Annotated in this window: 53 protein-coding genes and 1 pseudogene (2 of these 54 cut by a window edge); 24 read left to right on the forward strand and 30 right to left on the reverse strand. The window is 65.9% G+C overall.

Translation table 11 applies throughout. The annotated features are described in order from the left end of the window. From CEJ42_RS00925 to CEJ42_RS00980, 13 genes are all read right to left on the reverse strand, one after another. Positions 1-137 carry the beginning of a sugar ABC transporter ATP-binding protein gene (locus CEJ42_RS00925; protein WP_088749783.1) on the reverse strand. The gene continues 1,432 nt to the left of window position 1, outside the view, so the window shows 137 of its 1,569 coding nt (coding positions 1-137); the start codon lies at positions 135-137; the stop codon falls past the left edge of the window. A 91-nt stretch (positions 138-228) separates the two neighbouring features. Beyond that, complete coding sequence (locus CEJ42_RS00930) at positions 229-1,176, reverse strand: sugar ABC transporter substrate-binding protein (RefSeq protein ID WP_079214997.1); 948 nt, start codon at positions 1,174-1,176, stop codon at positions 229-231. A 246-nt stretch (positions 1,177-1,422) separates the two neighbouring features. After that, entirely contained in the window at positions 1,423-1,602 is a 180-nt protein-coding gene (locus CEJ42_RS00935; RefSeq protein ID WP_079214998.1) for a hypothetical protein, read from the reverse strand. A 67-nt stretch (positions 1,603-1,669) separates the two neighbouring features. After that, positions 1,670-1,795 carry a hypothetical protein gene (locus CEJ42_RS25350; RefSeq protein WP_269087224.1) on the reverse strand — a complete coding sequence of 42 codons (126 nt, stop codon included), beginning with the start codon at positions 1,793-1,795 and terminating at the stop codon, positions 1,670-1,672. 479 nt (positions 1,796-2,274) lie between these two features. Next, positions 2,275-3,459 (reverse strand): Na+/H+ antiporter NhaA, encoded by a 1,185-nt coding sequence (gene nhaA, locus CEJ42_RS00940; protein ID WP_088749784.1) that lies wholly within the window; start codon positions 3,457-3,459, stop codon positions 2,275-2,277. Between the two features lie 156 nt (positions 3,460-3,615). Beyond that, positions 3,616-4,053, reverse strand: coding sequence for a universal stress protein (locus tag CEJ42_RS00945; RefSeq protein ID WP_088749785.1), 438 nt, complete (start codon positions 4,051-4,053; stop codon positions 3,616-3,618). Positions 4,054-4,258: 205 nt separating this feature from the next. Beyond that, positions 4,259-5,059, reverse strand: a complete 801-nt coding sequence (gene hutG, locus CEJ42_RS00950; RefSeq protein ID WP_088749786.1) for an N-formylglutamate deformylase — start codon at positions 5,057-5,059, stop codon at positions 4,259-4,261. 9 nt (positions 5,060-5,068) lie between these two features. Then, a complete protein-coding gene (locus CEJ42_RS00955) occupies positions 5,069-6,535 on the reverse strand; it encodes a formimidoylglutamate deiminase (protein ID WP_088749787.1) in 1,467 nt (488 codons plus the stop codon). A 92-nt stretch (positions 6,536-6,627) separates the two neighbouring features. After that, positions 6,628-7,266 carry a HutD/Ves family protein gene (locus tag CEJ42_RS00960; RefSeq protein ID WP_088749788.1) on the reverse strand — a complete coding sequence of 213 codons (639 nt, stop codon included), beginning with the start codon at positions 7,264-7,266 and terminating at the stop codon, positions 6,628-6,630. Beyond that, complete coding sequence (locus CEJ42_RS00965) at positions 7,256-8,029, reverse strand: amino acid ABC transporter ATP-binding protein (protein ID WP_079215004.1); 774 nt, start codon at positions 8,027-8,029, stop codon at positions 7,256-7,258. Before CEJ42_RS00965 ends, CEJ42_RS00960 begins: the two co-directional genes overlap by 11 nt. Then, positions 8,029-8,694 (reverse strand): amino acid ABC transporter permease, encoded by a 666-nt coding sequence (locus CEJ42_RS00970; RefSeq protein ID WP_079215005.1) that lies wholly within the window; start codon positions 8,692-8,694, stop codon positions 8,029-8,031. Before CEJ42_RS00970 ends, CEJ42_RS00965 begins: the two co-directional genes overlap by 1 nt. Before the next feature lie 131 nt (positions 8,695-8,825). After that, complete coding sequence (locus CEJ42_RS00975) at positions 8,826-9,578, reverse strand: glutamine ABC transporter substrate-binding protein (RefSeq protein ID WP_079215006.1); 753 nt, start codon at positions 9,576-9,578, stop codon at positions 8,826-8,828. Between the two features lie 123 nt (positions 9,579-9,701). Then, a complete protein-coding gene (locus CEJ42_RS00980; RefSeq protein WP_079215007.1) occupies positions 9,702-10,439 on the reverse strand; it encodes an IclR family transcriptional regulator in 738 nt (245 codons plus the stop codon). Between the two features lie 252 nt (positions 10,440-10,691). On the opposite strand from CEJ42_RS00980, the gene CEJ42_RS00985 reads away from it, so the two are divergent. From CEJ42_RS00985 to prpF, 3 genes are all read left to right on the forward strand, one after another. Further along, positions 10,692-11,408, forward strand: coding sequence for a GntR family transcriptional regulator (locus tag CEJ42_RS00985; RefSeq protein ID WP_088749789.1), 717 nt, complete (start codon positions 10,692-10,694; stop codon positions 11,406-11,408). 42 nt (positions 11,409-11,450) lie between these two features. Next, positions 11,451-14,066 carry a Fe/S-dependent 2-methylisocitrate dehydratase AcnD gene (acnD, locus tag CEJ42_RS00990; protein ID WP_088749790.1) on the forward strand — a complete coding sequence of 872 codons (2,616 nt, stop codon included), beginning with the start codon at positions 11,451-11,453 and terminating at the stop codon, positions 14,064-14,066. Positions 14,067-14,174: 108 nt separating this feature from the next. Continuing rightward, positions 14,175-15,365, forward strand: coding sequence for a 2-methylaconitate cis-trans isomerase PrpF (gene prpF, locus CEJ42_RS00995; RefSeq protein WP_088749791.1), 1,191 nt, complete (start codon positions 14,175-14,177; stop codon positions 15,363-15,365). 114 nt (positions 15,366-15,479) lie between these two features. On the opposite strand, the gene CEJ42_RS01000 is transcribed toward prpF, so the two are convergent. The 3 genes from CEJ42_RS01000 to CEJ42_RS01010 form a co-directional block, all read right to left on the reverse strand. Then, positions 15,480-15,686 (reverse strand): hypothetical protein, encoded by a 207-nt coding sequence (locus tag CEJ42_RS01000; protein WP_079215011.1) that lies wholly within the window; start codon positions 15,684-15,686, stop codon positions 15,480-15,482. A 133-nt stretch (positions 15,687-15,819) separates the two neighbouring features. Next, a complete protein-coding gene (locus CEJ42_RS01005; protein ID WP_243397749.1) occupies positions 15,820-16,515 on the reverse strand; it encodes a transporter in 696 nt (231 codons plus the stop codon). A 529-nt stretch (positions 16,516-17,044) separates the two neighbouring features. Then, complete coding sequence (locus tag CEJ42_RS01010) at positions 17,045-17,977, reverse strand: HDOD domain-containing protein (RefSeq protein WP_079215013.1); 933 nt, start codon at positions 17,975-17,977, stop codon at positions 17,045-17,047. Between the two features lie 218 nt (positions 17,978-18,195). Between CEJ42_RS01010 and CEJ42_RS01015 the strand changes: the two genes are divergently transcribed. From CEJ42_RS01015 to CEJ42_RS01035, 5 genes are all read left to right on the forward strand, one after another. Beyond that, positions 18,196-19,242 (forward strand): ligase-associated DNA damage response exonuclease, encoded by a 1,047-nt coding sequence (locus tag CEJ42_RS01015; protein ID WP_088749793.1) that lies wholly within the window; start codon positions 18,196-18,198, stop codon positions 19,240-19,242. Next, positions 19,235-20,914, forward strand: coding sequence for an ATP-dependent DNA ligase (locus CEJ42_RS01020; protein WP_088749794.1), 1,680 nt, complete (start codon positions 19,235-19,237; stop codon positions 20,912-20,914). The genes CEJ42_RS01015 and CEJ42_RS01020 overlap by 8 nt, the downstream gene beginning before the upstream one ends. Next, positions 20,898-23,408: a ligase-associated DNA damage response DEXH box helicase gene (locus CEJ42_RS01025; protein WP_088749795.1), complete on the forward strand. Its 2,511-nt coding sequence runs from the start codon at positions 20,898-20,900 to the stop codon at positions 23,406-23,408. The genes CEJ42_RS01020 and CEJ42_RS01025 overlap by 17 nt, the downstream gene beginning before the upstream one ends. After that, entirely contained in the window at positions 23,405-24,061 is a 657-nt protein-coding gene (pdeM, locus tag CEJ42_RS01030; protein ID WP_079215017.1) for a ligase-associated DNA damage response endonuclease PdeM, read from the forward strand. The genes CEJ42_RS01025 and pdeM overlap by 4 nt, the downstream gene beginning before the upstream one ends. A gap of 121 nt (positions 24,062-24,182) precedes the next feature. Next, positions 24,183-24,980, forward strand: coding sequence for a transporter substrate-binding domain-containing protein (locus tag CEJ42_RS01035; RefSeq protein WP_088749796.1), 798 nt, complete (start codon positions 24,183-24,185; stop codon positions 24,978-24,980). A gap of 155 nt (positions 24,981-25,135) precedes the next feature. Here the strand turns inward: CEJ42_RS01035 and CEJ42_RS01040 are convergent, their stop codons facing one another. Beyond that, positions 25,136-26,467 carry a hypothetical protein gene (locus CEJ42_RS01040; RefSeq protein ID WP_243397750.1) on the reverse strand — a complete coding sequence of 444 codons (1,332 nt, stop codon included), beginning with the start codon at positions 26,465-26,467 and terminating at the stop codon, positions 25,136-25,138. Positions 26,468-26,777: 310 nt separating this feature from the next. Next, positions 26,778-27,878, reverse strand: a complete 1,101-nt coding sequence (locus CEJ42_RS01045; protein WP_243397751.1) for a nucleotide excision repair endonuclease — start codon at positions 27,876-27,878, stop codon at positions 26,778-26,780. A gap of 416 nt (positions 27,879-28,294) precedes the next feature. On the opposite strand from CEJ42_RS01045, the gene CEJ42_RS01050 reads away from it, so the two are divergent. The 4 genes and pseudogenes from CEJ42_RS01050 to CEJ42_RS01065 form a co-directional block, all read left to right on the forward strand. Beyond that, a complete protein-coding gene (locus CEJ42_RS01050; RefSeq protein ID WP_088749799.1) occupies positions 28,295-29,989 on the forward strand; it encodes a thiamine pyrophosphate-binding protein in 1,695 nt (564 codons plus the stop codon). 1 nt (position 29,990) lies between these two features. Next, positions 29,991-30,248, forward strand: a complete 258-nt coding sequence (locus tag CEJ42_RS01055) for a hypothetical protein (protein ID WP_079215022.1) — start codon at positions 29,991-29,993, stop codon at positions 30,246-30,248. A 149-nt stretch (positions 30,249-30,397) separates the two neighbouring features. After that, positions 30,398-30,610, forward strand: coding sequence for a hypothetical protein (locus CEJ42_RS01060; protein ID WP_088749800.1), 213 nt, complete (start codon positions 30,398-30,400; stop codon positions 30,608-30,610). 95 nt (positions 30,611-30,705) lie between these two features. After that, positions 30,706-31,248, forward strand: a pseudogene (locus CEJ42_RS01065) (type 1 glutamine amidotransferase domain-containing protein); the annotation flags it as partial. A 343-nt stretch (positions 31,249-31,591) separates the two neighbouring features. Here CEJ42_RS01065 and CEJ42_RS01070 read toward each other — a convergent pair. Together CEJ42_RS01070 and CEJ42_RS01075 are read right to left on the reverse strand one after the other, a co-directional pair. Then, complete coding sequence (locus tag CEJ42_RS01070; RefSeq protein WP_079215025.1) at positions 31,592-31,819, reverse strand: hypothetical protein; 228 nt, start codon at positions 31,817-31,819, stop codon at positions 31,592-31,594. A gap of 278 nt (positions 31,820-32,097) precedes the next feature. Then, on the reverse strand, positions 32,098-32,679 hold the full coding sequence (locus tag CEJ42_RS01075; protein WP_079215026.1) for a DUF4142 domain-containing protein: 582 nt from the start codon (positions 32,677-32,679) through the stop codon (positions 32,098-32,100). A 379-nt stretch (positions 32,680-33,058) separates the two neighbouring features. Here CEJ42_RS01075 and CEJ42_RS01080 point away from each other — a divergent pair, with 379 nt between their 5' ends. Continuing rightward, the gene (locus tag CEJ42_RS01080; RefSeq protein WP_079215027.1) at positions 33,059-33,586 is read left to right on the forward strand and encodes a CBS domain-containing protein; all 528 of its coding nucleotides are present in this window, start codon (positions 33,059-33,061) and stop codon (positions 33,584-33,586) included. 389 nt (positions 33,587-33,975) lie between these two features. Here CEJ42_RS01080 and CEJ42_RS01085 read toward each other — a convergent pair whose 3' ends face one another. Beyond that, positions 33,976-34,242, reverse strand: coding sequence for a hypothetical protein (locus tag CEJ42_RS01085; RefSeq protein WP_079215028.1), 267 nt, complete (start codon positions 34,240-34,242; stop codon positions 33,976-33,978). 289 nt (positions 34,243-34,531) lie between these two features. On the opposite strand from CEJ42_RS01085, the gene CEJ42_RS01090 reads away from it, so the two are divergent. Further along, the gene (locus CEJ42_RS01090; protein ID WP_079215029.1) at positions 34,532-35,284 is read left to right on the forward strand and encodes a YoaK family protein; all 753 of its coding nucleotides are present in this window, start codon (positions 34,532-34,534) and stop codon (positions 35,282-35,284) included. Between the two features lie 138 nt (positions 35,285-35,422). Here CEJ42_RS01090 and CEJ42_RS01095 read toward each other — a convergent pair whose 3' ends face one another. Beyond that, positions 35,423-35,743 (reverse strand): KGG domain-containing protein, encoded by a 321-nt coding sequence (locus CEJ42_RS01095; RefSeq protein WP_079215030.1) that lies wholly within the window; start codon positions 35,741-35,743, stop codon positions 35,423-35,425. 706 nt (positions 35,744-36,449) lie between these two features. Between CEJ42_RS01095 and imuA the strand changes: the two genes are divergently transcribed. Genes imuA through CEJ42_RS01110 form a run of 3 tightly spaced genes read left to right on the forward strand, consistent with a single transcriptional unit; the run spans position 36,450 to position 41,841 of the window. Continuing rightward, a complete protein-coding gene (gene imuA / locus CEJ42_RS01100; RefSeq protein WP_079215031.1) occupies positions 36,450-37,190 on the forward strand; it encodes a translesion DNA synthesis-associated protein ImuA in 741 nt (246 codons plus the stop codon). Beyond that, positions 37,120-38,601: a Y-family DNA polymerase gene (locus CEJ42_RS01105; RefSeq protein ID WP_088749801.1), complete on the forward strand. Its 1,482-nt coding sequence runs from the start codon at positions 37,120-37,122 to the stop codon at positions 38,599-38,601. Before imuA ends, CEJ42_RS01105 begins: the two co-directional genes overlap by 71 nt. A gap of 12 nt (positions 38,602-38,613) precedes the next feature. Then, on the forward strand, positions 38,614-41,841 hold the full coding sequence (locus tag CEJ42_RS01110) for an error-prone DNA polymerase (RefSeq protein WP_088749802.1): 3,228 nt from the start codon (positions 38,614-38,616) through the stop codon (positions 41,839-41,841). 9 nt (positions 41,842-41,850) lie between these two features. On the opposite strand, the gene CEJ42_RS01115 is transcribed toward CEJ42_RS01110, so the two are convergent. Further along, positions 41,851-42,957 (reverse strand): GGDEF domain-containing protein, encoded by a 1,107-nt coding sequence (locus tag CEJ42_RS01115; RefSeq protein ID WP_237772491.1) that lies wholly within the window; start codon positions 42,955-42,957, stop codon positions 41,851-41,853. Between CEJ42_RS01115 and CEJ42_RS24925 the strand changes: the two genes are divergently transcribed. Further along, positions 42,956-43,396 (forward strand): hypothetical protein, encoded by a 441-nt coding sequence (locus tag CEJ42_RS24925; protein ID WP_165774357.1) that lies wholly within the window; start codon positions 42,956-42,958, stop codon positions 43,394-43,396. The genes CEJ42_RS01115 and CEJ42_RS24925 overlap by 2 nt on opposite strands. 138 nt (positions 43,397-43,534) lie before the next feature. Here the strand turns inward: CEJ42_RS24925 and CEJ42_RS24365 are convergent, their stop codons facing one another. After that, positions 43,535-43,789, reverse strand: a complete 255-nt coding sequence (locus tag CEJ42_RS24365; protein WP_129587656.1) for a hypothetical protein — start codon at positions 43,787-43,789, stop codon at positions 43,535-43,537. 223 nt (positions 43,790-44,012) lie between these two features. Between CEJ42_RS24365 and CEJ42_RS01125 the strand changes: the two genes are divergently transcribed. After that, a complete protein-coding gene (locus CEJ42_RS01125; RefSeq protein WP_079215036.1) occupies positions 44,013-44,450 on the forward strand; it encodes a hypothetical protein in 438 nt (145 codons plus the stop codon). 65 nt (positions 44,451-44,515) lie between these two features. Here the strand turns inward: CEJ42_RS01125 and CEJ42_RS01130 are convergent, their stop codons facing one another. The 3 genes from CEJ42_RS01130 to CEJ42_RS01140 form a co-directional block, all read right to left on the reverse strand. Beyond that, entirely contained in the window at positions 44,516-46,231 is a 1,716-nt protein-coding gene (locus CEJ42_RS01130) for an ABC transporter substrate-binding protein (RefSeq protein ID WP_088749804.1), read from the reverse strand. A gap of 199 nt (positions 46,232-46,430) precedes the next feature. Then, on the reverse strand, positions 46,431-47,372 hold the full coding sequence (locus tag CEJ42_RS01135) for a LysR substrate-binding domain-containing protein (RefSeq protein ID WP_079215037.1): 942 nt from the start codon (positions 47,370-47,372) through the stop codon (positions 46,431-46,433). 49 nt (positions 47,373-47,421) lie between these two features. Continuing rightward, on the reverse strand, positions 47,422-48,249 hold the full coding sequence (locus CEJ42_RS01140) for a FadR/GntR family transcriptional regulator (protein WP_237772492.1): 828 nt from the start codon (positions 48,247-48,249) through the stop codon (positions 47,422-47,424). A gap of 403 nt (positions 48,250-48,652) precedes the next feature. Between CEJ42_RS01140 and CEJ42_RS01145 the strand changes: the two genes are divergently transcribed. The 5 genes from CEJ42_RS01145 (at position 48,653) to CEJ42_RS01165 (ending at position 53,873) form a co-directional block, all read left to right on the forward strand. Further along, positions 48,653-50,086: an aldehyde dehydrogenase family protein gene (locus CEJ42_RS01145; protein ID WP_079215038.1), complete on the forward strand. Its 1,434-nt coding sequence runs from the start codon at positions 48,653-48,655 to the stop codon at positions 50,084-50,086. 47 nt (positions 50,087-50,133) lie between these two features. Next, a complete protein-coding gene (locus tag CEJ42_RS01150) occupies positions 50,134-50,892 on the forward strand; it encodes an SDR family oxidoreductase (RefSeq protein ID WP_079215039.1) in 759 nt (252 codons plus the stop codon). Between the two features lie 62 nt (positions 50,893-50,954). Beyond that, positions 50,955-51,227: a helix-turn-helix domain-containing protein gene (locus CEJ42_RS01155; protein WP_088749805.1), complete on the forward strand. Its 273-nt coding sequence runs from the start codon at positions 50,955-50,957 to the stop codon at positions 51,225-51,227. After that, entirely contained in the window at positions 51,217-52,413 is a 1,197-nt protein-coding gene (locus CEJ42_RS01160; RefSeq protein ID WP_165774369.1) for a type II toxin-antitoxin system HipA family toxin, read from the forward strand. Before CEJ42_RS01155 ends, CEJ42_RS01160 begins: the two co-directional genes overlap by 11 nt. A 143-nt stretch (positions 52,414-52,556) precedes the next feature. Then, positions 52,557-53,873: an MFS transporter gene (locus CEJ42_RS01165; RefSeq protein WP_088749807.1), complete on the forward strand. Its 1,317-nt coding sequence runs from the start codon at positions 52,557-52,559 to the stop codon at positions 53,871-53,873. A gap of 100 nt (positions 53,874-53,973) precedes the next feature. Here CEJ42_RS01165 and CEJ42_RS01170 read toward each other — a convergent pair whose 3' ends face one another. From CEJ42_RS01170 to CEJ42_RS01180, 3 genes are all read right to left on the reverse strand, one after another. Next, positions 53,974-54,258 carry a hypothetical protein gene (locus CEJ42_RS01170; RefSeq protein ID WP_088750192.1) on the reverse strand — a complete coding sequence of 95 codons (285 nt, stop codon included), beginning with the start codon at positions 54,256-54,258 and terminating at the stop codon, positions 53,974-53,976. A 128-nt stretch (positions 54,259-54,386) separates the two neighbouring features. Beyond that, positions 54,387-55,103 (reverse strand): ABC transporter ATP-binding protein, encoded by a 717-nt coding sequence (locus CEJ42_RS01175; protein ID WP_088749808.1) that lies wholly within the window; start codon positions 55,101-55,103, stop codon positions 54,387-54,389. Continuing rightward, positions 55,096-55,420, reverse strand: partial view of an ABC transporter ATP-binding protein gene (locus tag CEJ42_RS01180; RefSeq protein WP_088749809.1) — the 3' end only. It continues 434 nt past the right edge of the window; 325 of the gene's 759 nt are visible here — the last part of the coding sequence; its start codon lies off the right edge, out of view — the gene reads right to left on this strand; the stop codon is at positions 55,096-55,098. Before CEJ42_RS01180 ends, CEJ42_RS01175 begins: the two co-directional genes overlap by 8 nt.

The raw sequence follows: 55,420 nt of genomic DNA on the forward strand, positions 1-55,420 counted from the left end.
TCGCCGGTCAAGGCCAGCACCTGGCCCGGATGCAGGTCCAGGTCGATGCCGTCCAGCACCGGCGCGGCGTAGCTCTTGCCGATGCCGGACAAGGCCAGCAAGGGAGCGGAGGGAGAATGCGATTGTGTAGGCGGCATGAAGGCGGTCGCGCAGGTTGAAACATCGCGGACGGCCGGCGCCCGCTGCCGGGCGCAAGCCATCCGCAAGCCGGGGCGGCTTACTTGGTGCTTACTTGGTGATCAGCGAAACCTTGGTTTCGACGACACCGCCGAGGCTGCTCTGCGGCTTCTTCTCGGTCACGGCCTTGAGCGCCGTCTCGATGCCGTTGACCGCCTGTTGCGACGCATATTGATCGACGGTGGCCAGCACGCGGCCGTCCTTGAGCATGGGCTTGATGGCGTTGATGTTGTCATAGCCCACCAGCAGCACCTTGCCGGTCTTGCCGGCGGCGCGGATCGCGGCCACAGCGCCCAGCGCCATGTTGTCGTTGCCGGCCAGGATGGCCTTGACGTCAGGATGCGCGTTCAGGATAGAGGCGGCGACCTTGTTGCCCTGGTCGATTTCCCATTGGCCGGACTGCACGGTGACCACGTTGGCGCCCGCATCCTTCATCGCATCCTGGAAGCCCAGGGTGCGCTGCTGTGCATTGACGGTGGTCGAGACGCCTTCGATGATGGCGACCTTGTCGCCCTGCTTCAGTTGCTTGCCGAGGTAGTCGCCGGCCAGCTTGGCGCCCTTGCGGTTGTCCGGTCCGACGAAGGGCACGCTGATGCCCTTCTCCTTGAGCGCGGCGTCGTCCAGCTTGTTGTCGATGTTGACCACGATGATGCCGGCGTCGATGGCCTTCTTCACCACCGGCACCAGCGCCTTGGAGTCAGCCGGCGCGATCACCAGCGCGCTGACCTTGGAGACGATCATCTGCTCGACGATCTTGATCTGGTTGGCGGTGTCCTGCTCGTCCTTGATGCCGTTGGCGATCAGGTCGTACTGGCTGGCATGGGCCTTCTGGTGCTCGCGCGCGCCGTTTTCCATGTTCAGGAAGAATTCGTTGGCCAGGGATTTCATGACCAGGGCGACCTTGGGCTTGGCGGGAGTCTGCGCCATGACGGCGCCGGGGAAGACTGCGCAGGCCAGCAGCGCGGCTGCCGCGAACTGGCGGCGGGTCAGGTTTTTCATGTGCGTCTCCATTATTGATGTTGTCGGCGTTTCAACGAAGATGAACGCCTTTAGCTTTGCGCAAACGTTTGCGCGAAAACAGGATAGCACTCGGAAAATAGAAAAAAAAGCCGTCAGGCGGCTTTTTTTACAATTTTGATTGGCGGGGAGAAGTCGCGCGGAAGGCGCAAAGCAAGACGGCGGATGGCGCACCACGCGCCATCCGCCGCAAAAACGAGTTCAGTTCAAACAGATGCTGCGCGCAGCTCAGTCCACGCGCCGATGCCGGGGCTGCGGGGGCCTGCCGTGGCGCCCCTTGATCAGGTCCTGCCCCCACAGGCGATAAACCAGCCAGGCGGCGAACGCGCCGCCGGCCACCATCACATAGACGGCGTACCAGCCAAGAAAGGTCACGCCCCACGACATGACCTGATCCAGAATATGCATAAATCTTCCCCTGCGGGACTCCGTTCCAAGCCGCAACGGCATCCCCTGCCGCGCGACCCCGCAAAAATTACTGACCGAAACCGGTCCGGCGCCAGACGTAGGCGCCGAAAGCACAGCTGCCGACCAGCACGTACAGCGCATACCATAACAGCGCCTGTACGCCGTACCCCATCAGAACCTCGATGATTTTCATTGCTGTCTCCTCCGCATATTGTCGCTGCGCAATATTCACGCTGCTTATTGCCTGATGCGCAAAAACACGCTCAAGCGGCCCAGCTAGGGATGCTGCACACCGGCTGTTGCCACCCATTCCGCTTGTTTTCAGGCAACTCCCGCGCGGATTCTAGGCTTGCAGTTCATCTTGCTCCTGCCAAATCGGCCTGTAAAGAACGGCTTATTTCGCGCAGCAGCAATTTCCGCGTGTCATAAATCAAAAGCAGCATGACAACATTTTCCCGCCTGCAGCTTTTCCAGCGGGAAGGCGGAGAATGGAAAAAGCATCAACTCTCGAATGTTATCAAATCATCATCCTGCGTCGCAATACGGAAAGTGCCGCAACAGTCGCCGTTTGGCGACGCCCCGCCCCTCAGCGGGAAAACGATATAAAAGATTAAGCCCGGCGCCTGCCCGCCTGCCGGCGGAAAAGCCGCAAGCCCGCGTCATTCAGCAGGCTTATGTCTTGCGCCACAAGACCAGCGTTCCCAGCAGTCCGGCGAGGATGGATCCGCCCAGCACGCCCAGCTTCAGCTTGGCCTCGAAATCGGCGCTCAAGCCCTGAAACGCCAGGCCGCCGATGAACAGGCTCATCGTGAAGCCGATCCCGCACAGCATGCACACGCCGACGAACTGGCGCGTGCTGGCGCCCGCCGGCGCGCTGGCCAGGCCGCTCCTGACCATCAGCCACGCAGCGCCGAACACCCCCACCGTCTTGCCCAGCACCAGCCCGGCGGCAATGCCCAGCGGAATCGGTTCGAACAGGCTGCCCAGCGACATGCCCTGCAGCGCCACGCCGGCGTTGGCGAAAGCGAACATCGGCAACACCAGGAACGCCACCCAAGGATGCAGGCCATGCTCCAGCGCCCCGGCCAGCGGCTTGCCTTCACTGTCCTTCATCGGGATCGCCAGCGCCGTGACCACGCCGGCCAGCGTGGCATGGATGCCGGACTTGAGCACGCAGACCCAGATCATCAGCCCGACCACGATATAGATATCGGCCCGCTTGACGCCCGAGCGGTTCAGCAGCACCAGCACCAGCGTGCCCACGCCAGCGCCCGCCAGCATGCCCAGCGAGAGATTGTCGGTATAAAACAGCGCGATGACGACAATGGCGCCAAGATCGTCGATGATCGCCACCGCCGTCAGGAAAACCTTCAGCGAGGTCGGCACGCGCGAACCCAGCAGCATCACGATGCCGATGGCAAAGGCGATGTCGGTGGCCGCCGGGATCGCCCAGCCGCGCAGCGCGACCGGGTCGCCCAAATTGACCAGCGCGTAGATCCCCGCCGGCACCACCATGCCGCCCAGGGCGGCGGCGGCAGGCAGGATGGCCTGGCTGCGCGAGGCGAGTTCGCCCTCGACGAATTCGCGCTTGATCTCGAGCCCCACCAGGAAGAAGAACACCGCCATCCACAGGTCGTTGACCCACAGCAGCAGCGGCTTGGACAGCACCACCAGGCCGCCGACGTCGACCGTGCCGTGAATGCGCGTGAAAGCGCCGTAAGCCTCGCGCCAGTCCGAATTGCTGATGACCAGCGCCAGTACGGCGGCCACCGCCAGCACGATGCCGCCGGCGGCCTCATGGGCAAAGAATTTGGTGAATGCGTTGCCGCCGTGGCGGGTGTCGTGTGCGTTGGCCAATACCTGCTCCTTACTGTAAACGTCCTTGCCCGTCTTTGGACAAGGGCAGACTGTACCAACTGCAGAGCATTTCTCCAAATCCGCGCCCGAAACAAAAAAGGGCCGCCCCTCTCCACAGGGACGGCCCTACCCTCCACACCACAAACCTGTCTGCGCCTAGCGGAACACCAGCACCGGCAGCTTGCTGCGCGCCAGCACCTTCTGCGTCTGGCTGCCCAGCAGCATGCGCCCCAGCGAGGAGCGCGCCTTGGACGCCATGAAGATCGCGTCGCAATGCTCGCGCTCGGCCACGCGCATGATTTCTTCGTACGGGCGGCCGCCCTGCGTCACCTGCACCGTGCACGGCACTCCCTGCTCGCGCGCCATCTCGGAAATCATCGCCACGCTCGCCATCGCCTTGGCGCGGCCGGCCTCGCCACTCTGCTGCACGTCGGTGCCGACGCTGACCTCGGGAATCGACAAGGCGCGCAGGTTGCCCGCCACCGACAGCCCGACCAGTTTGCTGCCGCAGCTTTTGGCCAGCGCGATGGCGGCCTTGACCGATTCGTTGCACAGACGGGAACCGTCGGTTGCCAGCAGGATGTTCTTGAACATGATGACCTCGCAGGTGAGAGAAATCCTATGACTGCATCGTAGGCCTGCGCGGGCCGAAGCGGCTTGATATGCATCAAGCCCCGGGGCGGCGCCGTCGTGATGGCGATGGCGGCTTGCGCTGGATCAACTCCGCAAGCGCCAATGCAAAACGGCCTGCATCGCTGCAGGCCGTCTTCTCAAGAGCTCGGTTCGAGAGGTCGGTTGATCAAGCCGGCTTGAACGCCAGGTAGCTCTTGATGAACGCCGCCAGGACCGGTTTGAGCTTGCCGGCCAGGCCGGCGTCCAGCGCGTAAGGCGCCTGCTCTTGCATGTAGCTGCGTTGCGCCAGCTCCAGCTGCACGGCGTGAACCTGCTGCGCCGGCTTGCCGTAGTTGCGGGTGATGTAGCCGCCCTTGAAGCGGCCGTTGAGCACCGCCGGATAATGCGGCGCCAGTTCCTCCGCCTGCTTGAGCAGGCCTTCGGCCACGCCCGGCGCGCAGGATTCGCCGCTGGCCGTGCCGAAGTTGAACACCGGCAGCTCGCCCTCAAAGAGGTGCGGAATCACCGAGCGGATCGAGTGCGCGTCCCACAGCAAGGCGTAGCCGTGGATGGACTTGATGCGCGCCAGCTCGGCTTGCAATGCGTCGTGATACGGCTTCCAGTACAGCGGCAGGCGGCGCGCGATCTCGGCCTCATCGGGCGCCATGCCGGGCTTGTACAGCGGCACGTTGTCGAAGGTGGTCAGGGGGCACAGGCCGGTGGTGTTCTGGCCCGGATACAGGCTCTGGCCGTCGGCCGGGCGATTCAGGTCGATGGTGTAGCGCGAATACAGCGGACGGATGACGGACACCCCCATCCCGACCGCAAAGTCGTACAGGTCTTCGATATGCCAGTCGGTGTCGTCCACCTGCAGGCCGACTTCGCTGAAGGCGGGCTTCAGGTCCTCCGGCAATTGCGTGCCCACGTGGGGCATGGAGATCAGCAGGGGCGACGTGCCCTGGCGCAGCTTGAATACTTCATTGCTCATGTCAGTTCCTCAATCTTTCAACAGCTCGGATACCGTGGCGCGGTAAGCGGCGCGCGCGCCCTCTTCCAGCGCATGGCGGCCTTCGGACACGACCTGGCGGCCGCCGACGTAGACGTCGCGCACCGGGTTGCCTTCATGCTCGCAGAATACCAGCGCCGACAGCAGCTGCTCGGGTGCGCGGTCGGCCAGGTTGATGTCCTGCGCGTCCAGCACCACGAAGTCGGCGCGCTGGCCGGCGGCGATGCCCGCCACGCGACGCCCCGAGGCCAGCGCGCCGCCGGAGACGGCCTGCGCGAACAAACGGTCGGCCACCGCCGGCTGCGCCTGGGAAGCGAGCATGTTACGGCGGCGATGGTGCAGGCGCTGCCCGTATTCGAGCAGGCGCAGCTCGGAGCGCAGGTTGATGGCGATGTTGCTGTCCGAACCGATGCCCCAGTTGGCGCCATCGTCCAGCAGGCGCGGCGCGTCGATGATGCCGTCGCCGAGATTGGCTTCGGTGGTCGGGCACAGGCCCACCACGGCGCCGCTCTGCGCCACGGCGCGATACTCGTCGTCCGACATGTGCGTGGCGTGCACCAGGCACCAGCGGGCGTCGAGTTCCTGCTGGGAAAGCAACAACTGTACCGGGCGCTTGCCGCACCAGGCCAGGCAATCGTCCACTTCGCGCGTCTGCTCGGCGATGTGGATGTGGATGGGCGCATCGGCGCCGCCCGGTTGCGAACGCAGTCCGTCCACGAGCGCGGCCAGCCCCGCGGCGTCGACCGCGCGCAGCGAGTGCGGCGCCACGCCGTAGCGGCGCATGCCGTTTTCCGGCAGCGCCTTCTGCAGCCGCTCGCGCAGCGCCAGCATCCATTGCGGCGACGAGATGAAGCGCGCCTGGTGCTCCAGCGGCGCGGCGGCGCCGAAACCTCCGTACTGGTACAGCACCGGCAGCAGCGTCATGCCCAGGCCCGCATCCTGCGCCGCCTGCATCACGCGCAGCGACAGCTCGGCCGGGTCATCGTAGCCGGCGCCGCCGGGCGCATGGTGCAGGTAGTGGAATTCGCAGACCGAGGTATAGCCGGCCTTGAGCATCTCGATGTAGAGATGGCGCGCGATCGCCTCCAGGTGCTGCGGCTGCAGGCGCTGGGCGAAGCGGTACATCAGCGTGCGCCAGCTCCAGAAGGAATCCGTGGGACTGCCCATGGTCTCGGTCAGGCCGGCCATGGCGCGCTGGAACGCGTGGGAATGCAGGTTGGGCATGCCCGGGATCACCGGGCCGGCCGCCAGCGGCGCGTCGCCGCGCGCGCTGCCGGGCGTGGCCTCGATCAGGTCGCCGTCGGCGTTCCAGCGCAGCAGCACGTCGCTGCGCCAGCCCTCGGGCAGCAAGGCGGAGCGGCAGAACAGCCGGCCGACCGCGATATCGGGATGATGCGTATGCTGCAAATCTTGCGAATGTTGCGGTTCTTGCCGGTCTTGCCCGGTGTGAGTTGCCATGTGCTCACCCTTTATTGGTTTTATTGAGGTTCTACTGCAATGCACGCGCGCCGCCTGGGCCGCCCGCGTGGTGGATTCCTGTTCGATTCATCTTATCCCGGCTTCTTGCGCCGGATATGCACCGCCAGCACGACCGCGCCGGCCGCGCACAGCAGATCGGGCATCAGGCCGGCGTCGCGCAGCTGCACGAACTCGCCGGTGCGCAACTGCCGCTGCAGGCCGGCCGCGTCCGACAGGCAGGCCACGCCCTGGGCGACATACAGCAGCACGGTGTCGGCGGTCAGCCGGCGCGAATTCTGCTCGGTCATCGCCACCAGCTCGCCCTCGGCCAGCTCGCGCCGGATCATCAGGTTGAAGTCCAGCGTCGGCGCGCCATGCAGTTGCACCGATACCTGCGCCTCGCCGGGGAAGGAATACGGCGCGAAGCATTCGCGCAGGTCGTGGATCTGCTCCTCACCGCTGTGCATGGTGAAGCCGCCGCCTTCGAGCAGCACGATGGTGCGCGCGATGCCGTCGAAGGTGGAAAACACGCCGTCGCGGCCGACGTCGGCCACGCTGGCGCGCCAGACGAAGGATGCGAAATCGGCATCCGGCGGCTCCACGCACAGCTCGCGCGTCTGGCCGCCCTCGTTCTTCCAGGGCACCGCCGTGATGCGGCCGAGGTTGCCGATGGCGACGATGGCGCCGCCGGACGAACCGGACTGCGCCTCGACGGTGCTGTTAGCCACCATGAGCCGCCTCGCGCGCCAGCATGGTCTGCAGGAAGCTGCGGGTACGCGCCTCCTTCGGGGCGGTGAAGATATCCGCAGGGGCGCCGGCCTCGACGATGCTGCCGTGGTCCATCACCACCACCACATCGGCCACCTCGCGGGCAAAGCCCATCTCATGGGTGACGATGAGCATGGTCATGCCTTCGGCGGCCAGGTCCTTCATGACCTGCAGCACTTCGCCCACCAGCTCGGGGTCGAGCGCGGAGGTCGGCTCGTCGAACAGCATCACCTTGGGCTCCATCGCCAGCGCGCGCGCAATCGCCACGCGCTGCTTCTGGCCGCCCGACAGCGTGCCGGGATAGACCTTGGCCTTGTGATCCAGGCCGACCTTCTTGAGCAGGCGCATGCCCTGCTCCTCGGCGGCCTTGCGGGGCACGCCGCGCAGGCAGGTCGGCGCCAGCGTGATGTTGTCCAGCACCGTCAGGTGCGGGAACAGGTTGAAGGACTGGAACACCATGCCCACCTCGGCGCGCATCTCGTCCAGCTTGGCCTCAGGCATCATGCGCCCGTTCTCCACCACCGGATGTCCGGACACCACCACGGTGCCGCCCTCGGCGGTTTCCAGGCCGTTCATGCAGCGCAGGAAGGTGCTCTTGCCCGATCCGCTGGGGCCGATGATGACCACCACCTGGCTGGGCTGCACCGAGAAGTCGATGTTCTTGAGCACCACGTTTTCGCCGAAGGATTTCTTCAGGCCCTTGATGTCGACAATTGCCTGGGCCATCACACTCTCCCTTCGGAGCGCAGCACCTTTTCGATGCGGCGCAGCACCAGCGTGGTGACGCTGGTCAGAATCAGATAGATCGCGGCGATCACCAGATAGACCTCCAGCGAACGGTAGGACACGCTGATGATCTTCTCGCCCTCGTGCATCAGGTCGGCGATGGTCAGCAGCGACACCAGCGCCGAGTTCTTGATCAGCGCGATGAATTCATTGCCCAGAGGCGGGATCATGCGCACGAACGCCTGCGGCAGCACCACGCGGCGCATCGCCATCTTGTACGGCAGGCCCAGCGAGCGCGCGGCCTCCATCTGGCCGCGCTCGATCGACTGGATCGAGCCGCGCACGATTTCCGACACATAGGCCCCGCTGTAGATGCCCAGGCCGAGGATGCCGCAGACATAGGCCGGCAGCAGGATGCCGAAATGCGGCAGGCCGAAGAACCAGATGAACAGCTGCACCAGCAGCGGCGTGCCGCGCACCAGGGTCAGGTAGAAGGTGCAGATGCCATAGATGATGCGGCGCTGCGGCGACAGGCGGCCCAGGCCGACCAGGAGGCCCAGCACGCAACCCAGCACCAGCGCGGCGGCGGTGATTTCCACCGTGACGGCCGTGCCGGTGGCGAGCGAACGCCAGCTTTCCCAGACCGGCGAAAAGTCGAAATCCATTGGGGGCTCCGGAAAACGGATCGTGCGGCCCGCCCCGGCATGCCCGGCGGCGGCGATCCTGCATGAAGAAATTGCCGCGGCCGCCGGTGAAACGACGGCCGCTTACAGCTTATGGCAAGGCGACGGGCGGCTTATTCGCTCTTGCCGAACCACTTGTCGGTCAGCGCGGTGTAGGTGCCGTTCACGCGCAGGGTCTGCAGCGCCTTGTTGAGTTGCTCGGCCAGCTCGGTATCGCCCTTGCGCATGGCGTAGCCGTACAGTTCGGTGGTCAGGCCCTTGTCGAGCACGCGCACACTGGACTGGGTGCGTGCGAATTCCACCGCGGCCGGACGGCCGGTGACGGCGGCGTTGACGCGGCCGGTGACCAGCAGGTCAAACATGGCCTGGTTCTTTTCGACCTCGACGCGTTCCACGCCGGGGAAATTGTCCTTCAGATAGCCCACCGACTTGGTGCCGACCTGCACCGACACCTTCTTGCCCTTGTTCAGGTCGTCCGGCACCTTGATGCTGCTGTCGTCGCGACGCACCAGCACGGCCAGGCCGCCGCGGTAGTACGGATCGCTGAAGTTGACCACCTTGCGGCGTTCGTCGGTCATGTAGATGGCCGAGGCGGCGATGTCGAAGCGGTTGGAGATCAGGCCGGGGATCAGGCCCTTGAAGTCGATGTCGATCCACTGGACCTTCTTGCCCATGGTCTTGGCCAGGGCTTCGATCAGTTCAATGTCGAAGCCGGTGCGCTTGCCGTCCTTGACGAATTCCATCGGCGGGAAGGTGGCATCGGTGCCGACGCGGATCACGTTGTCGGCGGCGTTGGCGGCCGGAGCGGCGGCGGTGAGCATGGCGAACACTGCCGTGAAGGCGCAGAGCAGCTTGGAAATTTTCATCATGGGTTCCTCAAGTAGAAGCGTAGAAGCGACGGACTGGACGCCGGCTGATTTCCTGGCGGGACGACAACAACAAAATACTTCGGCTGCCGGCCATGCCTGGGCGGCATGGCCGGGCAAGCCTTAAAAACGATTACATATGCGCTGTGCCGCTTCCACGGTCATGCGGATCAGTTCCTGCTCGCGCTGGCCTACGCGCAGCGCCGGCGCCATCAGGGTGATGGTGCCTTCGAGGCGGCCATTGGAAGACAGGATGGGCACGGACACGCCCCACACGCCCAGGTCGACCTCGCTCTCGCTGGTGGAATAACCGCGGCGGCGGATCTCTTCGAGCTGCGCTTCCAGCGCGGCGGCCTCGTCAGGCTTGTCGGCCAGCTGGTCGGCGACCAGCTTCTGCTGCAGCTTGCGCGGCATGAAGGCCAGCAGGCTCTTGGCCGAGGCGCCCTTGTGCAGGGAATGCGAACGGCCCTTGGTGAAGGAGCAGCGCAGCGGCTGGGTGCTCTCTTCCATGGCGATACAGACCATTTCACCGTTGATGTAGACCAGCAGGCCCACGCTTTCGCCGCTGCGCTCGACCAGCGAGCTGATCTCCTCGCGGCTCTGGCTGATCAGGTTGGAGTTCTGGTCGAAGCCCCAGGCCAGCTGCACGCCGGTCGGACCCGGCTCGAAGGTGCCTGAGTTCATATGCTCCTGCAGCAGCCCCCATTTCTTCAGGGACGCCAGGTGGCGATAAACGGTGCTGACAGGCTGCTGCACCATGGCGGCAATCTGTTTCGCGCTGACGGGCTTGCCCGCGCGGGCCACGCCGGCTAGAACGTGAAGTACGCGGTCGACGATGGTAGAGGTCTGAGGAGAGTCCATGGAGCGCAATATAAAGTTAAATTCTCAGTTTTTGTGATCGATTCTCTTGCTGCGAGAAATATTTTTAAAAAAGTTCAAACTGTTGTTCGAAATTTCTCAAAGGCTGAGTGAATTTTCTCATCGGGGCTCGAAAACTCCTCATGCTATTTTTTAACTACCCAGTGCCAAGAATATTTAACTGTCGACACTTGATCCATAATTCACGCAAAGTGCTATGATTAATCCAAGAAAACACACAGGATTGTCGACACCATGAGTGAGCTGATTTCTTTGCCAGGCTCAGAACGCGACGGAGAGACACTTTCAGAGCATGTGTTCCGAAAGATCCAGAGCGCCATCGTCCAGGGCGACATCGCCCCGGGCAGCAAGATTTCCGAGCCTGAACTGGCGCGCACCTACGGCATCAGCCGCGGCCCCCTGCGCGAGGCCATCCATCGCCTGGAGGGCCAGAACCTGCTGGTGCGCGTGCCCCATGTCGGCGCACGCGTGGTCTCGCTGACCCTCGAAGGCCTGGTGGAACTGTTCCAGATCCGCGAATCGCTGGAAGGCATGGCTTGCCGGCTCGCAGCCGAACGCATGAATCGTGCCGAGCTCGATGAATTGCGGCGCGTGCTGGAGATGCACGAGAAAGACGAAGCCTTCCAGGCCGGCCGCGGCTATTACCAGCAGGAAGGCGACTACGACTTCCATTACAAGATCATCCAGGCCAGCGGCAACGAGATCCTGACCCGCATCCTGTGCGGCGAGCTCTACCAGCTGGCCCGCATGTACCGCATCCAGTATTCCGCCAATTCCTCCTCACCCAACCGTCCGCGCCAGGCCTTCGCCGAGCACCACCGCATCCTCGATGCGCTGGCCGACGGCGACGGCGAGCTGGCCGACCTGCTGATGCGCCGGCACATCGGCGCCTCCCGGCGCAACATCGAGCAACAGATCGCGCAGGCCGACGCCGCGCGCAACCAGGCCTGACAACAACACCTATTCAACCGAGACAACCACGAGCCATCCGCCATGAATACTCAATACCGCAAGCAACTGCCCGGCACCAAGCTGGACTATTTCGATGCCCGCGCCGCCGTCGAGGCGATCACGCCCGGCGCCTGGGCCGGCCTGCCCTATACCTCGCGCGTGCTGGCCGAGAACCTGGTGCGCCGCTGCGACCCGGCCACCCTCACCGACTCGCTGCGCCAGCTGATCGAGCGCAAGCGCGAGCTGGACTTCCCGTGGTTCCCGGCGCGCGTGGTGTGCCATGACATCCTGGGCCAGACCGCGCTGGTGGACCTGGCCGGCCTGCGCGACGCGATCGCCGACATGGGCGGCGACCCCGCCAAGGTCAATCCGGTGGTGCCGGTGCAGCTGATCGTGGACCATTCGCTGGCGGTGGAATGCGGCGGCGACGACCCGCAAGCCTTCGAGAAGAACCGCGCCATCGAAGACCGCCGCAACGAAGACCGCTTCCACTTCATCGACTGGACCAAGCTGGCCTTCGAGAACGTGGACGTGATCCCCCCGGGCAACGGCATCATGCACCAGATCAACCTAGAGAAAATGTCGCCGGTGATCTACACCAAGGACGGCGTGGCCTTCCCCGACACCCTGGTCGGCACCGACAGCCACACCCCGCACGTGGACGCGCTGGGCGTGATCGCCATCGGCGTGGGCGGGCTGGAAGCCGAAAACGTGATGCTGGGCCGCGCCTCCTGGATGCGCCTGCCCGACATCGTCGGCGTCGAGCTTTCCGGACGTCGCCAGCCCGGCATCACCGCCACCGACATCGTGCTGTCGCTGACCGAGTTCCTGCGCAAGCAGAAGGTGGTCGGCGCCTACCTGGAGTTCTACGGCGACGGCGCCTCCAGCCTGACGCTGGGCGACCGCGCGACGATCTCCAACATGGCGCCCGAGTACGGCGCCACCGCCGCCATGTTCTCGATCGACCAGCAGACCATCGACTACCTGAAGCTGACCGGCCGCGAGGACGAGCAGGTCAGGCTGGTGGAAACCTACGCCAAGGAAACCGGCCTGTGGTCGGATGCGCTGGCCGAGGTCGAGTACGAGCGCGTGCTGCGCTTCGACCTCTCTACCGTGGTGCGCACCCTGGCCGGCCCCAGCAATCCGCACAAGCGCCTGCCGGTGTCCGAGCTGGCCGCGCAAGGCATCGCCGGCAAGGTAGAAAATGAACCGGGCAAGATGCCCGACGGCGCCGTCATCATCGCCGCCATCACCAGTTGCACCAACACCAGCAATCCGCGCAACGTGATCGCCGCCGCCCTGCTGGCGCGCAACGCCAACCGCCTCGGCCTGGCGCGCAAGCCCTGGGTCAAGAGCTCGCTGGCGCCGGGCTCCAAGGCGGTGGAGCTCTATCTGGAAGAAGCCGGCCTCACCGCCGACCTGGAAAAACTGGGCTTCGGCATCGTCGCCTTCGCCTGCACCACCTGCAACGGCATGTCCGGCGCGCTGGATCCCAAGATCCAGCAGGAGATCATCGAGCGCGACCTCTATTCGACCGCCGTCCTCTCCGGCAACCGCAACTTCGACGGCCGCATCCACCCGTATGCGAAGCAGGCCTTCCTGGCCTCGCCACCGCTGGTGGTGGCCTACGCCATCGCCGGCACCATCCGCTTCGACATCGAACAGGACGTGCTGGGCACCACCGCCGACGGCCGCGACATCCGCCTCAAGGACATCTGGCCCTCGGACGAGGAGATCGACGACGTGGTCAAGGCCGCCGTCAAGCCGCAGCAGTTCCGCAATGTCTATACGCCCATGTTCGCCGCCCGCGTCGAACAGGCGCAGTCGGTCAGCCCGCTCTACGACTGGCGGGCGCAAAGCACCTACATCCGCCGTCCTCCGTACTGGGAAGGCGCACTGGCCGGCGAACGCACGCTGACCGGCATGCGCCCGCTGGCGGTCCTGGGCGACAACATCACCACCGACCACCTGTCGCCGTCCAACGCCATCCTGATGGACAGCGCCGCCGGCGAATACCTGGCGAAAATGGGCCTGCCGGAAGAAGACTTCAACTCCTACGCCACCCACCGCGGCGACCACCTGACCGCGCAGCGCGCGACCTTCGCCAATCCCAAGCTGTTCAACGAGATGGTGAAGAAAGAGGACGGCAGCGTGCAGCAAGGCTCGCTGGCGCGCCTGGAGCCGGAAGGCAAAGTGATGCGCATGTGGGAGACCATCGAAACCTATATGGAGCGCAAGCAGCCGCTGATCATCGTCGCCGGCGCCGACTACGGTCAGGGCTCCTCGCGCGACTGGGCCGCCAAGGGCGTGCGCCTGGCCGGCGTGGAGGCGATCGTCGCCGAAGGCTTCGAGCGCATCCACCGCACCAACCTGATCGGCATGGGCGTGCTGCCGCTGGAGTTCAAGGCGGGAGAAAACCGCAACACCTACGGCATCGACGGCACCGAAACCTATGACGTCATCGGCGAACGCAAGCCGCGCGCCGACCTCACCGTGGTGATCCATCGCAGGAACGGCGAGCGCGTCGAGGTGCCGGTGACCTGCCGCCTGGACACCGCCGAGGAAGTCTCGATCTACGAAGCCGGCGGCGTGCTGCAGCGCTTTGCGCAAGACTTCCTCGAGGAGTCGGCCGGCAAGGGCGAACGCAAGGCCGTCTGACCCCGATCATCGATCCGTCGTCCCCGCGCAGGCGGGGACCCAGCGACGTTTGTCGCGGATAGCAACATGCCGGGAAAGACACCCCGGCGCCAGTAAAGGAAAGCAAGCATGAGCCAAGTCCCCCAAATCCGCATCCCCGCCACCTACCTGCGCGGCGGCACCAGCAAGGGCGTCTTCTTCAAGCTGGACGACCTGCCCGAAGCCGCCCGCGTCCCCGGCCGCGCCCGCGACAAGCTGCTGCAACGCGTGATCGGCAGCCCCGACCCCTATGGCAAGCAGATCGACGGCATGGGCGGCGCCACCTCCAGCACCAGCAAGACGGTCATCATCTCCAGGAGCACCCGTCCCGGCCATGACGTCGACTATCTGTTCGGCCAGGTCTCGATCGACAAGGATTTCGTCGACTGGAGCGGCAACTGCGGCAACCTGTCGGCCGCGGTCGGCCCCTTCGCCATCGCCGCCGGCCTGGTGGCGGCCGACAAGGTGCCGCGCAACGGCATCGCCGTGGTGCGCATCTGGCAGGCCAACATCGCCAAGACCATCGTCGCCCACGTGCCCATCACCGACGGTCAGGTACAGGAAACCGGCGACTTCGAGCTTGACGGCGTGACCTTCCCGGCCGCCGAGGTGCAGCTGGAATTCATGGATCCGGCGGCGGAAGAGGATGGCGCCGGCGGCGCCATGTTCCCCACCGGGAACGTGGTCGATACGCTGGAAGTGCCCGGCGTGGGCAGCTTCCAGGCCACCATGATCAATGCCGGCATTCCCACCATCTTCCTCAACGCGGAAGAAATCGGCTACACCGGCACCGAACTGCAGGACGCTATCAACAGCGACCCGACCGCCCTGGCCCGCTTTGAAACCATCCGCGCCCACGGCGCCATCCGCATGGGCCTGATCGCCAAGGTGGAAGAAGCCGCCACGCGCCAGCACACGCCCAAGGTCGCCTTCGTCGCGCCGCCGAAGGACTATGTCTCCTCCAGCGGCAAGAAGGTCACCACCGCCGACGCCGACGTGCTGGTGCGCGCCATGTCCATGGGCAAGCTGCACCACGCGATGATGGGCACCGCGGCGGTCGCCATCGGCACCGCGGCGGCCATCCCCGGCACCCTGGTCAATCTCGCCGCCGGCGGCGGCGAGCGCAACAGCGTGCGCTTCGGCCACCCCTCCGGCACCTTGCGCGTGGGCGCCGAAGCGAAACTCGAAGGCGACCAGTGGGTGGTCACCAAGGCCATCATGAGCCGCAGCGCGCGGGTGTTGATGGAGGGATGGGTGCGTATTCCGGGGGACGCGTTCTGAGCGCACGCTGACTTCTCCGCCCGGACTTCGGACAAGAAAACCGGACAAGAAAATTGGGCAAGAAAAAAGCCGGCTGTCTTTCGACAGCCGGCTTTTTTATCGCGCGTGAAAGGCTCAGACCCGGTAGATCTTCTCCCCGGTCTGCACGATCCTGAATTTCTCGTTCGACAAGGGATCCAGCGCCCTGCCGTCGGCCAGCTTGTAGCTGCGCTGGTCCACTGCCGAAGCCTCGTTGGCCTCGTCCAGACGGATTTGGTACACCTCTACGTGGTAGGGTGCGCCGGTTTTGCCTTTGGCATCGAATTTTTCCACCAGATCCATGTGCCGTCTCCTTTGTCTTGGCTAGTCGTGGCCTTGCGCCAAGGTCAAAGATAGCAGATTTGGCGGGGCTTTCCAGCGCATCTCATGCTGCACCGCACAGCCCGCCGCCGCAGGCTGCGCGAGTGGCCGCTTATCAATAGTGCAAGGTGATGCCGACGCCGAACTGCCGCGTGACTTCGGCCTTGTTCAAACCGAATTTGGCGCCGAAATCCAGGTCCACGGTCTGGTTCGGCGACCAGATCACACCCAGGAGCGCATAGGCCGGCCAGGTGCGGTTGCCGCGATCGACGTTCTGCGCCACGCCGGTGTCGGCCACCAGCTTCCATTGCTGGTTGAGCGCGTACCAGGTGGCCGCCGAGGCGCGCCACACCAACTTGCGCTTGGACTGATCGTCGCTGCCCAGCTTGTAGCGGTTGTAGTTCAGGCCGACGTTGCCGTGCAGCGTCCACGGCCCGGTCTCGTAGGAGGTGATGGAGGTCAGGCCAAGGCTGTTCCTGCCATTGCCCAGGCTTTTTTCCTCGTCGCCGCTGGGCATGAAGAACTCGGGCTTGAACGCCAGCGACAAGCCCTCCTCGTCGTAATAGCGCCATTTGGCGCCCAGCGAATAGTCGCCCACGCCGGTGCCGTCCTTTGACTGGAAGGTCAGCGGCAGGTTGGCGAACAGATCCAGCTTGTCGGTGATGCCGTAGGTATAGGTGAAAGCGCCGACATGGCCGGCCTGGCCGGTTTGCCGGCTCCAGTCGGCGTTGACTTCGATCTGGTGACGCCCTTCGCCCTGTACGCCGGTGTCGTCGGTGACCAGCGGATGGGCGGCGTAAGCCTGATTCATCGTTGCGCAAAGAATCCACGATGCGCACAGGATTTTTTTCATGAAACCACCTGTTCAAAAAGCGATGAATGCAGCGAGAACTCAGCGGGCCGGCCTGCTTCCGGCTCCCCCGCAACGCATGGAAATGCGCTGCAGCCGGCAATGCAGGCGGCGTGACTGATGCTGCCGATGGAACAGCCCCGCTACGTTTTTCTGGTTATTGATGACGGCAGATGCCGCGGTTTTGCTGGACGGGACAACGATGCGGCTGGCATCGGGCTGGCCTCGCTCCGGGCCGGAAGCTGAACTATGGGAGCTGCGGCAGAAATGCGAGCCGCAGGTTCAGGATTGAAGGAGTTGCGCCGGGCTTCCCGCATGCTGCGGGACGGTGCGAACGTTCGCTTCCAGACCGGGCGCCATACTAGCACTCAAGGCTGACGCAACAAATACAAAATCCGGATTTGTGCGAATTTCCAACGGATGTCGGGCTGCATGGCGAAACATGCGGCCCTTTGCGAGTTGGCACTCGCGCCTGATGCAGCGAACAGGGTCAGACCGGCTGTTGGGCGGCCTCGGCCAGCTCCGTGCCGATGTCCGGCAGCACCCGGGTCGGGATCTTGAGCAAGGCGCCCCAGTCGCTCCAGTCCCAGGACACGCGTCCGCAGATGTACTCGACGCTGGAGAGCGGCAGTTCGAAGCGCTCCGCCAGCTTCAGCAGGCGCGGCAACAGCTGACCGCGCACCGCGGGATCGGCGACGCAGACGTCGGCCACGCATCCGGCCAACTCCAGCATGCGCACCAGTTGCTGCTGGCGGTCGTCTTCGTCCAGGCCCGATGCCTCCGGGTTTTCGTGATGCAGGACGGCGGTGCAGAACAGACGCGGGAAATGCCAGTCTTCCATCATGGCCGCGGCCAGGCTCAGGTGGTCGAACCCGAAGACCTTGCGCTCTTCTTCGGCCAGCGCCGGACCTTGCGGATTGGTCGCCAGCAGCTCGCCATAACGTTTGGGACGGGCCGACGCCAGGCCCAGGCGACCGATGCCGGCCAGCAGTCCGTTGGTAAACATCTCGGCCGGCGGCGCCAGCTGCAGCATCTCGCCCAGCGCCTGCCCGGCGCAGGCCATCGCGGTGGAACGGGCCCAGAAGATGTCGTAGTTGAATTCCTTGCAGTCGCCGCGCCGCGCCGACTCGGTCAGCGAAATCGCCAGCGCCATCTGACGCACGGCGTGCAGCCCCACCATCAGCAGCAGTTCGACGTTGACCGAGGCCACCATGCGGCCCTTGTTGATGTTGGGGATGTTGGCGATCTGGATCAGGCGGCCGGCCAGCACCGGGTCGCCCTGCACCTGCGACACCAGCTCGGGCAGGGAAATGTCCTCCTGCTGGCACATCTGCATGATGTTCAGGCGTACGCCGGAGGGCGCGGGCAAAACCTCGGAATCCTGCAGTTCACGAAATGTTTGGGTTTCGATATAGGTCGACATTGATCGCGCTCTTTGATTGTCAGGATGCAAGTTTCAGGGCATGGGAACTGACGCTAGGATACAGAATCCCTCCCCATTTTGCGATGCGTCATCGAAAAATTTGCGGCACGGCGCGTCGCATCCGGTTTTCCCTACACGCGAAAGCGCGCTGCGCCGACGCCGGGAGCGCCGCCGCCGCAGGTAAGCTGAAGCCATCGTAGCAAGGAGCAGCGCAAGGCATGGAAGACATGGTGGTGGTGCGCAAGGAGGGCCTGTACTGCGTGCCCGGGGATTTCTACATCGATCCGTGGCGCCCGGTGGCGCGCGCGGTGATCACCCACGCCCATGCCGACCATGCCCGCGCGGGCCACCTTCACTACCTGGCCGCCGCCCCCGGCGCCGGTGTGCTGCGCGCGCGGCTGGGTGCTGGCATCGCGCTCGACACCCTGGCCTATGGCGAGACCCTCACCCACAACGGCGTCACGCTGTCGCTGCATCCGGCCGGCCATGTGCTGGGCTCGGCCCAGCTGCGCATGGAGCACCGGGGCCGCGTGTGGGTCGCCTCCGGCGACTACAAGCTGGAAGCCGACGGCACCTGCGCCCCCTTCGAGCCGGTGCGCTGCGACGTCTTCATCACCGAATCCACCTTCGGCATGCCGATCTACCGCTGGCAGCCGCAAGCGGAAATCTTCGACGACATCAACCGCTGGTGGCGCGCCAATGCCGCCGAAGGACGCGCCAGCGTGCTGTTCTGCTATGCCTTCGGCAAGGCCCAGCGGGTATTGCACGGCATCGATCCGGCCATCGGCCCCATCGTCTGCCACGGTGCTGTCGAAACGCTCAATCGCCACTACCGGGAAGCCGGCGTGGCGCTTCCCGATACGGTCGCCGTCGCGGCGGACGGCTCCGACAAACGCAACCGGCAGGCCTACGCCGGCGCGCTGGTGGTGGCGCCGCCGTCGGCGGCCGGCTCGCCCTGGATGCGGCGTTTCGGCGACTACAGCGACGCCTTCGCCAGCGGCTGGATGCGGCTGCGCGGCGCGCGCCGCCGGCGTGGCGTGGATCGCGGTTTCGTGCTGTCCGACCATGCCGACTGGCCGGCACTGCAGCAGGCCATCGCCGAAAGCGGCGCGCAGCGCGTCGTCGTCACCCACGGACAAGTCGCCACCATGGTGCGCTGGCTGCGGCAGAACGGCCTTGACGCGGGCGCCTTCGACACCGAGTACGGCGAGGAAGAAGCGGAGAACGGCGACAAGGCGGCAAGCGCGGAGGCCGCCGATGCGTGAATTCTCCCGCCTCTACGCCGAACTGGACGCCACGACTTCCACTACCCGCAAGCTGGCCGCGCTGCAGGACTATTTCGCGCGCGCCGATGCCGCGGACGCCGCCTGGGCCGTGTACTTCCTGGCCGGAGGCAAGCCGCGCCAGGCAGTGCCTTCCAGGCTGCTCAAGCATTGCGCCATGCAGTACGCGCAAATCGACGAATGGCTCTTCGAAGAGTGCTATCACGCCGTCGGCGACCTCGCCGAGACGATCGCCCATGTGCTGCCGCCCGCCCCGCGCAGCGCCGACCTGGGCCTGGCGCGCTGGATGGAAGAGCGCATCGCCCCCTTGCGCGGGGCCGCGCCGGACACCATACGCACGGCCCTGTTCGCGGCCTGGGATGAACTGGACTGGCAGGGCCGTTTCCTGCTGACCAAACTGATCGGCGGCAGCTTCCGGGTCGGCGTTTCCAGGCTGCTGGTCACGCGCGCGCTGGCGGCGGTGGCGCAACTCGAGCCCACGCGGGTGGCGCAACGTCTGGTCGGCTGGACCGACGGCCGCGCAAGGCCTGGCGCCGAACGCTTCGCGCAACTGATCGCCCCGGACGACGGCCAAGACCATCGGCTCGAAGGCGGCCAGCCATATCCCTTTTTTCTCGCGCATGCGCTGCTGGAAGCCCCCTCCGCGCTGGGGCCCATCAACCAGTGGCAGGCCGAATGGAAATACGACGGCATCCGCGCGCAGCTGGTGCGCCGCCACGGCGTCAACTGGCTGTGGTCGCGCGGCGAGGAACTGATCACCGACCGTTTTCCCGAGCTTGCCTCGCTGGCGCTGCCGGACGGCACGGTATTGGACGGCGAGATCGTGATCCACCGTCCAGCAGGGGCCGGCGCCGACCCGGCCGACCGCGTGGCGCCCTTCGCCGAACTGCAAAAGCGCATCGGCCGCAAGAACCTGAGCGCGCGCCTGCTGGCCGACCTGCCCGCCGCGCTGATCGCCTACGACCTGCTGGAACAGGACGGGCACGACCTGCGCGGCCTGCCGCAACACGAACGCCGCACCAGGCTGGAAGCGCTGCTGACGCAGCACGCAGCGCCGGCGCTATTGCTGGCGCCGCTGGTGCAGGCCGCCGGCTGGGACGAGCTGGCGCGGCTGCGCGCGGGCTCGCGCGACCGCGGCGTGGAAGGCCTGATGCTCAAGCAGCGCGACGCCCGCTACGGCATCGGCCGCACCCGCAATGTCGGCACCTGGTGGAAATGGAAGATCGATCCCTACTCCATCGACGCCGTGCTGATCTACGCCCAGGCCGGCCACGGGCGCCGCGCCTCGCTCTACACCGATTACACCTTCGCGGTCTGGGACGAGCCCGGGACAGCCGGCGGCGAGCGGCGGCTGGTGCCGTTCGCCAAGGCATATTCCGGACTTACCGACGCCGAGATCGCCGAAGTCGACCAGGTCATCCGCAAGTCCACCATCGAGAAATTCGGCCCGGTGCGCAGCGTGCGCCCGAGCATGGTGTTCGAGATCGGCTTCGAGGGCATCGCCGCGTCCGGGCGCCACAAGGCCGGCATTGCGGTGCGTTTCCCGCGCATCCTGCGGCGCCGCGAAGACAAGCCGGTGGAACAGGCCGACACCCTGGCCGCTTTGCGCGCGCTGCTGCCCGCGCCGGAGAAAAAAGATGCGCCGCAAGGCTGACGCCTCGCACGCTGCCCAGGCCGCCGAACGCTGGTTCGCGGCGCGCGGCTGGGCGGTGTTCGACTTCCAGCGCCAGGTCTGGCATGCGGCCGCCGCCGGCCGGTCCGGCCTGCTGCACGCCGGCACCGGTTCGGGCAAGACCTATGCCGTCTGGTTCGGCGCGCTGCTGCATGCCGAACCGGCGCTGGGGACACTGCCTGCGCCGACTACCGCGGCACAGGGACTGCGGGTGCTGTGGATCACGCCGATGCGTGCGCTGGCGGCCGACACCCTGCGCGCGCTGCAGGCGCCGCTGGCGGACCTGCTGCCGCACTGGCAGGCCGGCATGCGCACCGGCGACACCGGCGCCGGCGAACGGGCGCGCCAGATGCGCTCGCTGCCCCAGGCGCTGGTGACCACGCCGGAGAGCCTGTCGCTGCTGCTGTCGCAGGCGGATGCGCGGCAGCGCTTCGCGCGCCTGGACGCGGTCATCGTCGACGAATGGCACGAGCTGATGGGCAACAAGCGCGGCGTGCAGGTGCAGCTGGCGCTGGCCCGGTTGCGGCGCTGGCGGCCGCAACTCGCGGTGTGGGGCCTGTCGGCCACGCTGGGCAACCTGCCGCAGGCCATGCAAGCCCTGCTGGGCGAAGCGGGTGCACGCGACGGCGTGCTGGTGCGCGGCGAGCAGCACAAGCGCATCGTCATCGACACCCTGCTGCCGCCGCAACCGGCGCGTTTCGCCTGGGCCGGTCATCTGGGCATGCAGATGCTGCCCGCTGTGGCCGCCGAGATCGAAGCCAGCGCTTCCACGCTGGTCTTCACCAACACGCGATCGCAGGCCGAGCTGTGGTACCAGAACCTGCTGCAGGCGCGGCCGGACTGGGCCGGCGTCATCGCGCTGCATCACGGTTCGCTGGACCGCGAAGTGCGCGACTGGGTCGAGCAAGGCCTGCGCGAAGGCCGGCTCAAGGCGGTGGTCTGCACCTCCAGCCTGGACCTGGGCGTGGACTTCACGCCGGTGGAACGGGTGCTGCAGATCGGCAGCCCGCGCGGCGTGGCGCGGCTGCTGCAGCGGGCCGGCCGCTCCGGCCACTCGCCCGGCCGCGTCTCGCGCGCCACGCTGGTGCCGACCAACAGCCTGGAACTGGTCGAAGCGGCCGCCGTGCAGCAGGCCGTGGCGGCCGGCCAGGTCGAGCAGCGGCCAGTGCCGGACGCCCCGCTGGACGTGCTGGTGCAGCACCTGGTCACGGTGGCGCTGGGCGGCGGTTTCCGGCCGGAGGAATTGCTGGACGAAGTACGCGGCGCCTGGTCCTATCGCCGGCTGCGCGAAGACCAGTGGCAATGGGCGCTGGACTTCGTGGTGCGCGGCGGGCAGAGCCTCACCGCCTATCCCGAATACCATCGCGTGCGCGCGGACGCCGACGGCGTCTACCGCGTCGGGCTGCCGGCCATCGCGCGGCGCCACCGCATGAACATCGGCACCATCGTCTCGGACGCCTCCCTGCACGTGCAATACCTGCGCGGCGGGCGCATCGGCGTCATCGAAGAAGGCTTCATCGCGCGCCTGCGGCCGGGCGACCGCTTTCTCTTCGGCGGACGCATGCTGGAGTTCGTCCGGGTGCACGAGATGACCGCCTGGGTGCGGCGCGCCACCTCCGGCAGCGGCGCCGTGCCGCGCTGGCAAGGCGGGCGCCTGCCGCTGTCGTCGACGCTGGCGCACGCCGTGCTGGACCAGTTGGAAGAAGCCGCGCAAGGCCGCTACGCCACCCCAGAAATGCAGGCGGTGCGCCCGCTGCTGGAATTGCAGCAGGCATGGTCGGCGCTGCCCACCGCGCAGCGGCTGGTCGTGGAAAGCCTGAAGAGCCGCGAGGGCCATCACCTCTTTTTCTACCCCTTCGCCGGGCGCCTGGTGCATGTCGGGCTGGCCTCGCTGCTGGCCTGGCGCCTGGCGCGCGAGCGGCCGGCGACATTTTCCATCGCCGTCAACGACTACGGCATCGAGCTGCTCAGCGCCTCCGACGCCGGCCTGGCACAACTGGAGTCCGGGGCGCCGCATGCCCTCTTCAGTGAAGAGCGCCTGCTGGAAGACATCCTCGCCAGCCTCAACGCCACCGAGCTCTCGCAACGGCGCTTTCGCGAGATCGCCCGCATCGCCGGGCTGGTGTCGCAGGGCTATCCCGGGCAACCCAAGAGCGCGCGCCAGCTGCAGGCATCCTCGGCGCTGTTCTTCGAGGTGTTTCGCAAGCACGATGCCGGCAACCTGCTGCTCACCCAGGCCCAGGCCGAGGTGCTGGAGCAGGAGCTGGAACTGCAGCGCCTGCGCGCGACGCTGGCCGAGCTGCGCCGGCGCCAGCTGACGCTGGTGCGGCTGGCGCGCCCCACTCCCTTCGCGTTGCCGCTGATGGTGGAACGCTTCCGCGAAAAGCTTTCCACCGAAAAGCTGGCCGACCGCGTGGCGCGCATGCTGGCCGAGCTGGAACGCGCCGCCGACAAAAGCATGAAAGGCAAACCATGAACTCCCTGATCGAATTCGATGCCGCCGGTGCGCGCCTGGCCATGCTGCCCGAGCGGGCGCTGCTGTGGCGCGACCAGGCCCTGCTGGCCGTGGCCGACGTTCACTTCGGCAAGGCCGCGGCCTTTCGCGCCGGCGGCATCCCGGTGCCGCACGGCACCACCCGCGCCAACCTGGACCTGCTCGATGCCCTGGTGGCGCGCCACGAGGTGCGGCATATCGTCTTCCTGGGCGACTTCCTGCATGCCCGCGCCGCACGCGCCGAAGCCACGCTGGGGGCGCTGGCCGAATGGCGCAGCCGGCGCAGCGCGCTGCGGCTGACCCTGGTGCGCGGCAACCATGACCGCCATGCCGGCGATCCGCCCGCCGGCATGGGCGTGGAAGCGGTGGACGAACCCTGGCGCCTCGGGCCACTGGCCTTCTGCCATCATCCGCAGACGGTGGCCGACGCCTTCGCCATCGTCGGCCACCTGCACCCGGTCTACCGCCTGCGCGCCGGCGGCGACTCGCTGCGCCTGCCCTGCTTCGTGGTCGACGGCAGCTGGGCCATGCTGCCGGCTTTCGGTGCGTTCACCGGCGGCTACCAGATAGAACCCCAGCCTGGCCAGCGCATCTTCCTGGCGGCCGAGAACAGCATCCTGCAGCTGCAGCCCTAGCCGAAAAAGGCGTATCATCCCCCGGCGGCCCGCGCCATGCGGGACCCCGGATGCGCAGACATCCAGCCTCGCGCCGCCCAGGGACGGCCGAGCACCTACAACAACTCAAGGAGAGAATTACATGAAGTCAGTCAAACCTGTGCTGGTCCTCGCGCTGGGCCTGATGTCCGCGGTTTCCACGCAATCGCGCGCCGACGCCCTGGCCGACATCCAGAAGGCCGGCGTGGTCCGCATCGGCGTGCCGCAGGATTTCGCGCCCTTCGGCTCGGTGAACACCGACCTGCAGCTGCAGGGCCTGGACATCGACGTGGCCAAGCTGATCGCCAAGAACATGGGCGTGAAGGTGCAGCTGGTGCCGGTGGCCAGCGCCAACCGCATCGCCTACCTGCAGACGCACAAGGCCGACCTGGTCATCTCCACGCTGGGCAAGAGCGCCGAGCGTGAAAAGGTGATCGATTTCTCGCAGGCCTATGCGCCCTACAACAACAGCGTCTTCGGCGTGGCCAGCGTGCCGGTGTCGGGACCGGCCGACCTGGCCGGCAAGGTGGTGGGCGTGGCCCGCGGCACCTTCCAGGACATCCAGCTGACCGAAACCGCACCCAAGACCGCCACCATCAAGCGCTATGAAGACAACAACGCGATGATCTCGGCCTATGTCTCGGGCCAGGTGCAGCTGGTGGGTACCGGCGACTTCGTGGCCTACGCGCTGGCCGAGAAGGCGCCCGGCAACAAGCCGGTGCTGAAGTACATCATCCATGAGTCCAGCTGCAGCGTCGGCCTGAACAAGAACGAGGCCGCCCTGCTGGCCAAGGTCAACGACGCCATCACCGCCGCCAAGAAGAGCGGCGAGCTCAACACCATCGTCAAGAAGTGGCTGAACGTGCCGCTGCCGCAGAAGATGGCGACCACCTTCCAGTGACGCCTTTGTCGGGCGCGCAATGAAAAAACGGCGGAGCGATCCGCCGTTTTTCTTTTTTCCATCGCATTCCTGCATCCCGTGGCTTTCAGGTGGCCTGCGGGCGTCTTTCAACGTCCGCCACGAGCGCATGACGAGCCCGGCGCACCGGGCCGGCGTCAGAACTTCGACGAAATCCCCAATCCCCACTTGCGCTCCGGATCCGCCGTTTCGGGCAGCACGCCGTTCGAGTAATCCAGGCTCAGGCCCACGTTCTGGTTGAAGTTGTAGGTCAGCACCGACTTCCAGTAATGGATGCCGCGGTTGCCCTGCAAGGCCTTGAGCCCGGTGAAGGTGGTGGTGAAGTCGAACGGCAGCGCCGGGTTGGTCGAGGCCAGCGTGAAGCCGGCCTGGGCGCCCACGCGGATGAAGTCCTGGTGCTGGTCGTAGACGCTGGGGTCGCCGCGGTCGATGTAGGTACCGTTGCGGCTCTGGCCGATCAGGATGGGCTTGAAGGCCAGCCCGTTGTTCCAGCGGATGAAGTCGTTGAGGATGCCCGGGCGCACCGGCGTCAGCGTGAAGTTCAGCGTCAGCAGGCGGCTGCCGTCGGTGTTGTTGATCAGGTAGTCCGGTCGCGCGGTCAGGTCTTCGGTATTGGGCGACCCCTCATGCACGAAATGGAAGGCCGACAGCATGCCGATCTGGCTGGTGCGGGTGGTGGTCACCGTGTTGCCGGTGGCGCTGTAGGTGGTCACGCGGTTCTGCTTCACGCCCACGTACGGCACCGCTTCATAGGTGCTGCCCGCCTGGCCGATGGGATGCTTGTCGAACGAGTAGCCGGCGTAGGCCACGATGTCGTTGGTGCGCGAAGCCGCCACGTCGTCGTTGGCCAGCGTCACGCGGGCGCGTTCCACCGAGGCGTAGCCGGCCTTGTTGTTGCGGTCGATGGAAAGCTGGTCGGGATTGCCGCGCACGCGCACATGGTCGAGCCAGGTCGGCTCCGGCGCGGGCTGCGGCGCCGCAGCGGCGGCCACGGTGGGCTGGCCGGCAGTGCCGGTGGCAGCAGCCGCCACCATGGTCGCGGCCGATGCCGCGTGCGGCAATGCCGGCTTGGCCTCGGCCACCGTGCAAGACAGGCCGGCGTCGTTGTCGCCGCTGAAAAAGGCCTGGGCATTGGCGCGGCCGGACGTTTTGAACTGGCCGTCCTTGCCGTCCAGCAGGGCCTGCAGGTCCTCGGCCATGTGGTCGACGTTGCTGCTGTCGCCGCTGGCAGGTGCGCCGGCGGCCTTCTCGGCGGCGCGCTTTTTCAGCAGCCAGGCGGCCAGCGCGCGCGGCGAACTGAGCGGCGCGGCATCGTCGCCGACCGAGAGATAGGTGGTGCTGACGGGATAGGTCTTGATCAGGTAGGCAGCCAGCCGGTTCTTGTCGACCTTGAGGTCGGGGGAACAAAAACCGGTGTTGGCGTCGGCGGCCCAGGCCACGGTGGCGGCGCCGGGGACGGTGAACAGCATCACCGCTGCAAGCGAATGGAATCGGCCTCGCATGAAGATCCTCGTTATTGTTGGTGGACACACAATCGGCGCGTGGCGGATGAGCGCCGCCAGGCGCCGGGCGAAGAGTCGTCTGACAAAGTCGAACGCAGAGTCGGAACGAAAAGGTCAAAAAAGGTCAGGCGCAGGTATGAAACGCTGCGGCGCAAAATGTTCAATCGCGGTTCGCGGATTTACATCGGGATGCGCTGCAAGCGCCTTGGGACGCGGATGCGGCGCACGAGCGAAAACGCGGCGCCCGGGAGGCGCCGCGCGTGGATCGGCTTTCAGCTCATGCCTGCGCCGGCAGCTTCAGTCCCGGCAAGGGATGCAGGTCCAGTTGGCCCAGCAGGAAGGGCCGGATCACGGTCTTGTAGCTGTCGAGGTCGAAGCCCTTGCAGCTGGCTGCCGGGCGCGGCAGCAACTGGCGGTGCTGGTCGTCCAGCGAGCCCAGATAGCGCCAGTGGTCGATCACGTGCACTTGGCGCCAGCCGTCGTATTCCTCGACGATGCCCATCACGCCCTCGTACGGCCAGGGCAGGATGCGCAGCTCTTCCATGGCCTGCATCAGGCGCTCCTGGTGCTGCTCATGCGACTCCTCGCCGGTGCAGGCGCCGCGGCAGCGGCGGATCTGGCGGCCGAAGCAGGCCATGCCTTCGCCCTCGCTCTGCTCCAGGCCGGTGGCGATCGAGCACAGCCCGTGCTGCTCCACCAGCTTTTGCAGCGCCTCCTGCGCGGCGCGCTCGGAGGCGAAGATGCCGAACAGGTTTTCCGCGCGGCTGAAGTCGCGCTCGGCCACCTGCGCCGCCAGCGGCTGTCCGGTCTGGCTCAGGCGCAGCGTAAACAGGCAGCGCTTCTGGCGCGGCTTCTTGTTGTGCAGGGGCTGCAGGTCGCGCACCAGGCTGTTCTCCAGCAGGGCCGCGCCCAGCTCGCCGGCGGTGCGGCGAAACTCGATGCGGCGCGTCTGGCGCACCAGCATTTCCTCTTCGTGGTTGTGCAGGTGCGCCAGCACGCGGCTGCGCAGGTTGACGCTGCGGCCGACGTAGAGCGGCATGTCGTTGGCGCCGCGGAAGATGTAGACCCCGGCCGAGGACGGCAAGGCGTCGATGCTGGCGCGCTCGATTTGGATCGGATAGCTGTAGGTCGCGGCCCGGTGCGCAGCCGGCTGCGGCGCGCTGAAGGTGGCGATCGGCAGGCCGCGCGGGCGCACCCCGCGCTGCTCTTCCTGGCGCAGCAGGCGTTCCACCAGCGCCTCCGGCAGGCGACTGTGCGCTTGCGTAGCCGGCGAACGCGAGGTGGCCGGCCCGGACGGCATCAGCCCCGGCATGGAGGCATGCATCAGGTGACGGGTGAAAAGCTGGGTCAGGGAGTGGCGATAGCTGGTGGTATTCATGGCGGTAGCCATTTCCTCGTTGTTATTCATGTCACGTTTGAACGTGCTCTGTCGGTCGATTGGCTGGAAATGGATGCCGGCTCCCGCCGTGCGCACCCGTCCCAAAAACTTAAAGTGGATTATGAAGTTGCCCCGCGGCGCGCACAGTCGGCAGGAAGATGAAGCGCGTGTAGGACATTGCCCATGGCCGCATCAGACGGGCCTTAATCAGGCGGGACTTATACGGCGTTTTGCCGCGCAAACCCGCCTGCGTTCACGGAAATGGTCGGTGATGCACCCGTTTCTTGTTGCTCATCAATGCATGACGACCTGCGAAAGATCAGTCTTTCCTACAGGCGTTTGCCGTTCCCGCCGATACAGGCGCGCCGCCGCCGGGCTTAGTCTGGGCAGGATCAACTCACTTCCATGGAGCCGCCATGTCCGCCACCGTTGCAGAAACCCTTGTCGATACGCTCTACCAGATCGGCGTGCGCCAGATCTTCGGCGTGGTCGGCGATGCCCTGAACCCACTCACCGAGGCCATCCGCCGCGACAAGCGCATCGAATGGATAGGCGTGCGCCACGAAGAAGGCGCGGCCCTGGCCGCGGCCGGCCAGGCCAAGCTGACCGGCCGCCTGGCCGTCTGCTGCGGCACCACCGGCCCCGGCTCCAACCACCTGGTGGCCGGGCTCTACGAGGCGCGCAAGGACCATGCGCCGGTGCTGGCGATCTCGGGCGGCGTGCCGGCCGCGCGGCGCGGCACCGACTACCTGCAGGAAAACACGCCCGACATCCTGTTTCGCGACGTGGCCTGCTACACCCAGACCGTGACCAGCCCGGAGCAGGCGCCGGCAGTGTTCCACCAGGCCATCGCCCAGGCTTACGCGCAACGCGGCGTGGCGCACCTCAACATCCCGGCCGACGTGATCGGCGCCAAGCTGGCCCAGGCCGTGCCCAGCATCGCCACGCTGCGCCAGCGCGCCGAACTGGCGCCGGCCGAGGCCGAGATCGAGGCCGCCGCGCGGCTGATCAATGAGGCGAAGACGGTCGCCATCTTTGCCGGCAACGGCTGCCGCGGCGCCATCGACGATGTGCTGGCGCTTGCCGCCAAGCTGCAGGCGCCGGTGATGCACACCTTCAAGGCCAAGGACCTGGCCGCGTTCAGCCATCCGCACTGGATCGGCGGTGTCGGCCTGATCGGCGGCGCACCGGGGACCGACGCCCTGCACGACGCCGACCTGATGCTGATGCTGGGCTCCGACTATCCCTATTCCGAATTCCTGCCCACCAAGAACCGCGTGATCCAGATCGACGAGCGCGGCTTCGTGCTGGGCCGGCGCGCCCCGGTCGAGCTGGGCATCACCGGATCGGTGGCGCCGGCCGTGAAGCAGCTGCTGGCCCGGGTGGACGGCAAGACCGACGGCGCTTTCCTCAACAAGGTCAACGCCGACCGCGAAAAATGGAACGCCTCGCTGGACCGCGACGCGGAAGAAAAACGCCACCACAAGAAAATCAAGCCGCAACGCGCAGCGCGCCGCCTGGGCGACCTGGCGCGGGACGACGCGGTGTTCGTGGTCGATACCGGCGTGGTCACGCTCTGGTGCGGCAACTGGATCCGCCAGAGCGGCCGCCAGCGCATCCTGGCCTCGTTCAACAACGCGGCGGTCGGCACTTCGCTGGGCCAGGCCAACGGCATCCAGGCGCTGGAGCGCGACCGCCAGGTGGTGGTCGCCGTCGGCGACGGCGGCTTCACCATGCTGCTGGGCGAATTCATGACCAGCGTGGAGCACAAGCTGCCGGTCAAGGTCGTGGTGTTCAACAACCGCGAGTGGGGCCTGGTGCACCTGGAGATGGAGGAAGCCGGCCTGCCCGCCTTCGAGGGCTCCGAATTCCCCAACCCGGACTTCGCCGCCTTCGCCCAGGCCTGCGGCGCGCAGGGTTTCACCGCGCGCACGCCGGACGAGCTCGACGGCGGCATCGCCCAGCTGTTGGCCGCGCCCGGGCCGGCGGTGCTCAACGTGTTCATCGACGCCTCGGAGTTGCCCACCATGCCGCACATCAAGATGGAACAGATCTGGCGCTTTGGCATGGCCAAGGTGCGTGAAAGCCTGATCGCCATGAAAGGAGGATGAAATGAACCAGATCGAAGCGCAGCGCGAAAAGTACGCGCAGGAGCTGCAGGCCCGCTTTGCCGATTACAAGCGCTGGGCCATGGCCAACTGGCCGGTCAAGGAGCAGGCGCTGACCGATGCCGCCTTCGTCGCCGCGCAGCGCGAACTGGAGCTGATCACCGGCGCCATGCTGCACCCGGGGCGCAAACCCGGCGCGACGCCGGCCGGCGGTGCGCAGCAGCCGCAATTCGAGGATGTGACGCCGGCTCCCTGGCCGTGAGGACAAGGGCTGCGTTACTGCACTACGGCAGCGCTTGCCTGGGCGCAGCGTTCGTCCTTTCTTACATGCGCTTGAGGAGCCCGCTTATATCGGCCCGGCGGTTGCGGGCCTAAGCTGAAAACTCAGGCAGACACTCAAAGGAGATAGCCATGTCCGCATCCAGACCGTCGAAGCATGAGCGACCCAACAATTACGACACCCCGTCGGAAGTGGCATTGGACGAAGCCAACGAGATGAGCTTCCCCAACAGCGACCCGGTGGCCACGTCCAACATCACCCGCATCAAGCAGGCGCCCGACATGGCGCACGCCAAACACGACCACCAGAACCGCAACCAGGTCAAGCAGTCCGGCAAGGGCTAAGTCCGCCGCACGCCTGACCAGCGGGCTCCATCCCGGTATCCGGGCGGCCCGGCCTTGCGCCGCGGCCGCCCTTCATTTTTTCAAGGGAGATCAATATGGCAAAGCGTTTCAACAACCTCAAGGTCGCCGTCCTGGTGACCGACGGCTTCGAACAGGCCGAACTGCTGGAACCGAAGAAGGCCCTGGAAGCCGCCGGCGCGACCGTCCACATCCTGTCGGACAAGAAGCGCAGCGTGCAGGGCTTCAAGCACGTCGACAAGGGCGAAGTCGTGTCGGTCGACAAGACCATCGACGAGGCGCGCGCAGACGACTACTCGGCCGTGCTCTTGCCGGGCGGCGTGGTCAACGGCGACGCGCTGCGGCTGCTGCCGCAGGCGCGCAACTTCGTGCGCGCCGCCAACGACGCGGAAAAGCCGATCGCCTCCATCTGCCACGGCGGCTGGTTGCTGATCTCGGCGGGCGTGGCCAAGGGCCGCACCGTGACCAGCTGGCCCAGCCTGCAGGACGATTTCAAGAATGCCGGCAGCCAGTGGATCGACCAGGAAGTGGTGCGCGACGAAAATTTCATCTCCTCGCGCAAGCCGGCCGACATCCCGGCCTTCAACAATGAATTCATGAAGCTGCTCGACGAGCAGCAACAGCGCGAGCGCAAGCAGCCCGCCCCGGCGGCGGCCGGCGAGGAAGCCGGCGGCGACGCGCAAGTGCTGCCGGCGGGCGGCAAGAAACTCTCCGGCAAGGGCGTCGCGCCCGCCGCGCCGCCGGAGCATGAAAACGAAGCCTTCGCGGTGGCGCATGGGCATTCGCACCAGAGCGACGGCTGAAGTAAATGAATGAGGCTTGATCGGTCGCTGAGGGTGGCTGGGGCCGCCCGTGAGCGCCAATCAAAATGGAATGGAAACGAGAGACGCGAAGACGGACGGCTTACCCCGTCCGTTTTTCATGCTGGAACAAAGAATGGCGAAGACCTGAAGAAGCGCAGGCTCAGGCGCCCTTGCGCCCTTCCCGCTCATGCCGCCGGGCCTGGGCCACCAGCGCCAGCGCCGCCTTTTCGGCGCTCTTGCGCTTCTTGCAGATGCGCACCGGCAAGCCTTGCAGCGCCATGTCCCAGAGCGGGCCGATATGCATGTCGACGTAGGCGGCGTACTTGTGCTTCTCTAGCTTGGCCACGCGCGGCACGTATTTGTCGGAAGATTTCGCAGGACGTTTCATGAGCGCACTCCTTTGCGGGTATCGCATGAGGTGGACACGAACAGCAAACAAAACAACCTGGGGCGGCGATGATGCCGGAAGAGGGGCAAAGAGGGCAAAGACGGAGCCGGCGCCCCTTGCGGAAGCGTCGGCTCCGTCTGCGGATAATGCGCCGGCTGCGCCGCACTGTCCAGCCGCGCCCCGCGGGTGCGGCAAGCATGCAACGCTTGCGATCGCCTGGTTCCTGATCGGCGAGCTGCGCGGCGTTCCGCTTCCCCCTCCATCATTGCGTCATTGCATCACTGCCTGGAGGCGTCGACCTTGCTCTTCAGTTCGGTGGCCATCTGCAGGTGCTCCTGCAGGCCGGGCAAGGTCTTGACCGCGAAATTCTTCACATCGGGATCCTGCGCCGAGGTGGATGCCTTCTGGAACAGCTTGACGGCGTCCTTATGGGCCGTCACGCCGATCATGCTGGCGTAGCGCTTGTCGAAGGTGGCGCCGCTCAGCTTGTCCAGCACGGCGATCTTGGCGCGCTGGGCCACGGTGGGCTCCGAGGGCAGGCTGACGTCCTTGGTCGAGGCCAGCTGCTTGAGCTGGTCGCCGACCTGGGTGTGCTGCTCGATCATCTTCTGGGCGAAGTCCTTCACGGCCGGATTGGTGGACTTCTCCAGCGCGACCTTGCTGGCCGCCACTTCGGCATTGCCGGCCTCGGCCGCCTTGATCATGAAGCTCTTGTCCTTGCCCGGCACGGTATCGGCATGGACGTTGACCGCCAGCGCTACGCCGGCCACGCACAAGGCGGTGGCGCCCATCACCCGGCGCAGCTTGCCGGATGAGCGCGGCCCGGCAAGGCGGGCGTGGGGACGAAGTGTCGGTGTCATGGCGTTCTCCTTGTCTTGTCGCTTCAGTATTCACTCTAGCCAGCGGCGCCGCGGCTTTGCATCAGACGACGCCAACGACGCTTGTAAGAATTCGCGAGCGTTTGCCATGCGCCAAGGACGTTCTGCGCCGGTGTTGGCGCCAGCGGTCGCTCATGCCGTGCGTCACGAACGTCGGCATGCGGCAGGATGCGTAGTCACCGGCTTTTGACCGCCGGCAAAAGCGTGCAAGTCGGTGCTTTCCGGCAGCGCTGCGCGAATCTGCCGACGCCACAAAGGGAAAATGCGGCATTGCGGCAAAGTTGCGTGTTGCCTAGGCTGAAATATCTTCCGGCCCAGCCCGACGGGCAGCCGGCCGTTATCGCCATCTGGAGGACTTGCCATGCATGCCACCCGCACCATCGCCGACGTCATGACGCGCGGCGCCCATACGCTCAAACCCGAGGATTCCGTGATCCTGGCCGCGCAGGCCATGGATGAGCTCGATGTCGGCGTGCTGCCGGTGTGCGAGGACGACCGCCTGGTCGGCCTGGTGACCGACCGCGACATCGTGCTGCGGGCGGTGGCGAAGAACCGCATGAACGACGCCCTGGCGCTCAGGGATGTGATGAGCCACGAGGTGGTCTGGTGCTATGAGGATGAGCCGGTGGACGACGTGCTGGACGACATGGTCCAGCGCCAGATCCGCCGCCTGCCCGTGATGGACCGCCAGAAGCGCCTGGTGGGCATCGTCAGCCTGGGCGACGTGGCGGCCAAGACCCAGAACCGCGGCATCGGCGGCGCGCTGGGCGAGATCTCGCTGCCGGCCGCACCGGCCAGACGGCGTCCCAACCGGCCGCGCGCCGGGGACGATGAATTGCCGGAGGTGGTCAATGCCGACCTGGCGGAGGTCAATCTCGGCCGCAGCTGAGCAGTTTCGGGCCGCCGGGGATGGCTGCCAGCCCGGATGGAGCAGCCCCGGCCTGGGGATCGTCCGGCGCCGGGATGTCCTTGTAAGGGTTTTTCTGACATACGGATGGGGCGCTGTCCGATCTTCTTTTTTGCAGTGCATGGATACTATGCATTCCAACGCACTCGAAACCGAGGACCCCAACTTCAGGCAGGAACGTCCCCCTCCGTCCAGCCATGAAAACGTCCACCCCCAATCGGTTTATCCCCACGAGTCGTTTTCATAAGCAGAAATTCATCGGAGATTCCCCCGATCTCCGGCGTCTTATATCCCTCCCCCTCCGGCCGCCTCCCCCAGGCGGCCATTTTTTTTGCCTGCGCTCGCGCCTGTCAGCAATACCTTCCATCTTCCTATAAGTGCTCGCTGACGTCGTCGCGCTGGAAAGTCTGTCCTGGCTTGTGCTGCGCCACATAGCTGAGCGCGTCGCCGTAGGCGGTATCGCTGAGCTCGCGGATGGGTTCGCAGGCATGCACTGACGCTTCCGCGCCCCCGGCCTGGCCGATCAGCACCACGCCGCGAAAACCGCCCCCGGCCACCTGCTCCACGCCCGGCTGCATGTTGGGAGCCGGCCACTCGTGCATCTTCTCGCCGCCGGGCAGATCGACTGGTATGGACATGCTGGCCTCCTGTATGTTCATCGATGACATCGCGACATCCGCCGGCGCCCTGATCTGCAGCTGATCCAGGTCAGGTCCCCGCAGGGAAGCGCGCCGGTCGGGGCGAAGTGGAAGTATCCTTTGTCAGCGTAGGCAATACAGTGCGCCGATGCCAGCCGGAAGTCGCCGACGATGCGGGTAGGATTCGCTGAAGCCGGGCCTGCCGGCCACCATGGCATGCGCGTCATGAATGTCATGAATGGCATGGAATATGCTGAATGCCTCGCGCACCTGCCCAACCGGAACCGCCATGCCGATCAATTACCTGCGCCGCCTTACCAGTCCCTCCCGCACCGAGGCATCGAACCGCCACCTCGGCCGCTCGCTGGCCTTCGTGGCCGGGGCCGTCAACGCCGGCGGCTTCCTGGCCGTGGGGCAATACACCTCGCACATGTCCGGCGTGGTCTCGGCCCTGGCCGACGACCTGGCGCTGGGCCAGAGCATGTTGCTGGTGGCCGGCGCGTGCTCGCTGCTGGCCTTCATGGCCGGCGCCGCCAGCTCGGCGGTGCTGATCAACTGGGCGCGCCGGCGGCGCCTGCACAGCGAATACGCCATGCCGCTGATGCTGGAGGCGGTCCTGCTGCTGTGCTTCGGCATCCTGGGCAGCAACCTGGACGGCCACCGGCTGGCGTTCGTTCCGGTCACGGTGGCGCTGCTGTGCTACGTGATGGGCCTGCAAAACGCCATGATCAGCAAGATCTCCCGCTCCGAAATCCGCACCACCCATGTGACCGGCCTGGTGACCGACATCGGCATCGAGATCGGCCGGATGTTCTACTGGACGCTGGCGCCCGGCCGCCCGGGCGAAGACGCCGGGGACCCGGTGCCGCCGGCGCGGCGCCGCTTCGCGCTGCTGTCGTCGCTGCTGCTGATGTTCTTTCTGGGCGGCGTGGCCGGCGCGATGGGGTTCAAGGCGATCGGCTTTCTGGCCACGGTGCCTTTGGCGGCGTCGCTGTTCGTGCTGGCGCTGGTGCCGCTGATGGACGACCTCGTGCGCCATTGAGCCGCACGGAGGTCGCACCAACAAAAAAAGGCGCTGCGGGCGCCTTTTCGTTTTCTTGTTGTCGTTGCTGCCGTGCTGCAATGCCGGATCTGCCGGCGGCCGCGTCCTGAGGCGGCAATGGGATCCCGCCGCGCGGGATCAGGAGTGCTGCCAGGAGTTGCTGTTGTCCGACTGCTGCGGTTGCGGCTGTTGCGAGGTCGATGCCTGCGGCGTGCTCTGGGTCATCTGCGGTGCGGCAACGGTCACGCTGCCGTTGTTGGCGGCATTGGCGTTCTTGCGGCCATGGCTGTTCAGTCCGCCCTTGCGGCCAGCCTCGCGCGCCTCGGCGGAGGTGAACTCGTGGGCAGCGCCCTTGGCGTGGGCCGCCTTGCCGCCCATGCTGGCGATCTGGCGCTGTTTCTGCGGGTCCATCGCGGCGAAGCCTCGGTTACTGGTGCCGGGGTTTTGTGCATTTGCCATGTCTGACTCCTTTGTCTGGAATGGTCGAAGGTGAGCGGACAGTCGCCTTGCTGTTGCCGTGATGCCGGGCCGCGGCCCGTTCCACTTCAGGGGCAAGCCTTCTGTCCACGTCTGCAGTGTAGAAAGCATCCACGGCAGTAACTATCAGAAGAGTTCACCAGGCCATGTAGGCATTGACTGTAGGAAATGAAGGAATCCATGAAGATGAGCTTACAAATTTTCATCGATGAGCTCAAAAACACGCCAAACCGTTATTGCTCATCCGTGGAAAACGGCTCCTGACGAGCCCGCCGCGCTCATCAAGACTTGCCGACACGCCAGGCGGCGTTTGCTGACGGCAAGATGCGGCGCCCGCCGATAACGCACAGGCCGGCGCCGGCGCATCATTGTTTCCAACACACCCCATGCATGATCGCCATGATGGCCAAACCGTCCGCAGGGTCGGCTCCGGGGTTCGGATATTCGCCGAATACCTGTTTTCCTGTTACCCAGCAGTCTCCGGAGGTTACCTCCAGCCTCCTATTTGGGCCGCCCCAGGGCGGCCCTTTTTTTGCCCTTCTTTGCCCTCCTTCTTGCTTCACCTGCGTACAGGCGGGTGTGTAACTTTTATTGCGGCATGCGCTTAATACTGTATATTTATACAGTTATCGGCATTTTCCGGCCCTCGCCTGCCTTCCCCTTTCTTTTCCTTTTTGCACCGCAATCCATGCAGACGCCTTCTTCCCCGCTCGCCGCACCGGAAGCGATCCATCCTTCGCTCTGGCTGGCCTCCCAGCTGGCGCGCGGCGGATCGCGCGGCGTCAGCAGCGGCTACGGCGCGCTCGATGCCGAATTGCCCGAGGGCGGCTGGCCGCCCGGCGCGCTGATCGAGCTGCTGCTGCCGCAGGCCGGCATCGGCGAGTTGCGGCTGCTGCGCCCGACCTTGGCCCGTCCGCCCGAGCGCCGCGACCGTCCGGCGGGCGCGGCCGGGCGCATTGCCCTGGTCCAGGCGCCGCACGCGGCCAATGCGACCGGCTGGGCGCACATGGGCGTGGCCGCCTCGCGCCTGCTGCAACTGCGTCCCGGCACGCCCGCCGACGCCAGCTGGGCGGCCGAGCAGGTGCTGCGCGCCGACAGCTGCCAGGCGCTGCTGCTGTGGCAGCCCCGGATCCGCGCCGACAGCCTGCGCCGGCTGCATATCGCGGCCCAGGGCGGCAGCACGCTGTTTTTCATGTTCCGTCCCCTGTCGTGCGCGCGCGAGGCCTCTCCTGCGCCTTTGCGGCTGGCGCTGCGCCCGGCCCGGGATGGCCTGGAGATCGGCTTCGTCAAGCGGCGCGGGCCGTTGCGCGACCAGCCGCTGTTCATTCCCTTGACGCCTTCACCGAATTTGCAACGCCATGTCCCTGTGGATCGCCGTACACCTGCCACTGCTGCAACTGGAAGCCTTTCGCCCGAACTGGCTGGGTGAAGCGCCGGCCGTGGTCTTCGAGCGCGACCGCGTGAGCGCCGTATCGGCTCGCGCGCGCGCCGCCGGCGTGCACGAGGGCATGCGCCGCGGCGGCGCCCAGCTGCGCTGCCCGCATGCCCACTGGCACGAGCGCGACCCGCTGCGCGAGACCGCCTTGCTGGACGAGGCCGCGCTGGCGCTGCTGCAGTACACGCCGCAAGTCACGCTGGCCGAGGACGCCTGCGTGTTGCTGGACGTGGGCGCCAGCCTGCGGCTGTTCGGCGGCATCCGCGCGCTGTGCCGCAAGGTGCGCATCACCATCGCCAGGCTGGGCTTGTCGGCAGTCCTCAGCTGCGGCGTCACCGCCGCCGGCGCCTGGATGCTGGCGCGCTACGGCTACGTGCGCACGGTGCGCGCGACGTCGATGTGGCGCCGGCTGGACCGCCTGCCGGTGGCGCTGCTGACCGCCGCCCGGCCTTACCTCGAATGGCTGCACGGGCTGGGCGTGCGCCGCCTGGGCGAACTGCGCCGGCTGCCGCGTCCCGGCTTGCAGCGGCGCTGCGGCAAGGCCGTGCTGGAGACCATGGACCAGGCCTACGGCGAAGCCCTGGAACTGCACAACTGGATCGAGGCGCCACCGTCCTTTTGCGCCCGCGCCGAGCTGCCCGACCGCATCGACCATACCGACATCCTGGTCACCTACGCCCAGCGCCTGCTGGCCCAGCTGGCCGGCTGGCTGGCCGCGCGCCAGCTGGCGGTGAAGCAGCTGCGGCTGCTGCTGGAGCACGAGCGCGGCCGCCAGGCGGTCCCGCCTACCGAACTGGTGCTGGCGCTGTCGGTGCCGGCCTGGCAGGAAGAACACCTGCACGCGCTGATCAAGGAAAAACTGTCCCGCTCCAGCCTGCCTGCGCCTGCCATCGCCATGTCGCTGGCGGCCGGCGCGCTGGAAGCGATGGAGCCGGCCAGCGAACTGCTGTTTCCCGAGCCCGGCGGCAGTGCGGAAGACCATCACCGCCTCATCGAGCTGCTGGTGGCGCGGCTGGGGCCGGAGCAGGTCCTGCAGGCCGCGCCCCGGGCCGATCACCGGCCCGAGGTCGCCAACCGCTGGTGCGGGGTGATGCAGGACGCCGGCGCCCTGTCGGCCCCGCTGCCGGCCGATGCCGGGCGCCTGCCGCCGCGCCCGCTGTGGCTGCTGGACGAGCCGGTTCCGTTGCGGCTGCAGCGCCACAAGCCCTGGTACCGCACGCCGCTGGAGTTCGCCTCGCCGCCTGAACGCATCGAAGCGGGCTGGTGGGAAGGCCGACCGGTGACGCGCGACTACTTCACCGTCCACGATGCCCACCATGTCTATTACTGGATCTTCCGCCAATGGACAGGCGGCGAGCAGCCGGACCAGGAGCCGCAATGGTTCCTGCACGGGCTGTTCGGCTGACGCGGAGGCGCCATGAACGACGACACCGGCCTGCCGGATTACGCCGAACTGTACTGCCGCACCAACTTCAGCTTCCTGCACGGCGCATCGCATGCCCAGGAACTGGTCGCTCGCGCCGTCGCGCTGGGCTACAAGGCGCTGGCCATCACCGACGAATGCACGCTGGCCGGCGTGGTGCGGGCGCATGCGGCCTGGCAGGAGCAGCAGGCCAAGGGCCTGGCCCGGAATTTCCGGCTGATCATCGGCAGCTGCTTTCGCCTCACCTGTCCGGAAGACGCGGATGGGGCGCCCTCGCCGCTGGCAGCCATGACCCTGGTGGCGCTGGCGAAAAACCGCGAAGGCTACGGCAACATCGCCGAATTGATCACGCTGGGGCGCACCCGGACGCAGGCAAAGAAAGGCAGCTACCTGCTCACGCCCGAGGACTTCAGCATGCCGCCGCCGGCCTTGTCGCACCTGCGCGCCCTGCCCGACTGCCAGCTGATCCTGGTGCCCGACTATGCCATTGACGAGGAACAGCTCGACCGCCAGCTGCACTGGTTCAAGCCTTTGTTCGGCGACCGCGGCTGGCTCGGCCTGACGCGGCTTTACCGGCCGCTGGACGACCTGCACCGCAGCGCGCTGGAACAGGCCGCGCAGCGTCATGGCATGCCGCAGGTCGCCGTCGGCGACGTGCTGATGCACACGCGTTCGCGCAAAAGCCTGCAGGACGTGATGACCGCCACCCGCCTGGGCAAGCCGGTGCAGGAGTGCGGCTACGCGCTGGCGCCCAATGCCGAGCAGAGCTTGCGCCCGCGCCTGAAGCTGGCCTCGGTCTTTCGCCGGCGCCTGCTGGCCGAAACCCTGGCGCTGGTCTCCGCCTGCCGCTTCTCGCTGGATGAATTGCGCTACGAATACCCCGACGAGCTGGTGCCCCTGGGCATGACGCCGGCCGAGTACCTGCGGCAGGAGACGCTGGCGGGCGCGCAGCGGCGGTACCCGGCAGGACTGCCGGGCGAGGTGCGGGTGCAGATCGAGATGGAGCTCAAGCTGATCTCCGGCAAAGGATATGAAGCCTATTTCCTCACCGTCTATGACCTGGTCAGGTTCGCGCGCGAAAAAGGCATCCTGTGCCAGGGGCGCGGATCGGCGGCCAACTCGGCGGTCTGCTACTGCCTGGGCGTGACCGAGGTCAACCCGGCCGAGACCCGCCTGCTGTTCGCCCGCTTCATCAGCGAAGAACGCGACGAGCCGCCCGACATCGATGTCGACTTCGAGCACCAGCGGCGCGAAGAGGTGATCCAGCACATCTACCGCAAATACGGCCGCCGCCGCGCCGCCCTCGCCGCCGCCGTGCACAGCTACCGGCCGCGCGGCGCGCTGCGCGAGGTCGGCAAGGCGCTGGGCATGGACCCGGCCATCGTCGATACCGTGGCCAAGGCCCAGCACTGGTTCGACACCCGCGAGGAGCTGCTGGAACGTTTCGCCGAAGCCGGGCTCGACCCTGCGCTGCCGCAGATCGGCCTATGGGCCGACATCACCGGCCGGCTGCTCAAGTTCCCGCGCCACCTGTCGCAGCACACCGGCGGCTTCGTGATCGCGCGCGGCCAGCTCTCGCGGCTGGTGCCGATCCAGAACGCGGCCATGGAAGAGCGCTCCGTCATCGAATGGGACAAGGACGACCTGGAGTCGCTCAAGCTGCTGAAGGTGGACGTGCTGGCCCTGGGCATGCTGACCGCGCTGCGCCGCACGCTGGAGCTGGTGAGCCTGCGGCGCGGGCTGCCCCAGGCCATGCGCATGCAGGACATCCCCAAGGAAGACCCGGCCACCTACGACATGATCTGCGAGGCCGACACCATCGGCGTGTTCCAGATCGAGAGCCGGGCCCAGATGAGCATGCTGCCGCGCATGCAGCCGCGCCGCCACTACGACCTGGTGGTGCAGGTGGCCATCGTGCGGCCAGGGCCGATCCAGGGCGGCATGGTGCATCCCTACCTGCAGCGGCGCGAGCTGGTGCGCGAAGGCGGCCGTTTCGAGTATCCCGACAATACGAAGAAGAGCGGCAAGATCAAGAAGGTGCTGGAGCGCACGCTGGGCATCCCGATCTTCCAGGAGCAGGTGATGGAAGTCGCCATCGAGGCGGCCGGTTATTCGCCCGGCGAAGCCGACAACCTGCGCCGCTCCATGGCCGCGTGGAAGCGCAAGGGCGGCATGGGGCCGCATTACGAGCGGCTGGTGCTGGGCATGACCGACAACGGCTACTCGCGCGAATTCGCCGAGAGCATCTTCAACCAGATCGAGGGCTTCGGCGAATATGGCTTCCCCGAAAGCCATGCCGCCAGCTTCGCCCTGCTCACCTACTTCAGCAGCTGGCTCAAGCGGCACGAGCCGGAAGCCTTCCTGTGCGGCCTGCTCAACAGCCAGCCGATGGGGTTTTATTCGCCCTCGCAGCTGGTGCAGGACGCGCGCCGCCACGGCGTCGTCGTTTTGCCGGCCAATGCGGTGCGCAGCAATTGGGAGTCGACGCTGGAATTGCCCGCCGACCCGGCCGCGCGCCCGGCCGTCAGGCTGGGCATGAGCCTGCTGCGCGGGATGCCGGCCGAGGCCGCGCTGCGTATCGAGCAGGCGCGCGCCGAGCGGCCTTTTGCCGATGTCTCGGACCTGGCGCAGCGCGCCGGCCTGGACCGCCACGCGCTGGAAGCCCTGGCCGCCGGCGATGCGCTGCGCGAGCTGGCCGGCCATCGCCGCCAGGCGCTGTGGCATGCGGTGGGCGCCGTGCCCGACCGCGACATCCTGCGCCCGGCGGCGCGCCGCGACGAGGCGGTGGAGCTGGACGCCCCCGGCGAAGGCGACCAGATCCTGGGCGACTACCGCGCCATGAACCTGACGCTGCGTCGCCATCCGCTGGCGCTGCTGCGCGATACGCTCAAGCGCCGCCGCTTCATGAGCGTGGCCGACATGAACCTGCTGCAGGATCGCCAGTTCGCCTGTTGCTGCGGCATCGTCACGGTGCGTCAGCGGCCCGGCACCGCCAAGGGAGTGATCTTCATGACGCTGGAGGATGAGACCGGCTCGGCCAATGTGGTGATCTGGCCGGCGGTGCTGGAACGCCAGCGCAGCGAAGTGCTCAACGCGCGCCTGTTGGGCGTCTATGGCACCTGGCAGAGCAAGGGCAAGGTGCGCCACCTGGTGGCGGGAAGACTGGAGGACTGGACCGGCCTGCTGGGCGAACTGCAGCCGCGCAGCCGGGATTTCTTCTGAGCGCGGCGCTTACGCGGCCTGCGCCATGCGAAAGGCGTTGCGCCCTTCGGACTTGGCGCGGTAGAGGGCGATGTCGGCCTGGTTCACCAGCGCATCCCAGCTCTGCATCTGCCCCGGCTGCAGCACCACCAGACCGACGCTGATGGTGACCGGCTGGCCATGGTCGAAGGCGCGCAGGCGCACCGCGTCGACCAGGCGCTCGCCGATGCCGCCGGCTTCGGCCTGGCTCAGGCCCGGAAACACGGCACAGAATTCCTCGCCGCCGTAGCGGCCCAGCAGGTCGCCTTCACGGCAATTTTCGCGCAGCACGGCGGCGATGCCCGAGAGCACGCGGTCGCCCACCTGATGGCCGAAACGGTCGTTGATCTGCTTGAAATGGTCGACGTCGATGAAGGCCAGCGTCAGGCTGCCGCCCTTGCCCACTGCCTCGCGCAGCACGCGCTCGCCGCAACGCACCAGCTCGCGCCGGTTCAGCGTGCGGGTCAGCTCGTCCTCGGTGGCCAGGCGCTGCTTGTCGGCCACCAGCCGCTCGAAATACACCATCAGCAGGGAAGCCGACAGCAACAGGCTGCCGCCCAGCGGAACCAGGTAGATCAGCGCCACGCCCAGGCCGGACATCAGCGGCGGCTCGAAGACTTCAGGATGGGCGGTGGAGATGACCAGGCGCGCGATATAGCAGGCGCTGAGCAGCAATATCGCCGCCAGGCCGATCCAGCGGCCAAAGGTCCAGCGCGCATAACGGCGCGCCTGCGCGCCCGACAAGCCGTGCCAGAACTCGAACAGGAGCAGGAAGAACACCAGCTGCATCGCGCCCACGGCGAAATAGCTGCGCTGGGTAAAGTCCGCGCCCAGCGCCAGCAGGATCCCGAACAGCAGGCCGTAGACCGCCACGAATGCCCAGGGCCACCAGCGTACCGACCGCTGGTAGAAACTGCGCAATCCGCTCCAGCCGGCCACGCTGGCGCCGAACAGGCAGGTATTGCCCAGCAGCAGCCCCGCGCCGCGCAATACCCCGGCGGTGCCGCCATACACGACCACGATCATGCAGATGCCGGCGGCGGCCAGCGCACCCGACAGCGCCCAATAACGGGTGCAGCGTTCGGTGGGCGTGCTCATGAATACGCCGGCCATGATCAGGCCGCTGCAAAGCTGCACGATAGCCAAGGCGATACTGGCTGTGAAAGGATTCATCCGGATACGGCCGCCCGCGAACGGGCCATCAAAAATTGCAGGACACATTCCAGCCGCACCCGCGCCCGCACGCATTGACGCCGCCCGCAACAGCGCGGTCCGCGCGATGCGAAAAACGGAAGACGATACGGATGAGCTGCCGGCGGCAGCCTGGCGAACCCCTGGTTCACGATCGCCGTCCCGAGCGGAACGGCGGATCTGTTGCACATCCCGTCGGAGCGACCCCATCGCCCGAATGGATCATGCCTGCCGGCAAATGGCTGCAGATATCGGTGGAATGACGAATGAATCCAGTGTAACCGATTGGTATGACATCTTCGTTTTTTTCAGCGCAATGCCAGAAAAAAACACCGGGGCGAGGTGATTTTGCAACCACCTCCCGATGAGCCCCCTCCTATGAAACCCGGCATCGAAAAACCCGGCCCAGCGCGGCCATCCCTGACAATCAGGTAACTTTCGGTTACGTCATTCGAATTGAATCGCGCGGCGACGGCGACGCGCTCTATGCGACCGCGTAAAAACCGCCGTACAAGGAGCCCGGGCTGCCGCCCGAATTGCTCCCATTGCCGGAATTGCCGCCCGAAGAAGACGATGAGGACGATGAGGACGACGAGGCTGCAGCCGCGGCTTCGATGCCGGTCACCGGCGCGGGCGGCGGCCAATGCCGCTGCGGTGGTTCGGGCGGCTTGATGTCGTACAGGGACGTGCCAGCAAGCGCGCTGGAAGTGCTGATGGAGGTGACGGAGCCGATGGTCATGTGAATTCCCCGAGGATGGGCCGGTGCGCGGCGTGATCATCCCCTGCGCGCAGGCGCCGATGATGATCGCGCCGGGCACCGGCTGCAGCCAGCGTTTTTGCGCCGATTTACCCTTGCCTCGCATCCGCTTGCACTTCCTTAACAAGGGTAAATCCTCCGCCTTGCGCGCAACTTCGTGATGTCGCGGCGGGTCTTTCTTGTACGTTCATCATGAAAGAGGCTTATGCAAGCAAACTACAAGACCATCCTCAAAACCTCTGCCCTGGCCCTGGCTGCCGCCGGCTCGCTGGGCTGGGCCTCGCTGTCGGTCGCCCAGCAACCCGGCCCGCCGCCGGGCCCGGGCATGGATCACCGCGAAGAACACCGTGACGAGCGCGGCCCGGACCGCCACTATGAATTCCGCGATGCCGACCGCGAAAAGCTGCGCCAGCATTACAACGGCGACCTCAAGCGCGTGGACCGCGGCCACCGTCCGGACTTCCGCGAAGGCCAGCCGGTGCCGGCCGACTACCGCGGCAGGATCAAGCCGGTGCCGCAAAGCGTGCGCCGCGACCTGCCGCCGCCGCCCAAGGGGTACCAGATGGGTTACTACGACGGCTACACCGTGGTCTATGATCCGGTCAGCTTCACCATCCTGCAGGTACTGGACATCCTGCGCTGATCGGCGCGATGACAAAAAACGGCATGCGCGGGCATGCCGTTTTCCGCTCCCGGATGAACGCTCGCTCAGCGTTCAAGGCGCATGGTGGCGATGTCGATGAACCAGCTCTTGGGCTGCACCACGCCTTTTACCCTGGGCGACATGATGCGGGTGCCGACATCATGCGCTACGAATATGAAGACAGCGTCATCGACGATGGCTGAATGCAGTTGCGCCAAAATCGCATCCCGTTGTTTTTCATCAAAAGTGCCACGCGCCTGGATGATCAGGTCGTCAACCTTCGGATCACTGTAGTAGCCCCAGTTCTGGGAGACAGGCGGAAAAGCCCGGGTGTCGACGAAACGCACCATCGCCAGAAAAGGATCCATGGTCGAAAAACTCACGTTGATGGCATTGGAACCGTGAGCCGACGGATCCCTGGCGCCGACGCGGCGGTTGCCATCCACGACGTTCCATTCGACGATATCGAACTGCACGTCAAAAAAGCACTGCTTAAGATTCTGGCTGATGATCTCGTTCATCAGTATCGGCATCATCTGCCCTGAGCCGAAGGCTGCCGCCTGCACCTTGACCTTCATCGGGCTGGCCGTCGAGTAGCCTGCCTGCTGCATCAGGCGCTTTCCTTCATCAGGATCGAAGCGCACCTGGAATTTCGGGTTGCCGCGCCAGGGATGCCCGGCTTCCACGATACCGGTCGCCACGTCCATCATCCCACCGAGCTGACGTTTGAGTGCTTCCCGGTTGATGCACAGATTGGCGGCATAGCGAGTACGCTTGTCACGCCATGGAGAGTCGGCGGTGAAGGACAGCATCCACGGCCAGACATGGGGCTGGGTATTGGCATAGACGCGAAATGCCTTGTCCTGCAACATCTTCACCTCATTCAACGGCGGCGACTCGATCCAGTCCACCTGCCCTGCCAGCAAGGCGGAGACGCGTGCATCGGCCTCGGGGATCGGGTAAAACACCACCTTGTCGATCTGCGGACGCCGCTTGGGATCCCAGTAATTCGGATTCTTCACCAAATCCAGATGCTCCCTGACATTGAAGGCAGAATCTCTGAACTTTCCGAAACCACTGACACGCATCCCCTCGGTCAACGTCAGCGTAGCCAGTTGCGCCATTTTGAACGAACCGGTGCCAGATGCATCATTGGCGAACGCGTTCCATGCCAGCCGCGAACGTTCGGCAGGCGAAATCACCGAAGCCGGCACGGCATCCAGCTTCTTGCGCCATTGCGCGGGAGAAGCGATGAACAGCGTCGACAGGTTGATGGGGAAGAAAGAGTCTTCCACCGACGTGCTCAGTTCCACGGTGTAATCGTCGATCCTCCTGGCCTGCCTCAGCGTCGGCATCAATGCAGTCACCCGTGCTTGCGACGGGTCATACTGAGGAGCGTCCTTGTCCAGGATCTTGTCCACATTCCACACCACCGCATCGGCCGTAAATGGCGTGCCGTCGTGAAAGCTTACGCCCTGGCGCAGTTTGAAGATCCACTTTTTCCTGTCGCCGGGCGAGACTTTCCAGCTCAACGCCAGGCCCGGCTCCAGCTGACTGGCTTGATCCGCCTTGCTCAGATCCCATTGCGTCAGGCTGTCGAATATAGGTATCGCGGCAAACCGTATCCCCTCAAAACCCTGGTCGGGCTGGCCCGTGGTGCGCGGCACCTTGGCCACGCTCATTCCTATGCGCAGAGTATTTTCCTGGGCCTGCGCTGCGCTGACAAAGCAGAATGCGAGCAACATCAATACACGCAAGCGTGCCGCCGGTGACGATCTCATGTCTTGCCCCCGATTCGAGCAGGTTGATGAACACCCGTCCCTGAATTTAATTAATTATTTATCATCTTTATAGGGGAGGATCGCTGCCCGATCAACGATTTCCTTGCATCTTCGGGAAGGAGGCTCGGGCACGCCGTCCAATGTGTCGCTTCCGCGCAAAAGACTACTCCACAAGCACAAGATGCCCAATCCTTCGTGACTACTCCCGCGCCAGCACCTCGGTATGCCCCCATTTGCCGGAGCGGCAAAGTTCGTCGGTGACATCCAGCACCAGCCGCTCCACCGCGGCGGCGGCGGTGGTCAGCGGGATGTTCTTGGAGGCGCACAGCACCAGCGTGCGCGAGATCTTTTCGCCGGCGATGGAATGCGCCACCATGTCGCCGCGCTCGATATCGGACAACAGCGGCGCCACCGGCAGGATGGTGGCGCCGATATCGGCCAGGATGGCCGACTTCAGGATCGCCACCGAGTTGATCTCGATGACGTTCTCCAGCGCCATGCCCTGCGAGCGCACCAAGTTCTCGATGCGCGGCCGCACCCCGTGCGCCAGGCCGGGCAGGATCAGCGGCGCCAGGATCGCCTTGGCCAGCGGCACGCCGCGCCGGCCGGACGCGCCGTAGCGCGATTTGGCGCGGGTGATGTACATCATCTCTTCCTCGATCATCGGCGTGGCCGCGAAGGACGACAGCTGGCCGTCGTCGAACAGCACGGCCAGGTTGATGCGGCCGGACTTGAGCTGGGTAATGAGGTTGCCGGTCAGCTCCTCGGTCAGCTGCAAGGTGATCTCGGGATAGGTGGAACGCACCGCATTGAGCAGCGGCAGCGCAAGCGCGTTGGAAACGCTTTGCGGAATACCCAGCGCCACCGTGCCGGAGGGTTTGTCGGTGGACTGCGCCACGGCCTGCTTGGCGTCCTGGATCTGCTTGAGGATCGCCAGCGCGTGTTCGTAGAAGACCTTGCCGGCGTCGGTGGCGATCACGCCCTGGGCCGAGCGGTGCAGCAGCTGCGCCTCCATCTCGTCTTCCAGCTGGCGGATCTGCTGGGTCAGCGCCGGCTGCGCGATGTGCAGCACGCGCGCCGCGCGTGACAGGGAGCCGTGGTCGACGATGGCGACGAAGTAGCGCAGTTGGCGTAATTCCATGAAACCTGTTCAGTCCTGACTTGTTAATTCAATTGACAGCCAAGCGCCGTCAGAGGCCGGGCCGGCTGTTGAACATGCGGGTGCGCGCGTTCTCGATATGGCCGCGCATGGCGCGCCGCGCGCCCTCCGCGTCCTGCTCGCGGATCAGCTCGAAGATCTTGCGGTGCTCGTCCATCGCATCCTGCGAGCGCTTCCAGGGCGGGATGTGCATCAGGTGGCGCAGCATGTTGACGGCGTGGCTGACGTCGTACTCCAGCGTCTTCATCACCTGCACGAAGCGCATGTTGGCCGTCGCCGTGGCGATCGCCTCGTGGAAGGCGAAGTCGAAATGGTGGGCGATGCCGCCCACGGCGTTGGCCTGCTCGAAACCCTCCAGCAGCCGCTCCATCTTGTCGAGGTCTTCGGCATTGCGGCGCAGCGCCGCCATGTAGGCGCACTCGGGCTCGATCACCAGGCGCAGCTCGAGGCCGTTCATGATGTGGCCGATGCGGGTCTCGGGCTCGGCGTCCTGGGGCGCCGCGGCCAGGCCGGGCTTTTCCTTCACGTAGGTGCCGGAGCCGCGCACCGACTCCACCATCTGGTCTTCGCGCAGCCGGTCCAGCGCCTGACGCACCACCGGGCGCGAGACGTCGAACAGCGCGGCGAGGTCGTTTTCCGACGGCAGTTTGCTGCCCACCGCGATGCGGCCCTCGACGATGGCGTGGAACAGGGTCTCGTAGACCCGTTCGGCAAAGCGTTCGGGGCGCACCGGGCCGAGGCCGGCTGCCGCCAGCGTCAGGATCTCGGGCGACGCGCCGGCGCGCGCCACGCTCTTCAAATTGACAACTTTGGCCGAGGGCGTACCGGCAGCGGCGCCCGGCTGGCTGGATTTCGGCATATCGTCTCCCGTGTCTGCTGATAGTGGCGACGGCCTTTTTTCGCTGCGCTGCCGCATGGCGGCGCGGCGGCGAAGGCCTTTCTCGATGAAGCGCATGGTAGCGGATTTGCTGCGCGCGCTGCATGTTTTTGGCAAACAAGGCTGTCGGCAAATAAGTAAAATAAATTGACAGCTTTTGCGCACTGCCTTAGATTGAACACCCATAACAGCGCCGCCGTCGCCACGAACCACGGTGCGCCTGCAAATAAAAACGACAGGAGACGACACCCACAAAGCGCGCCCTCGCGAGCGCCATCCTGCCGTTCCGCTTTTCGTTTTCGCTGCGCCGTTCGGCCTGCTCCATGGAGGCCGGCGCCGCGCCACGCATTTCCGTTCCGGACCTACTCGAAAGGACGCACCGCCCATGAAACACCACTTCATCGACAACCGCTGGGTCGAACCCGCTTCCGGCGAGAGCATTCCCGTGGTCGATCCCTCCGACGGCCAGGTCTTCGAATCCATCGCCCGCGGCAACGAGGCCGACATCGACCGCGCCGTGAAGGCGGCGCGCCGCGCCTATGAAGGCGCCTGGGGCAAGCTGTCGGCGGCCGAGCGCGGACGGCTGATGATGAAGCTGTCGCTGAAGCTGCAGGACCACCAGGAAGAACTGGCCCAGCTGGAAGGCCGCGACTGCGGCAAGCCGATGAAGCAGGCGCGCGCCGACGCCGCGGCCATCGTGCGCTACTTCGAGTTCTACGCCGGCGCGGCCGACAAGCTGCACGGCGACACCATCCCCTACCAGTCCGGCTACACCGTGCTGACGCTGCGCGAGCCGCACGGCGTGACCGGCCACATCGTGCCCTGGAACTACCCGATGCAGATCTTCGGCCGCTGCGTGGGCGGCGCGCTGGCCGCCGGCAACACCTGCGTGGTCAAGCCTGCAGAGGACGCCTGCCTGTCCATCCTGCGCGTGGCCGAGCTGGCCGCTGAAGTCGGTTTCCCGGAGGGCGCGCTCAACATCGTCACCGGTTACGGCCACGAAGCCGGCGATGTGCTGGTCAAGCACCCGGATGTGGACCATGTCTCCTTCACCGGCTCGCCCAATGTGGGCAAGCTGGTGGTGCGCGGCGCGGCCGAGCATCACACGCCGGTGACGCTGGAGCTGGGCGGCAAGTCGCCGCAGGTGGTGTTCGAGGACGCCGATTTCGACGCCATGCTGCCGGTGGTGGTCAACGCCATCGTGCAGAACGCCGGCCAGACCTGCTCGGCCGGCAGCCGCCTGCTGGTGCAGCGCGGCGCCTACGAGAAGGTGCTGGACCGCCTGGGCGAGCTGTTCTCCAAGCTGCGCGTGGGTTCCTCGCAGATGGACCTGGACTGCGGCCCGCTGATCCGCAAGACGCAGCAGGAGCGCGTGGCGGGTTTCCTGTCCGACGCCCGCAACGACAAGATCGCCATGGTGGCCCAGGGCATGGTCGATCCGAAGGCGCCCGCCTCCGGTTTCTACCAGCCTCCCACCCTGCTGCGCGACGTGCCGCCGCTGCATCGCCTGGCGCAGGAAGAAGTGTTCGGCCCGGTGCTGGCGGCCATGCCTTTCGACGATGAAGAAGACGCCGTACGCCTGGCCAACGGCACCGACTACGGCCTGGTGGCCAGCGTCTGGACCCGCGACGGCGCGCGCCAGATGCGCCTGGCCCGGGCGATCCGCAGCGGCCAGGTATTCATCAACAACTACGGCGCCGGCGGCGGCGTGGAGCTGCCCTTCGGCGGCGTCAAGGCCAGCGGCCACGGGCGCGAGAAAGGCTTCGAGGCGCTCTACGGCTTCACCGTGCTCAAGACCATCGCGATCCGCCACGGCTAATCTGCCTTGACCATTACCCATCATCGAATTTACCAAGGAGACATAACATGCGTTTGAAAGACAAAGTGGCCATCGTGACCGGCGGCGGATCCGGATTCGGCGAAGGCATCGCCAAGGCCTATGCGCGCGAAGGCGCCGCCGTGGTGGTGGCCGACATCGGCGAGGCCGGCGGCCTGCGCGTGGTCGAAGAAATCAAGAAAGCCGGCGGCAAGGCTGTGTTCGCCAAGGCCGACGTCTCCCAGCGCGCCGACATGGACAAGTTGCTGGCCGCCGCGCTGGAGAACTATGGCGCGCTGGACATCGTGGTCAACAACGCCGGCACCACGCACCGCAACCGTCCCATGCTGGAAGTGGAAGAGGACGAATTCGACCGCGTCTACGCCGTCAACGTCAAGAGCATCTTCCTCTCGGCCAAGACCTTCGTGCCGCACTTCCGCAAGGTCGGCGGCGGCTGCTTCGTCAACATCGCCTCCACCGCCGGCATCCGTCCGCGCCCGGGCCTGACCTGGTACAACGGCAGCAAGGGCGCGGTCATCACCACCAGCAAGTCGATGGCGGCCGAACTCGGCCCGGACAAGATCCGCGTGAACTGTGTCAACCCGGTGATCTCGGCCACCGGCCTGCTGTCGGAATTCATGGGCGTGCCCGACACCCCGGAAAACCGCAAGAAGTTCGTCGCCACCATCCCGATGGGCCGCTTCTCCACGCCTGAAGACATCGCCAACGCCTGCCTCTACCTGGGCTCCAACGAGGCGCAATTCGTCACCGGCGTGTGCATCGAAGTGGACGGCGGGCGCTGCGTTTGATGAAAAGTGCAATATTTTGCCCAAATAATTGAAATTAACATTATTTGTGCTAAATTTTGCACATGAACACGCTAGCCATCGCCCATCTCATCACGACCAGGCGCCGCCAGCTCGGCCTCACCCAGGCCGAGCTGGCGAGCCGTGCGCACATCGGCCGACGCACCTTGATCGAACTGGAAGGCGGCTCCGGCGCCAACGACATCGGCTACCGCAAGCTGGAGCGCGTCCTCAATGCAGTCGGACTGTCGATAACCATCACCGAAACGCCCAAACGCCCGACCGAGTCGGAGTTGAGCGCCATCTTTGCCGATGACGAGGATGACGATGAAGGCTGAAGTGCCGAAACGGCTCAAACATCTTCACGTGCATACCAGCCAGGGGGCGGCAGGACAACTCTCGCGCGAATCCCAGTTCGTGTTCGGATACCGGACTGAGGATTCGGCTTGCGAAATCAGCCTGACGATGCCGCTACGCGCGCAAACCTACTCCTCGAGTCTCTTGCCCGGCGTATTGCGCCAGAATCTTCCTGAAGGCTATTTGCTGGACTGGCTCCATGCGCACTTCGGCAAGGCCATGAAGATGGACGATTTCAATCTGCTGGCGCTGGTGGGTGCCGACACGATTGGCCGCGTCAGCGTCAATATCGATGACAATCCGTCGGTGCCGATCAAGGCCGAAGATCTGTCGGCCCTGCTTGCCTGGAAAGGCAGTGAAAGCCTGTTCGACCACCTTGCGCAAAAATACGCCGCCACCTCGGGCATTTCAGGTGTGCAACCCAAGGTGCTGGTGTCCGCCTATGGCGGAAAGGAAACCGTCGAAAAAGGCCACATGAAGGATCGCAACCTCATCATCAAGGCCAGCGGCGCAGACTATGACGGCCTGGCAGAAAACGAATACCACTGCATGAGCATGGCCAGGCTCGCCGGCATTGAGGTTCCACTGTTTTGGCTGTCCGACAACAGGGAAGTATTCGTCATCGAGCGCTTCGATATCGACGCCACAAGCGGCCGCTACCTGGGATTCGAGGACATGACGGCGCTCACCGGCAAACAGAACCGGGAGAAATACGATTCCAGCTACGAGAACATCGCCAAAGCCATCGACATTTTCGCCAGTGCAATCCACAAGACACCATCGCTGGCCACCTTCTTCCAGGCCCTGACACTCTCGGTGGCCGTACGCAACGGCGATGCGCATTTGAAGAACTTCGGCCTGCTGTATTGCACGCCACAGACGCATGACGTGCGACTCTCACCGCTTTATGACGTCGTGTGCACCACGGCGTACCTGCCGAGGGACACGCTGGCATTGAAGATGAACAAGGCCAAGTCATGGCCGACCCGCGCCGAGCTGATTGAATTCGGCAAGGCGCATTGCCAGCTGGACCGACCGCAGGAAATCATCGACCGCGTCATTGACGTCGTCAGGTCCTACTCACCGGACATTGAGCCCGGCCCCATCTGGAAACTCATGCATCCGGAGATAGTGAAAGGAGCCTCCAGCATTGGCGTTCCAGGCTGACGCGGCAATGCATTGACAATAACGCCGCCGCTACTACAATGCAGGCACCGCCCGGCCGCCGCCACGTGACAACCATCAGAAAAACAAGGCTCGAGCAGGTACGCAACACAAAAAATCCATAACGATATATTCAGGAGTGAGACATGACTTACAACGCAGGCGCCACCGCCTCGCCCGGCAGCAGCCAGGCATCATCCTTTGAAGACGCCACCTACAGCAAGGTGACCTGGCGGCTCCTGCCGCTGCTGTTCCTGTGCTACGTGGCCTCCTACCTCGACCGCGTCAACGTCGGCTTCGCCAAGCTGCAGATGCTCAATGACCTGAAGTTCAGCGAGACCATCTACGGCCTGGGCGCGGGCATCTTCTTCATCGGTTACTTCATCTTCGAAATCCCCAGCAACATGATCCTGCACAAGGTGGGCGCGCGCATGTGGATCGCCCGCATCATGATCACCTGGGGCATCATCTCCGGCGGCATGGCCTATGTCACCACGCCGGAAATGTTCTATCTCATGCGCTTCCTGCTGGGCGTGGCCGAAGCCGGCTTCTTCCCCGGCGTGATCCTGTACCTGACCTACTGGTACCCGGCCGAGCGCCGCGGCAAGATCACCGCGCTGTTCATGACCGGCATCGCGCTCTCGGGCGTGGTCGGCGGCCCGCTGTCGGGCTGGATCATGCACGCCATGCCCGGCATCTGGGGCCACACCGGCTGGCAGTGGATGTTCATCCTGGAGGCGATTCCCTCGCTGATCCTGGGCGTGCTGGTCATCATGTACATGAAGGACCGCATCCGCGACGCCACCTGGCTGTCCGAAGATGAAAAGAAACTGCTGGAGTCCAAGATCAGCCAGGAAGAAAGCCAGAAGGAACACCTGTCCCTGTCGGCCATGTTCTCCAACAGCCGCGTCTGGCTGGGCGCGCTGATCTACTTCTGCTTCGTGATGGGCCTGTATGGCGTGAGCTTCTGGCTGCCGACCATCATCAAGACCACCGGCGTGACCGATCCGCTCAACGTCGGCCTGCTGACCGCGATCCCCTACGCCTTCGCCGCCGTGGCGATGGTGCTGATCGGCCGCAGCGCCGACGCGCGCCGCGAACGCCGCTGGCACGTCGCGATCCCGGCCTTCCTGGGCTGCGTGGGCCTGCTGGCGTCCACCGTGTACGATCACAACACCGTGATGGCGATGGCGTCGCTGACCTTGGCCAGCATGGGCATCCTGACCACGCTGCCGCTGTTCTGGAGCCTGCCGACCGCCTTCCTGTCGGGCACCGCGGCCGCCGCCGGCATCGCGCTGATCAACTCGCTGGGCAACCTGGCCGGCTTCGTCAGCCCCTTCCTGGTGGGCTGGCTGAAGGACACCACCCAGAGCACCAACGCCGGCATGTACGTGCTGGCCGTGTCGCTGGTGATCGGCGGCCTGCTGACGCTGACCCTGCCGGCCAAGCTGGTGAACAAGTAAGTCGGATGAGCAATGCGGCCGCCTGGCGGCCCTGAGGTGAAAACGGCGGCTTCTTCGGAGGCCGCCGTTTTTTTTGCCTGTCTGTTCCGGCATTAACGCGTCAGCGCCGGGAAGCCACGGCCTGCGGCTCCAGCAGCCGGCGCATCGCCAGCCGCACCGCTTCGGCGTGCGTGGCCTGCGGATGCAGGCGTTTCTGTTCTTCGATGAGCAGGTCGACCTGGCGGCGGTCGCCGTGGCACAACTCGGTCATGCGCGCGCTCAGTTCCAGGTAGCCCTCCGGGTCATGCAGGCGTTCGCCGGCGCGCGCGACGTGGCGCAGCCAGACGCGGTCGGCCGCATACACCGCCAGTACGGCAAGCGCGAGGAAAAGCAGGTAATTGAGCATGGCGACGCCGCACAATGGAAAGCGGGCATTGTCCATCCCCGCCCATGGCGCCGCTATCGGCATCTTTGCGAAATACCGTGAAATATGGCGGCGAAGACCGGCGTGACGGCCGCGCCGCGAACCGGAATTCAGACCGACAGCCAGTCGCGCTGCACGCCCTCATCGGCCAGCAATTGACCCGGCGTGCCGTGGAAGACGATCTCGCCACGGCCCATCACGTAGACGCGCTGCGAAATGTCCAGCGCGATGGCCTGCTTCTGCTCGATCAGCAGCACCGCGACCTGGCGTTCGCGCAGCAGCCGCAGGTAGCGCGCCACCTGCTCCACCATCTGCGGCGACAAGCCCTCGGCGGGCTCGTCGACCAGCATCAGCCGCGGATTGCCCATCAGCGCGCGCGCCAGCGACAGCATCTGCTGCTCGCCGCCGGAGAGCGATCCGGCCGCCACGCCGCGCCGCTTGTGCAGCGAGGGGAACATGGCGTACATGTCGTCCAAGCTCCAGCCGTCCTTGTTGCTCTTGCCGCTCTTGCTGCCCAGCAGCAGGTTCTGCTCCACCGTCAGCGCGGGGAATACGTCGCGGCTCTCCGGCACGTAGCCGATGCCCCGGCGGGCGATCTCGTAGGTCGGCAGGCCGAGGATGTCCTCGCCGCCGAAACGCAGCGCGCCTTCGCTCCTGACCTGGCCGATGAGCGCCTTGAGCAGCGTCGAGCGCCCGGCGCCGTTGCGGCCCAGCACGCTGACGATCTCGCCGGCGCCGACCTGCAGGTCCACGCCCTGCAGCACATGGCTCTGGCCGTACCAGGCGTGCAATCCCGACACTTGCAGCAAGGGTTCGCGCTCAGCCATCGATGCTCCGGTTCAGATAAAGACGCTGCACCTCGGGATTGGCGCGGATCCGCTCGGCGCCGTCGCAGGCGATCACGCGGCCGTTGTCCATCACCGCGATGCGGTCGGCCAGGCCGAACACGACCTGCATGTCGTGCTCCACCATCAGCAGGGTCTTGCCGTGCGTGACTTCCCGGATCAGCGCCACCATGGCCTGGGCCTCGGCCCGGTTCATGCCGGCCGTGGGTTCGTCCAGCAGGATCACCGAGGCGTCGGCGGCGATGGTCACGGCCAGCTCCAGCGCGCGCTGGTCGGCGTAGCTCAGCTCGCCGGCCGGC

The organism is Herbaspirillum robiniae (assembly GCF_002213415.1).
GTDB lineage: Bacteria > Pseudomonadota > Gammaproteobacteria > Burkholderiales > Burkholderiaceae_D > Herbaspirillum > Herbaspirillum robiniae.

Excerpts from the sequence above, each read along its gene's own strand:
- CEJ42_RS00930 (WP_079214997.1), bottom strand. The coding sequence starts at position 1,176 with ATGAAAAACCTGACCCGCCGCCAGTTCGCGGCAGCCGCGCTGCTGGCC.
- CEJ42_RS00935 (WP_079214998.1), bottom strand. The coding sequence starts at position 1,602 with ATGCATATTCTGGATCAGGTCATGTCGTGGGGCGTGACCTTTCTTGGC.
- CEJ42_RS25350 (WP_269087224.1), bottom strand. The coding sequence starts at position 1,795 with ATGAAAATCATCGAGGTTCTGATGGGGTACGGCGTACAGGCGCTGTTA.
- CEJ42_RS00945 (WP_088749785.1), bottom strand. The coding sequence starts at position 4,053 with ATGTTCAAGAACATCCTGCTGGCAACCGACGGTTCCCGTCTGTGCAAC.
- hutG (WP_088749786.1), bottom strand. The coding sequence starts at position 5,059 with ATGAGCAATGAAGTATTCAAGCTGCGCCAGGGCACGTCGCCCCTGCTG.
- CEJ42_RS00955 (WP_088749787.1), bottom strand. The coding sequence starts at position 6,535 with ATGGCAACTCACACCGGGCAAGACCGGCAAGAACCGCAACATTCGCAA.
- CEJ42_RS00960 (WP_088749788.1), bottom strand. The coding sequence starts at position 7,266 with ATGGTGGCTAACAGCACCGTCGAGGCGCAGTCCGGTTCGTCCGGCGGC.
- CEJ42_RS00965 (WP_079215004.1), bottom strand. The coding sequence starts at position 8,029 with ATGGCCCAGGCAATTGTCGACATCAAGGGCCTGAAGAAATCCTTCGGC.
- CEJ42_RS00970 (WP_079215005.1), bottom strand. The coding sequence starts at position 8,694 with ATGGATTTCGACTTTTCGCCGGTCTGGGAAAGCTGGCGTTCGCTCGCC.
- CEJ42_RS00975 (WP_079215006.1), bottom strand. The coding sequence starts at position 9,578 with ATGAAAATTTCCAAGCTGCTCTGCGCCTTCACGGCAGTGTTCGCCATG.
- CEJ42_RS00980 (WP_079215007.1), bottom strand. The coding sequence starts at position 10,439 with ATGGACTCTCCTCAGACCTCTACCATCGTCGACCGCGTACTTCACGTT.
- CEJ42_RS00985 (WP_088749789.1), top strand. The coding sequence starts at position 10,692 with ATGAGTGAGCTGATTTCTTTGCCAGGCTCAGAACGCGACGGAGAGACA.
- acnD (WP_088749790.1), top strand. The coding sequence starts at position 11,451 with ATGAATACTCAATACCGCAAGCAACTGCCCGGCACCAAGCTGGACTAT.
- prpF (WP_088749791.1), top strand. The coding sequence starts at position 14,175 with ATGAGCCAAGTCCCCCAAATCCGCATCCCCGCCACCTACCTGCGCGGC.
- CEJ42_RS01000 (WP_079215011.1), bottom strand. The coding sequence starts at position 15,686 with ATGGATCTGGTGGAAAAATTCGATGCCAAAGGCAAAACCGGCGCACCC.
- CEJ42_RS01005 (WP_243397749.1), bottom strand. The coding sequence starts at position 16,515 with ATGAATCAGGCTTACGCCGCCCATCCGCTGGTCACCGACGACACCGGC.
- CEJ42_RS01010 (WP_079215013.1), bottom strand. The coding sequence starts at position 17,977 with ATGTCGACCTATATCGAAACCCAAACATTTCGTGAACTGCAGGATTCC.
- CEJ42_RS01015 (WP_088749793.1), top strand. The coding sequence starts at position 18,196 with ATGGAAGACATGGTGGTGGTGCGCAAGGAGGGCCTGTACTGCGTGCCC.
- CEJ42_RS01020 (WP_088749794.1), top strand. The coding sequence starts at position 19,235 with ATGCGTGAATTCTCCCGCCTCTACGCCGAACTGGACGCCACGACTTCC.
- CEJ42_RS01025 (WP_088749795.1), top strand. The coding sequence starts at position 20,898 with ATGCGCCGCAAGGCTGACGCCTCGCACGCTGCCCAGGCCGCCGAACGC.
- pdeM (WP_079215017.1), top strand. The coding sequence starts at position 23,405 with ATGAACTCCCTGATCGAATTCGATGCCGCCGGTGCGCGCCTGGCCATG.
- CEJ42_RS01035 (WP_088749796.1), top strand. The coding sequence starts at position 24,183 with ATGAAGTCAGTCAAACCTGTGCTGGTCCTCGCGCTGGGCCTGATGTCC.
- CEJ42_RS01040 (WP_243397750.1), bottom strand. The coding sequence starts at position 26,467 with ATGCTGTTCACCGTCCCCGGCGCCGCCACCGTGGCCTGGGCCGCCGAC.
- CEJ42_RS01045 (WP_243397751.1), bottom strand. The coding sequence starts at position 27,878 with ATGAATACCACCAGCTATCGCCACTCCCTGACCCAGCTTTTCACCCGT.
- CEJ42_RS01050 (WP_088749799.1), top strand. The coding sequence starts at position 28,295 with ATGTCCGCCACCGTTGCAGAAACCCTTGTCGATACGCTCTACCAGATC.
- CEJ42_RS01055 (WP_079215022.1), top strand. The coding sequence starts at position 29,991 with ATGAACCAGATCGAAGCGCAGCGCGAAAAGTACGCGCAGGAGCTGCAG.
- CEJ42_RS01060 (WP_088749800.1), top strand. The coding sequence starts at position 30,398 with ATGTCCGCATCCAGACCGTCGAAGCATGAGCGACCCAACAATTACGAC.
- CEJ42_RS01070 (WP_079215025.1), bottom strand. The coding sequence starts at position 31,819 with ATGAAACGTCCTGCGAAATCTTCCGACAAATACGTGCCGCGCGTGGCC.
- CEJ42_RS01075 (WP_079215026.1), bottom strand. The coding sequence starts at position 32,679 with ATGACACCGACACTTCGTCCCCACGCCCGCCTTGCCGGGCCGCGCTCA.
- CEJ42_RS01080 (WP_079215027.1), top strand. The coding sequence starts at position 33,059 with ATGCATGCCACCCGCACCATCGCCGACGTCATGACGCGCGGCGCCCAT.
- CEJ42_RS01085 (WP_079215028.1), bottom strand. The coding sequence starts at position 34,242 with ATGTCCATACCAGTCGATCTGCCCGGCGGCGAGAAGATGCACGAGTGG.
- CEJ42_RS01090 (WP_079215029.1), top strand. The coding sequence starts at position 34,532 with ATGCCGATCAATTACCTGCGCCGCCTTACCAGTCCCTCCCGCACCGAG.
- CEJ42_RS01095 (WP_079215030.1), bottom strand. The coding sequence starts at position 35,743 with ATGGCAAATGCACAAAACCCCGGCACCAGTAACCGAGGCTTCGCCGCG.
- imuA (WP_079215031.1), top strand. The coding sequence starts at position 36,450 with ATGCAGACGCCTTCTTCCCCGCTCGCCGCACCGGAAGCGATCCATCCT.
- CEJ42_RS01105 (WP_088749801.1), top strand. The coding sequence starts at position 37,120 with ATGTCCCTGTGGATCGCCGTACACCTGCCACTGCTGCAACTGGAAGCC.
- CEJ42_RS01110 (WP_088749802.1), top strand. The coding sequence starts at position 38,614 with ATGAACGACGACACCGGCCTGCCGGATTACGCCGAACTGTACTGCCGC.
- CEJ42_RS24925 (WP_165774357.1), top strand. The coding sequence starts at position 42,956 with ATGAATACGCCGGCCATGATCAGGCCGCTGCAAAGCTGCACGATAGCC.
- CEJ42_RS01115 (WP_237772491.1), bottom strand. The coding sequence starts at position 42,957 with ATGAGCACGCCCACCGAACGCTGCACCCGTTATTGGGCGCTGTCGGGT.
- CEJ42_RS24365 (WP_129587656.1), bottom strand. The coding sequence starts at position 43,789 with ATGACCATCGGCTCCGTCACCTCCATCAGCACTTCCAGCGCGCTTGCT.
- CEJ42_RS01125 (WP_079215036.1), top strand. The coding sequence starts at position 44,013 with ATGCAAGCAAACTACAAGACCATCCTCAAAACCTCTGCCCTGGCCCTG.
- CEJ42_RS01130 (WP_088749804.1), bottom strand. The coding sequence starts at position 46,231 with ATGAGATCGTCACCGGCGGCACGCTTGCGTGTATTGATGTTGCTCGCA.
- CEJ42_RS01135 (WP_079215037.1), bottom strand. The coding sequence starts at position 47,372 with ATGGAATTACGCCAACTGCGCTACTTCGTCGCCATCGTCGACCACGGC.
- CEJ42_RS01140 (WP_237772492.1), bottom strand. The coding sequence starts at position 48,249 with ATGCCGAAATCCAGCCAGCCGGGCGCCGCTGCCGGTACGCCCTCGGCC.
- CEJ42_RS01145 (WP_079215038.1), top strand. The coding sequence starts at position 48,653 with ATGAAACACCACTTCATCGACAACCGCTGGGTCGAACCCGCTTCCGGC.
- CEJ42_RS01150 (WP_079215039.1), top strand. The coding sequence starts at position 50,134 with ATGCGTTTGAAAGACAAAGTGGCCATCGTGACCGGCGGCGGATCCGGA.
- CEJ42_RS01155 (WP_088749805.1), top strand. The coding sequence starts at position 50,955 with ATGAACACGCTAGCCATCGCCCATCTCATCACGACCAGGCGCCGCCAG.
- CEJ42_RS01160 (WP_165774369.1), top strand. The coding sequence starts at position 51,217 with ATGAAGGCTGAAGTGCCGAAACGGCTCAAACATCTTCACGTGCATACC.
- CEJ42_RS01165 (WP_088749807.1), top strand. The coding sequence starts at position 52,557 with ATGACTTACAACGCAGGCGCCACCGCCTCGCCCGGCAGCAGCCAGGCA.
- CEJ42_RS01170 (WP_088750192.1), bottom strand. The coding sequence starts at position 54,258 with ATGCTCAATTACCTGCTTTTCCTCGCGCTTGCCGTACTGGCGGTGTAT.
- CEJ42_RS01175 (WP_088749808.1), bottom strand. The coding sequence starts at position 55,103 with ATGGCTGAGCGCGAACCCTTGCTGCAAGTGTCGGGATTGCACGCCTGG.